The sequence below is a fragment of the Antarctobacter albus genome (assembly GCF_900101505.1).
GTDB lineage: Bacteria > Pseudomonadota > Alphaproteobacteria > Rhodobacterales > Rhodobacteraceae > Antarctobacter > Antarctobacter albus.
In genome coordinates this window covers 1-55,929 of the sequence record NZ_FMZI01000015.1, presented here as the reverse complement: position 1 = coordinate 55,929, position 55,929 = coordinate 1, and the positions used below count along the sequence as shown (strand labels likewise).

Sequence of the window (55,929 nt, the reverse complement as noted above, 5' to 3'; positions counted from 1 at the left end):
ATAACGCTCTGACCAGTCGTTGCCAGTGCGGGTCCAGTAGTATTTCGCGATCTCGGTTCCGGTTGACCAGCTCGTGAAGTCGAAGGTCGAGTAGTTGTGTGTCTTGCCCGGGATCGTCTCGTGGTTCATGGTCGGTCCGACGTCGGGCAGAGTGCCATTGGTGTCGTCGTTCACTCCGTAATACAGGGAGGTGTTCCCGGCCTTGATCGACGCGCCCATGAAATGCGCGCTGTCGGTCAGATTCCCATCCGTTGCGATCAGGGTCGCGATCGCACCTTCCAGGAAATCGTCAAGGTCCTTCGGTCCTCCATTCGGGAAACCTTCGATCTTGTGCGCGATATCCTGTATTCCGTCGTTGTTCGTGTCGAAGTAGAACACGATGTTCGAAATGTCCTGCGAATAGGTCGGGAAGTAGTTGGTGATGTCGCTGCCGGTTCTATAGCGTTCCAGGCGCACCGAGTAGTCATCGTCGGCAAAGGTCTCGGTGCCCTTGGTATTGACCCAGACGCCGGTCATCGCGCCAGGATCCTTCATGTTGTCGGGCAGGTCGTATTGCGTGGTGTTTTCTCCGTCTGTCATCACGACGATGTATTTCACCGTGTTGTTCACGTCGAAATCCACGGGGCGCGAGGCATTCGAGACGGCGACAAGGCCATCGCCAGCCATAGCCTGGACTGCGGGACGAGCAGCAGGATCAAGCAGCGCGGTGCCCCATTTCATGCCGACGTCGATCGCCGTATTGCCCCAGGCCTCAAGTGCGCCGATCTGCGTCTTCAACTGGGTGGCGTCTGAACTATGCGGCAGGATCGCGGCATTTTCGCCGTCGCGGCACCACTGGTAGGGGGTATAGCCTCCGATGGTCGAGCGCGAATAGGGGTCGAAGTGGCCGACCTGTTCCAGCGGTGTTTCCGGTGAAAGCGCCGTTGTTGCAAAGGAATCCGCAGAGAACTCGGCACAAGCTGAATGGTGATGCTGGCGGTCCAGCGTGAAGTACTGCGACACCGTCGTACCCATGTTCACAGTGGCGTTGTAAGGTACGACCGAGATCGAAACCCCGGTATCGGTCCCGGGGGGCATCAGGATGTCTACGAATTCCTGTGCAGCGTTGCGCAGGTTGTCGATCTTGCTGTTTCCGGCCATCGACCCCGACACGTCGAGCACCATCGAGATTTCCAGGTTGGAACTGGAATACTCGGCTGCGGCAAGTCCCGAGGCATCCAACGAGTTCACGCCGATCAGGGACATGAAGCCCGAATGGATCGAAGCCTCGCCCATTGCAGCCACACGTTTTGAAGACAAACCCTGTTCGGCCTGAACCGACGTCAGCGCATCGCCTAGGCCCATGACCGTCAGATAATCGCGGACAACGATCTCGGGCGCCTGCACGTTCTCGATGTTGGCAGCGGCCAGCACGGCGCGGTCGAGCGTGTTCTGCACCTTGGTACGTTTCAGTTCGGCATGCATCATGTCGACGCCGACACCGCCGAAAATCATCATGACCAGCGATCCGACGATCGCGAGGTAGGACATGTTGCCGGACGTGTCGGTTGCAAAGTGGCAGAGCCTGTCCCGCAGGCCCTTGCCGCAGGGCGCAATCGCCGTGAGGCTGGTGGTTGATCTAAACATTCGGACACCTTTCAACCGGGTCGTCACGGCAGCCCCAGAAACCGTGGACGGATCAGTTTTGATGACAATTTTATGCCATTTCAAAATGGCCAAACTTGGGCGGTTAGAATTGAGTTTTCGTTGAATTCTAGAGAGTTGTCTGGACAGTGCGGAGCAACTTGTGGGCATTGTTTCACCCTTGCCGACGATGGTCCCCTTTGGGTTGTGGGCGGCCTTGCAGGTGCCTTTAGCAGGCCCCGCGGGCGACTCGGACAAATCCGGGGTTGGGACACAGGCCATGCCGGGCTAGGCTGATCCCGCGTGCTCCCGTCAAGAGGAGCCATGCGCGCGGGGTGCAGCGCGCCCCGCGCGGACACTGGAAAGGAAGGAAACCCATGTCCGTCGTTACCGAGCGGCCCGTCGTGCCGTCCAATGAGCCGACCTTCAGACAGTCAGTCGATCTTATGTTCAACCGCGCGGTTGCGCTGATGGACCTGCCGCCGGGGCTGGAGGAAAAGATCAGGGTGTGCAACGCCACCTACACGGTTCGCTTCGGCGTGCGGCTGCGGGGCAAGATCCAGACGTTCACGGGCTATCGCTCGGTGCATTCCGAACACATGGAACCGGTCAAGGGCGGCATCCGTTTCGCCCCCGAGGTCAACCAGGACGAGGTCGAGGCGCTGGCCGCGCTGATGACCTATAAATGCGCCCTGGTCGAAACGCCGTTCGGCGGATCCAAGGGGGGGCTTTGCGTGGATCCCCGCCAATACGATGAGCACGAGCTGGAACAGATCACCCGGCGGTTTGCCTACGAGCTGATCAAGCGCGACCTCATCAACCCCTCGCAAAACGTGCCCGCGCCCGACATGGGCACCAGCGAACGCGAGATGGCCTGGATCGCGGACCAGTACCGGCGCATGCATACCACCGACATCAACGGCAATGCCTGTGTCACCGGCAAGCCGACGAATGCCGGCGGCATCCAGGGCCGGACCGAGGCCACGGGCCGCGGCGTGCAATATGCGCTGCGCGAGTTCTTTCGCCACCCCGACGACAAGGCCAGGGCGGGGCTCTCGGGCACGCTGGATGGCAAGCGCGTCGTCGTTCAGGGGCTTGGCAACGTGGGGTTCCACGCGGCCAAGTTCCTGCAGGAGGAAGACGGTGCCCGGATCACCGGGATCATCGAGAGGGACGGCGCATTGTTCAATCCCGACGGGCTGGACGTGCAGGCGGTGCGCGATTGGATCGTCCGTCATGGTGGTGTGACGGGCTATCCGGATGCCAATCATACCGCCGATGGAGCGCAGGTGCTGGAGGCGGAATGCGACATCCTCATCCCGGCGGCTCTGGAAGGGGTGATCAACCTGGGCAACGCGCACAACATCAAGGCGCCATTGATCATCGAGGCCGCGAACGGTCCGATCACCGCCGGGGCCGATGACATCCTGCGCGAAAGGGGCGTTGTCATCATTCCCGACATGTACGCCAACGCGGGCGGCGTGACGGTGTCCTATTTCGAATGGGTCAAGAACCTCAGCCACATTCGCTTTGGCCGGATGCAGCGGCGCCAGGAAGAGGCCCGGCACGAGCTGATCGTGCGCGAACTGGAACGGCTGTCGGATCACCTTGGCGACAAGTGGTCAATGACGCCGGATTTCAAGGCGCGCTACCTGCGCGGGGCGGATGAACTGGAACTGGTGCGCTCGGGGCTGGATGACACCATGCGCACCGCCTACCAGTCGATCAGCGAGGTCTGGCACAGCCGCGAGGACGTCTCCGACCTGCGCACCGCCGCCTTCATCGTGGCCATCGGCCGGGTTGCGGCCAGCTATCGCGCAAAGGGGCTCTGATCCCTGCAATTCCAGCGCAAAGGGCGGCCGGATCGGTCGCCCTTTGTGATGAATGCCGACCGAACTTGTAGAAAATCATCTTGTTAGGCCATTCTTCTGCCGCATTTCTGGCCGGAGGGTTGACCGAATCTTACTCGAAAACGGGTCCCGTTCCGCCGGTTTCGTGCCGTGCGGCCAAACCGGAGACCCAAGATGGCAAGATTTGCATTCCCGTCACGTTCTGCCCTGCTGCGCGACTCCAGCGCGATCGGACGTTTCGTCCGTGACGAGAGCGGCAACATCACCATCTACTCGGTCTATATCGCTCTGCTGGCCATGACGATCATGGGGGCCTCTGTCGACCTGATGCGGCAAGAGGCATCCCGGGCGCGGCTGCAAACGACGCTGGACCGTGCGGTGCTGGCCGCCGCCGACCTGGACCAGTTCCAGGATCCGACCTTCGTGGTCAACGATTACGTCGGCAAGGCCGGGCTGGATGCCTTTGTCACCAGTGTCATCGTTACCCAGGGCGTGAACGAACGCACCGTCAGCGCCGATGCGGCATCCAGCCTGTCGACCCTGTTCCTGCGCATGTCCGGCCAGGATGTCCTGCCCGCCAACGCGCTGGCCACTGCCGAGGAACGCATCGCCAACGTCGAGATCAGCCTGGTGCTGGATATTTCCGGGTCGATGCGCTGGAACGGGCGCCTGGACAATCTCAAGCCGGCGGCCAAGAACTTTGTCCAGAAGGTCATGTCGGAAAGCACCGAAAGCGTCACGACCCTGAACCTGATCCCCTTCGCGGGCACGGTAAATCCGGGCGACGAGATGTTCGAGTATTTCCGCGGCGAACGGCCCTCTGTCCCGGTGGTCGAACCCGAGGTGCCCGAAGGCGGCACGCCGGATTTCTTCCCGCCGTGGGAGCAAGCGATCTCGAACATCGTGATGTATTTCGACACCGACGGTGACGATATCTTTGACCGGGCGCACAAGATCGAGTCCTTTCCCGAGGATGCCCCGCGGGACGTCGACGCGTTCTTTCGCGGAGCGGCGGCCTATGCGGTTGCGCACGACTCGAAGCTCAGCTCGTCCAGCGAGTTCCTGGGCATCTCGATCAAGGGTGGTACGCAGACCACGCGCTATTTCACCGTGCGCGGCGATTCCAACGGCCCGGCGTCCGATCTTGGTCCGACCAAGAACAATGGCAAGATCCCCGGCTCGACCTTCAGCTATGGCAGCATCGACTACGAGACATGGGGAACCTCCTACGATGGTCCGGGCGCCGCGCAGGGCCTGGTCGAGATCAACATCAACATGCCGTCCAGCTGTATCGAGATCGACGGGTTTGAATTTGCGAATTCCAACCTGCCCGTCTCGGACGAATACGTTCCCCATTTCCATCACTGGGACGAAGATCCCGAAGTGATGGACTGGGGCTGGTGTCCCGAGGACGACACGGCGATCCAGTACTACTCGGATGACGCGGCCAGTCTTCTTCAGTTCATCGACGACATCCGGATGCATGACGGCACGGGCGCGCAATTCGGAATGAAATACGCGCTGGCCTTGCTGGATCCGACAACCCGCGACGCGGTCAGCCACCTGATCTCCGAAGGCGTGATCGAGGCACGTTTCCAGGGCCGTCCTATCGACTGGGACGATCCGGAGACCGAAAAGTACATTGTCCTGATGACAGATGGCCAGGTCACCGACCAGTTCCGTCCCAACGATCCTTACGCTCCGATCAATGGCGAGGTGGAATTGCTGAACCAGGGGTCGGCCAGCTATCACGTTCGGACCGGGCGGGCATCCAACCTCGATCACCTCTACCAGCAGTGCGACATGGCGAGAGAGCTGGGGGTCACGGTCTTTACCATCGCCTTCGAGACAACGGCCGCGGCCGCCGAGGAAATGCGGCTCTGCGCCTCATCCGATAGCCATTTCTTCCATGTCCACGGTGCCGAGATCATCGACGCTTTTGACAGCATCGCTCGTCAGATCAACAATCTGAGGCTGATTCAATGAGGGCCTCAACCAAGCCGATTGGTAGTGCGGCCTATCCGATTGGATATGCCAGGCCGCTACAAACACGGAAAAAAACCAATACTGTACCGGTTTCGGCCTCAATGCAGGCACATTTGTTAACCATTCCCTACCGTGGCCAGAAGGGCCTGTGGAAGTGGGAGAATGGTCATGGACCTATGCCAAGCGAAACACGGACGGACGCGCCGGTTTCTGAAACCCGAAGACGGCAACGTCACGGTTTTTTCCGTCTTCATGTTGCTGCTGACCCTCGTGATCTCCGGAGCTGCGGTGGACATCATGCGGTTTGAAGCGACACGCGCCCAGATGCAGACGCAGATGGACCGCGCCGTGCTGGCCGCGGCGGACCTTGACCAATACCTGTCCTCGGACGCGGTTGTCCGCGACTACATGGACAAGGCCGGAATGGAACACGTCCTGCTGGGCACCCAGATCGACTGGGGACTCAACCACCGGACGGTCAAGGCCTGGGGGGAAACCACCATCCCCACCTATTTCCTCAAGATGAGCGGCTATGACAGCCTGACGCCACCGGCGCTGAGCGTTGCCGAGGAAAAGATCGCCAACGTGGAAATCAGCCTGGTGCTGGATATCTCGGGATCGATGCGCTGGAACGAACGTCTCACCCGCATGAAGCCGGCTGCGCAGAATTTCGTCTACAAGGTCATGAGCGACGAAACGAACGGCGTGACCACCCTGAACCTGATCCCCTACGCCGGCAGTGTGAACCCGGGCGACGATCTGTTCGATTTCATTCGTGGCGTGCGGCCCAAACTGAACCAGAACAATGGCTGGGGCAACGGCGACCAGGACGCGCCCGGCTACTCCCTTTGCAACAACAATGCCGAGAACTACGACGAGGGCCTCGCGGATCCGTCTTGCGCGGAAGGAGGTGATCCCGCCAACCCGACCAGTGGTTTCTTCGAACCTTGGGGACAGGCCATCTCGAATGTCGTGATCTATTTCGACACGGACGGCGATGGCATCTATGACATCGCACACAAGGTCGAGGATTTCCCCGAGGACGCCCCGCGCGATGCGGACGAGTTCTTCAGAGGCATGGTCGCCTGGATGACCGCCCAGGACGGAGACATCCAGAGCCCAAACCATTTCCTGGGTATCTCGATCAAGGGTGGCCAGCAAAAGACCCGGTACTTCCAGGTCAAGGGCGACAATACCGGCCCTGCCTCCGATCTTGGTCCGACCAAGAACAAGGGCCGGATTCCGGGTCGCACCTACTCTTACAGCCAGATTGACTGGATGGCATGGGAAGCGGCCTATGTCGCGCCCGAACCGGCCTATGTGGACGATCCGAACACCGAGGATCCAGACGACAAGATCGTGGGACCGACGAACATCAACATGCCGTCCTCTTGCGTCGAGATCTACGATGCCGAGTTCGCCGACACCAACCTGCCGCAGTCCAAGGACTACATCCCCCATTTCCACCACTGGCCATACGACCCGGCAACGATGGACTGGGGCTGGTGCCCCAGCGAGGAAGCGACGGTACAATACTATTCCTCCGACCGCGACGGACTGATCGATTTCATCTCCGACCTGCGCCTTCACGACGGAACCGGCACGCAATACGGCATGAAGTACGGTCTCGCCCTGCTCGATCCGCAGAACCGTGACGAGGTGAGCTACTTGATCGAAAAGGGGCTGGTGGATCCCCGCTTCGAGGGGCGGCCGATCGACTGGCACGACCCGGAGACGGAGAAATACATCGTGCTGATGACGGATGGCCAGACAACGGACCAGTTTCGCCCGGACAAGCCGAAGGCCGCGATCAACGGCGCGATCGAACTGCAGGAGCAGGGCGCGGGTGCCTACTACAACCTGTCGCTCCAGTCCAAGAACAAGAGCAACCTGCAAATGCAGTGCGACCTGGCCCGTCAGCGTGGTGTGACGGTCTTTACCATCGCCTTCGAGACCGATGACGCGGCAGCCGCCGAAATGCTCGCCTGCGCCTCTTCGGCCAGTCACTTCTTCCACGTCCAGGGCGCCGAGATCTACGAGACCTTCGATACGATCGCGCGCCAGATCAACAACCTGAGGCTGATCCAATGACCCACCGCCTGATTGAAATGCTCAAGGGGTTCCGCCGCGACGAAGAAGGGTCGAGCACGATCGAATTCTCGATCTATTTTACGGTCTTCTTCTTCATCCTCGCGGCAACGGTCGAGATGGGCTACATGAACCTGCGGCACGCGCTGCTGGAACGGGGGGTGGATCTGGCGACGCGGGAAATTCGGCTGAACACCGGCGCCATCCCCACCTACGAGGAAGTGCGGCAGAAGATCTGCGACGAGGCGGTCATCGTGGACGGCTGCATCGAGAACCTGCGGTTGGAAATGGTGCAGGTGGACCCGCGCAACTTTACCGCCATTCCGCTGGTCGCCGATTGCATCAACGCCGAGGAAGACCCGCGCCCGGTGCGCAATTTCGTGCCTGGGCTGGACAACCAGCTGATGCTGTTGCGCGCCTGCCTGAAGTACAAGCCCGCCATGCCGACCACCTCATTTGGCATGGCCCTGCCCAAGGACGCGCAGGGCTATGCGCAGCTGGTCGCCACATCCGCATTCGTTCAGGAACCGAGGTAAGTGCCATGAACCGCTCTTCGATCCTTTGTCACCTGCGCCGCTTCTCCGCCGACACCCGGGGCAACGTCGCACTGGAAAGCCTGATCTGGCTGCCTTTCATCCTCTTCGTGCTGGCCGCGACCTTTTCGCTGCACGATGCGTTCCGTTACAAGGCGCTGAATACCAAGGCGGCCTACACGATTTCCGACGCCATCTCGCGCGAGACGGACCCGATCGACGCCTCCTACCTGGATGGGATGATCGAACTGCTGGATTTCCTCGTGCGGCCGGGCGGAGATTCCTCCCTGCGGGTGACTTTGGTCCGCTACAACGACAACGATGGCTCCTACGAGGCCGAGTGGTCACAGACCCGGGGCAGTTTCAGCGCGTTGCAGACGGCGCAGGTGACGGACATGTACGATCAATTGCCTCACATGCTGCACAATGAACGGGTGATCGTGGTCGAGACCGAGACCTATTACGATCCGCCCTTTGCTATCCCGGGGCTGACCGGTGCGGGGCTGTTCTACAATTTCGGCTTCACCCGACCGCGCTTTGCCCCCAAGATTGTCTGGAGTGACGGCTGAACGCTCAGCCGCCTGCGCCAGGCACGAAAACGTCATGTTCCGTCGCCTGGGGGAATTGATCCCGGGCGGCGAGGCTGCTTTGCTACGCCCCGGTACTGTTGGAGGGGGCGATGCGCTTTTCCGGTTTGAAGGTTCTGACCCAGGGGCTGACGGGCAACCGTGGCTGGCGCCCGCATTGGCGCGATCCCGCGCCCAAGCCCGAGTATGACATCGTCATCATCGGTGGCGGCGGTCACGGGCTGGCCACCGCGTTCTACCTTGCCAAGGAACACGGGCTGACCAATGTCGCCGTTCTGGAAAAGGGCTACCTGGGCGGCGGCAACGTCGGGCGCAACACGACCATCGTTCGCGCAAACTATGGCCTGCCTGGAAACTCCGAGTTCTATTCCCATTCCCTGAAGCTCTGGGAGGGCATGGAGCAGGAGCTGAATTTCAACACCATGATGAGCCAGCGCGGGGTGCTGAACCTCTGCCATTCGGACGGGCAGCGCGACGCCTTTGCCCGGCGCGGGAATGCCATGCGCAACCAGGGCGACGATGCCGAGCTGCTGACCCCCGACCAGGTCCGCGAAAAGGTGCCCTATCTCGATTTCGACAACGGGCGTTTCCCCATATACGGCGGGCTATGGCATTCGCGCGGCGGCACGGCGCGGCATGATGCGGTGGCCTGGGGCTATGCCCGCGGTGCGGATCAGCGCGGCGTGGATCTGATCCAGAACTGCGAGGTGACGGGCATCGACACCGAAGCCGGTCGCGTGACAGGCGTGCAGACCACGCGCGGCGCGATCCGTGCCAAGAAGGTGGGTGTCGTCGTGGCGGGCCGCTCGGGGCAGGTGGCGGGCCTTGCCGGCATGCGTCTGCCGATCGAAAGCCATGTCCTGCAGGCCTTTGTCACGGAGGGGCTGAAACCCTGTATCGACCATGTCGTGACCTTCGGCATGGGACATTTCTATATCAGCCAGTCCGACAAGGGCGGGCTGGTTTTTGGCGGCGACCTGGATTTCTACGCGTCTTACGCGGCGCGGGGCAATCTGCCGATGCAGGAACACGTGATGGAGGCGGCGATGACACTGATGCCGATGATCGGCAAGGCGCGGGTTCTGCGATCCTGGGGCGGGATCATGGACATGTCGCCAGACGGCTCGCCCATCATCGACAGGACCGGGATCGATGGCCTCTACCTGAATTGCGGCTGGTGTTACGGCGGGTTCAAGGCGGTGCCGGGCTCGGGATTTTCCTTTGCGCATCTGATCGCGCAGGATCGGCACCACGACCCGGCAGCGCGGTTCCGGCTGGACCGGTTCAGCACCGGGCGCGGGATCATGGACGAAGAAGGGACGGGCGCGCAGCACAACCTGCACTAGGCGCGGATCGAAAGGGCGGAAGATGGGTATTTTGGCCAAGAAGAAGCTGCAAGGGATCGCGCTGGCGGGGATGGTCGCCCTTGCGGCGGCGCCGGTGACGGCCGAGGATATCCGCCCGGGCTGCTACACGCGGTTCTATTCCGACGCGCATTTGCGGGACCAGCCGGCACAGGTTGTGCGGGCAGTGCGGCTTTGGGTCGGGCCCTGGATGACCGAGGTCGCGCGCGAGGCGCGGATCGAGGTGGTGCCCGCCAACCAGGGCCATGCGCGGGGGGCGCCCTGGGTTGGGGCACGGTTGCAGCAGTTCCTGATCTGCGGCACCGAGAGTGGCGCGCCGCTCTGCCAGGTCGAATGCGACGGCGGCCGGATGGAAGTCACGAAGCAGGATGCACAGGGCATCGTGTTCCGGACGCGGTACATGGTGGTCGGCAATACCGGTGAATGCGGGGGCGTGATGGACATGGCCGAGGTCCCCGGCCAATGGGTCAGCTACCGGCTCTACCGCGCAGACGCCTCTGATTGTTCGGGGATGTGACGCCATGCGATTGACCTGTCCCATATGCGGCGACCGTGACCGGCGCGAGTTCTACTACCAGGGCGATGCCGCGATGCTGGCGCGGCCCGATCCCGCCGCGCCTGTGCAGGACTGGGCCGACTGGCTGCACCTGCGCGACAACCCGGCAGGGCGCACGCGCGAGCTTTGGTATCACGAGGCCGGGTGCACATCCTGGCTGATGGTGGAGCGTGACACGGTCACGCATGAGGTGTTTTCGGTCGATCTGGTGGAGCGTGTCGATGCGGATTGACGGCAAGGGCCGGGTGGATCGCAACCGCCCGGTGAATTTCACCTTTGACGGCAAGGCTTTCGGCGGGTTTGCCGGGGATACGCTGGCCTCGGCGTTGATGGGGGCGGACGTGCGCCTGGTGGGGCGCAGCTTCAAGTACCACCGCCCGCGCGGGGTGCTGACTGCCGGGTCCGAGGAACCCAACGCGCTGGTCACGGTGCGCAGCGGCGCAGCGGCCGATCCGAACACCCGTGCCACCGTGCAGGAGCTTTACGAGGGGCTGGAGGCGGTCAGCCAGAACCGCTGGCCCTCGCTCGATTTCGACGTGCTAGGGGTCAACGACCTGGCCGCGCCCTTCTTTGGGGCCGGGTTCTATTACAAGACTTTCATGTGGCCCAAGAGCTTCTGGGAAAAGCTTTACGAACCGATGATCCGGCGGGCCGCCGGGCTGGGGGCGTTGTCGGGCAAACCCAATGCTGACCGTTATGAAAAGGCCTATGCCTTCTGCGACGTGCTAGTGATCGGCGGCGGGCCTGCGGGTCTGATGGCGGCGCTGACGGCGGCGCGGGCCGGGGCGGAGGTGATCCTGGCCTCCGAGGATTGCTGTTTCGGCGGGAGGTTGCAGGCCGAGGACGAGACTGTCGATGGCGATCCGGGCGCGACATGGGCCACCGCCCTGGCCGGAGAACTGGCGACGATGGAAAACGTCCGCCTGATGCCGCGCACCACCGTGACCGGCGCCTACGATGGCGGCACTTTTGGGGCGCTGGAACGGGTCGCGCAGCATCTGGCCGATCCGGGCGATGCACCCATCGAGTGTTTCTGGCGGATCGCGGCAAGGCGCGCGGTACTGTGCTCCGGCGCGTTGGAGCGGCACATCGCCTTTCGCGACAACGACCGGCCCGGCGTGATGATGGCGGGGGCGTTGCGCGCTTATCTGAACCGCTGGGGCGTGGCGCCGGGGCGCCGGGTGGTGGTCTTTGGCAACAACGATGACGCGCATCGGACGGCGCGGGACATGCATCTGGCAGGGCTGGAGGTCGTGGCTCTGGTCGACAGTCGCCACGACGCGGAAAACATGGCGGGGGACGTGCCGTTCTACCCGGGCTGGCAGGTTGCGCGGGCGCATGGCGCCAAGGGGCTAGAGGCCGTGGACCTGATCGGGCCGCAGGGCGCGCTCAAGCGGGTGCAGGCCGATGCGCTGGGCGTTTCGGGCGGCTGGAACCCTGCCGTGAGCCTGACCTGCCATCTGAACGGGCGACCCGTCTGGGACGACCGCATCGCGGGTTTTGTCCCGCGCGAGGACGCGGTGCCAGGGATGACCGTGGCCGGGGCCGCGCGCGGCACCTTTGCTACCTTGGCCTGCCTGCGCGAAGGCGCCGAGGCAGGGCGGGAGGCGGCGCAGGCGCTGGGATTCAGCGGCGAACTGCCGGTGATCCCGGTGGCGGAGGACGAGGCCTACCATGTGCGCCGTCTCTGGGCGGTGCCGGGCAAGGGCCGCGCCTGGCTGGATTTCCAGAACGACGTGACCGTGAAGGACGTCAAGCAGGCTGCGCGCGAGAACTATCGCAGCGTTGAGCACATGAAGCGTTACACGACGCAGGGCATGGCCACCGACCAGGGCAAGAGTTCGAACGTGCAGGCTTTGGCCATCCTTGCGGACGCCACGGGCCGCGACCTTCCCGAGACGGGGACGACAACCTTTCGCCCGCCCTATGTGCCGGTTTCCATTGCCGCGATGGGGGCCGGGTCGCAGGGCAAGGGGTTCGCCCCGCAGCGGTTCACCACCTCGCACGAGGCCAGCGTGGCGCGCGGCGCACCGATGGTGGAGGCGGGGCTTTGGTATCGCCCCTCCTATTTCCCGCAGCCGGGCGAAAAGACATGGCGCGAAGCCTGCGACCGCGAGGTGAAGATGGTGCGTGAGAGCGTGGGCATCTGCGATGTCTCGACCCTGGGCAAGATCGACCTGCAGGGGCGCGACGTGGGTGCATTCCTCGATTTTGTTTATACCAACACCTTCTCGACGCTGAAGCCGGGGCGCGTGCGTTACGGGCTGATGCTGCGTGAGGACGGGCATGTGATGGATGACGGCACCACCGCTCGGCTCACGGAAAACCAGTGGGTCATGACCACGACCACCGCCGCCGCGGGCGAGGTGATGAAACATCTTGACTGGGTGCGGCAGGCCTACTGTGGCGCGATGGATGTGCGGTTCATCTCTGTCACCGAGCAATGGGCCCAGTTTGCCGTGGCCGGACCAAAGTCGCGCGAGTTGCTGAACGGGCTCTTGGACCATCCGATCGACGACGGCAGCTTTCCTTTCATGCAATGCGGTCCGGTCAGTATCGGTGGCCTGGCGGCGCGGCTGTTCCGGATCAGCTTTTCCGGCGAACATGCCTATGAGATTGCAGTACCCGCGCGCTATGGCGCCAGCCTTTTCGAGGTACTGCTGGGCCGGGCCGAAACTCTGGGCGGCGGGCCCTACGGGATGGAGGCCCTGAACGTGTTGCGGATCGAGAAGGGCCACATCACCCATGCAGAGATCCACGGACGCACGACCGCCTTTGACATCGGCTTTGCGCGTATGGTCTCGGCCAGGAAGGACTGTATCGGCAAGGCGCTGGCCGCGCGCCCGGGCATGGTCGAGGATGACCGCGAACAGTTGGTGGGCCTGAGACCGGTGACCACGGGGCGCGAGCTGACTGCCGGGGCGCATCTTTTCGACAAGGGGGCCGAAGCGGTGCGGGTCAACGATTTGGGCTATATCACCTCGGTCGGGTTCTCGCCGTCCTTGGGCACTTTCCTGGGGCTGGGATTTCTTAGGAACGGACGCGCGCGGCATGGCGAGGAGATCAGGATGGTGGATCATGTCCGAGGCATCGAAGAGACCTGTATCGTGACCGATCCGGTGGCCTTTGACGAGGATGGAGGGCGGTTGCGTGGTTGATCTGACGGCTCTGACGCCCTGCAGTGGGCTGTTGCCGCTGCGCAAGGGCACTGTGACGCTGAGCGAACTGGACCCGGGGCGGATCACTTCTCTGATGCCGTTCGGTGGGCAGCGGGCGGCGCTCTCTGCGGCGCTGGAGCGCGCACATGGGCTTGGGTTTCCTGCGCCGGGCAGGGTGACCCAGACCGAGGGCGCGACCTGTCTCTGGACCGCACGAGACCAGGCGTTCCTGATGGGGCCCGACCCGGATCCCGCGCTGGCAGACCATGCCGCCATGACGGACCAATCCGATGCCTGGGCGGTTGTCCTGCTGGCCGGTGAGGATACCGAAGACGTGCTGGCCCGCCTTGTCCCCATCGACCTGCGCCCCGCCGCTTTTCCCGAAGGTTCCGCGGCGCGGACGCTCTGCCAGCACATGACGGTCTCGATCAGCCGACGGGCCGAGGGTCTGCAGATCATGTGCTTCCGGTCGATGGCGCGGACGCTTGCGCATGAAATTGCCGATGTCATGGCCTCGGTTGCCGGGCGGCGGGCCGCGGGCTAGAACCCAGTTCAGTCTGGCAGAAAGGATACCGCCATGCGCGCATTGGTCATGATCGCTGTTCTCGGGTTCGGAGCGTCCACCGCCGTGGCGCAGGACGCCGACAAATGCGTCCAGACAGAGACCTGGTTCAACACGGCAGTACAGGCCCGCCTGGACGGAGACAGCAAGTCAAAGGTGCGCCGCACCATGACCCGGGAAATGGGCAAGGATGCTGCCGGGCAGCTGGTGGATTTCATCTTTCTGCTGCCCGAGGCACAGCTGACCCCCGACTTGGGCAAGGCCGCGCGTGCCCAATGCGAGGCACTCTGATCGCCGGTTGAGAGCCCTTGCTTCCGGGCATCGCTGAACGATATTGAGAGGCATGAGCCTCCCCCCCGGATTCCTTGACGAGTTGCGCAACCGCACCAGCCTTTCGCAGGTGGTGGGTCGCAAGGTGTTGTGGGACAATCGGAAATCGAACCAGGGCAAGGGCGACCTCTGGGCGCCGTGCCCCTTCCATCATGAGAAAACCGCGTCTTTTCATGTGGATGACCGCAAGGGCTATTACTATTGCTTTGGCTGTCACGCCAAGGGAGACGCGATTTCCTTTGTCCGCGAGACAGAGAATGTCAGCTTCATTGAGGCGATCGAGATCCTGGCCCAGGAGGCCGGGATGGAAGTGCCCAAGCAGGATCCGCGTGCCCAGGAAAAGGCGGACCGCCGGACCCTGCTGAGCGAGGTCATGGAACAGGCGGTGGGGTTCTTCCGCCTGCAGCTCAAGACCGGGGCAGGGGCCGAAGCGCGCGCCTACCTGGCGCGGCGCGGCCTGGACGAGGCGGCGCTTGAACGCTGGGAAATCGGCTTTGCCCCGCCCGGATGGGAGAACCTGCGCCAGGCGCTGACGGGACGGGGTGTCGAGGTCGACCTGCTGCTGGGGGCCGGACTGGTCCGTGCCTCTGACAAGGGGCGCGCGCCCTATGACGTCTTTCGCAACCGCATCATGTTCCCGATCCGCGACGGGCGGGGGCGGGCCATCGCCTTTGGCGGGCGGGCGATGGATCCGAACGACAACGCGAAATACCTCAACTCGCCGGAAACCGAGCTGTTCGACAAGTCGCGCAACCTGTTCAACCTCAAGCCGGCCCGCGAGGCAGCAGGCCGGGGGCAGCGGCTGATCGTGGCTGAGGGCTATATGGACGTGATCGCGCTGAGCGAGGCGGGGTTCACAGCTTCTGTCGCCCCGCTGGGCACCGCCGTGACCGAACCGCAACTTCAGCAGATGTGGCGGGTCTCGAACGAGCCGGTGATCGCGCTGGACGGGGACAAGGCGGGCCTGAACGCGGCCTATCGGGTCATCGACCTGGCCCTGCCGCTGCTGGAGGCGGGCAAGGGACTGCGCTTTGCCATCATGCCCGAGGGCAAGGACCCCGACGATCTGTTGCGTGCCGAGGGGCCAGAGGCCTTGGCCAAGGTGCTGGAAGGGGCTTTGCCGATGGTGCAACTGCTCTGGCGGCAGGAAACCGACGGGCTGGTGCTGGACAGTCCCGAGCGCCGTGCCGCGCTGGACAAGGCACTGCGGAGCCGGATCGGCAAGATCCAGGACCCCACGTTGCGCCATCACTACGGCGAGGCGCTCAAGGAATTGCGCTACCACGCCTTCCGCCCGGCACGACCGCCCCGGCCAGACCGTCCGTTTCGGGGTGGGGGGCGTTTCCAACAGCAGGCTCCCGCCGTGCCGACCCCGGGTGCCAAGGCATCGCTGCTGGCCTCTGGCGGAGAAGAGGGCGAGCGGCGGTTGCGCCAGGAGGTGATCCTGGCGGCAATCCTGTCTGCGCCCGAGATTGCCGAGGATTTCGAGGGCCAGCTGGAGGACATGGCCTGTGCCGACGGCGAACTGGCCGCCCTGCGCGACGCGATCTTGCGTGGTCTGGGTGACAGCGACGGAATGCTGGACGTGGTCGAGGCCGCGCTTGGCCCCGAAGCCCTTGAAAACCTGCGGTCCGGACGCCATGTGGCCGTGGTGCCCTGTATCCGGGCACCCGGAAACGCCGAGCTTGCCCGGCTGACGGTTGCAGAGGAACTGGCCAAGCTGGCCGCGCAGGACGGCTGGCAGCTGGAATTGAAGGAAGCCCAGGAAGACCTCGAGGCGCGGGCCGACGAGGCGCTGACCTGGCGCCTGGCAGAGGCCGCGCGCGTGCGCGCACAGGCCGGACGCCGCCGCGACGAGGATGACGCCGAATATGACATTGGCCCCAACGGGGCCCCGATCGACCGCGAGGAACGCAGTGCGTTTGATTCGCTCCTGTCACAGATTCGCTTCGACAAAAGCCGCAAATAAGCAGCGAATTGGTGACGAACTGGTAAAGAAATATGGTTAGACGGGTGTGCGAATCACCGAATCGCGCTAATGAGTCGGTTTATCGAATCGCCCCCCGTTCCCGAGCCCCTCATCAGGAGAGCCGCATGGCAGCCAAGGACAACGAAGACGTAAAGTCCGAAGATCAGGAAGAGGAAATCAGCCTCGACATGAGCCAGGCGGCGGTCAAGAAGATGATCGCCGAAGCGCGCGAGCGCGGTTACATCACCTACGATCAACTCAACCAGGTTCTGCCGCCCGATCAGGTCTCGTCCGACCAGATCGAGGATGTGATGTCGATGCTCTCTGAAATGGGCATCCAGGTCACCGAGGAAGAAGAACAGGAAGAGGACGACAACAAGGGGTCGACCGAACTGGTCGAGACCAAGAAGGCCGGCGAGGTTGCGTTGTCTTCGGGCGGGCAGGAAAAGCTCGACCGGACGGACGACCCCGTGCGCATGTACCTGCGCGAGATGGGCAGCGTCGAACTGCTGAGCCGCGAGGGCGAAATCGCCATTGCCAAGCGTATCGAGGCGGGCCGGAACACGATGATCCTGGGCCTCTGCGAGAGCCCTCTGACCTTTCAGGCGATCACGATCTGGCGCGACGAACTTCTGTCCGAGGACATCCTGCTGCGCGACGTGATCGACCTTGAAACCACCTTCTCGGGCCAGATGGGCGAGGATGGAGAGGTCGAAGAGCCGGTGGTCGATACCGGGAACGTCGAAAATTCGGCCAAGCCCAAGAGCGATGAGCCGGAGTACGACGCCGACGGCAACCCCATCGCCAAGGAAGACGACGACGACGACGACGAGCAGGCGAACATGTCGCTTGCAGCGATGGAAACCGCGCTCAAGCCGCGCGTGCTGGAAACGCTCGACCGTATCGCCCGCGACTACGAGGAACTGGCCGAGATGCAGGACAGCCGGATCTCGGCGACCCTGAACGAGGACGGCTCTTTCTCTGCCGACGACGAGGCGCGCTATCAAAAGCTGCGTTCGGAGATTGTCGAGCTGGTGAACGGTCTTCACCTGCACAACAACCGGATCGAGGCGCTGATCGACCAGCTGTACGGGATCAACAAGCGCATCATGTCGATCGACAGCGCGATGGTGAAGCTGGCCGACCAGGCCCGTATCAACCGTCGCGAATTCGTCGAGGAATACCGTGGCCACGAGCTGGACCCCAACTGGATGGAGCGCATGTCGCAGAAATCCGGACGGGGCTGGCAGATGTTCATCGACCGGTCCTCGGACAAGGTCGAGGAACTGCGCGCGGACATGGCACAGGTCGGCCAATACGTCGGTCTGGACATCAGCGAATTCCGCCGCATCGTGAACCAGGTGCAAAAGGGCGAAAAGGAAGCGCGGCAGGCCAAGAAAGAGATGGTCGAGGCCAACCTGCGGCTCGTGATTTCCATCGCCAAGAAATACACCAACCGCGGGCTGCAATTCCTTGATCTCATTCAGGAAGGCAACATCGGCCTGATGAAGGCCGTGGACAAGTTCGAGTACCGCCGCGGTTACAAGTTCTCGACCTACGCGACCTGGTGGATCCGTCAGGCGATCACCCGGTCCATCGCCGACCAGGCCCGCACGATCCGTATTCCGGTCCACATGATCGAGACGATCAACAAGCTGGTCCGCACCGGCCGCCAGATGCTGCATGAGATCGGCCGCGAGCCGACACCGGAAGAGCTGGCCGAAAAGCTGCAGATGCCGCTGGAAAAGGTCCGCAAGGTGATGAAGATCGCCAAGGAACCGATCTCTCTCGAAACGCCGATCGGCGACGAGGAAGACAGCCAGCTTGGCGATTTCATCGAGGACAAGAACGCGATCCTGCCGCTGGATTCCGCCATTCAGGAAAACCTGAAGGAAACCACGACCCGCGTACTGTCCTCGCTGACGCCGCGTGAGGAACGGGTGCTGCGTATGCGCTTCGGCATCGGCATGAACACCGATCACACGCTGGAGGAAGTGGGCCAGCAATTCAGCGTGACGCGGGAACGGATCCGCCAGATCGAGGCGAAGGCGCTGCGCAAGCTCAAGCACCCGTCGCGCTCGCGCAAGCTGCGCAGCTTCCTGGACCAGTAGGCGTATGTCGCTGCTGAAAAGACTGTTTGGCGGCAATGGCGGCGGGGCGGAAACGCCCGCCGCTCAGACTGTGGAGTACGAAGGCTTTCGGATCACGCCGCAACCGGCGGCGGAAGGTGGCCAATTTCGCATTGGTGCCCTGATCGAAGGCGAGGTGAACGGTGAACCCCGGACGCACCAGTTGATCCGTGCAGACATGATCCGCGATCGGGATGAGGCCGAAGAGGCCTCTATCCGGAAGGCGAAACAGATGATTGACCAAATGGGCGTTCGACTGTTCGACTGAAGTCAAACCGGGACGGCATGAACCTCGACGCAATGGCTGGGGCAATGGGCTCTGTGCAGGGTCTTCTCGGCCCGTTTTTACTTTTGAACCTGCTTGCGTTCTGCCTCTTCGGATTGGACAAGACGCGCGCACGACGCAGTCGCTGGCGCGTGTCAGAGAGAACCCTGCTGACGTTCGCAGCTGTTGGAGGCTCCATCGGTGCCAAGATCGGCCAGCGGGCATTCCGTCACAAGACGACCAAGCAACCTTTCGCTTTCGTGCTGAACGCGATCTGCATGCTGCACATGGCATTGGCAGTGCTTCTGGCGATGCCGTCCAGTCGAAGCTGGCTGCAGGCCGTGTTGGCGGGATAATCGGGCCGGCGCCACGGTCGGCTTCCGGCCCGCTCTCTTCAGGTCGTCAGATGCGCGTTGAAGAAGGCGATGGTGCGCTCCCAGGCCAATTCCGCCGCAGCCTCGTCGTAGCGCGGGGTCGAGTCATTGTGGAAACCGTGGTTCACGCCGGGGTAGATATGGGCGGTATAGGTCTTGCCGTGTTCCTGTAGCGCGGCCTCGTAGGCGGGCCAGCCTTCGTTGATGCGCTCGTCCAGTTCGGCATAGTGCAGCAAGAGCGGCGCCTGGATCCGCGGGACGTCCTCGACAGCCGCCTGCCGACCGTAGAACGGGACGGAGGCGCCCAGCTCCGGGTAGGCCACGGCCAGCGCATTGCAGACGCCGCCACCGTAGCAGAACCCGACGCAGCCGACCTTGCCCGTGGTGTCATCGTGACCGGCCATGAATTCATAGGCAGCGAAAAAGTCGTTCATCAATTTCTCGCGGTCCACCGTGCGTTGCAGCTCGCGCCCGTCGGCGTCATTGCCCGGATAGCCGCCGACGCTGGACAGCCCGTCCGGCGCGAGGGCGATGAATCCGGCCTTGGCCACCCGGCGCGCAACATCTTCGATATAGGGGTTCAACCCGCGGTTCTCATGTACGACGACCACCGCCGGCAGTGGGCCGGTGGCCTCAGCCGGTTTTACCAGGTAGCCGCGCACCGACCCGTGCCCGTTTGGCGATGGGTACTCGATGTATTCCGGGGTGATGTCGGGGTCGTTGAAACTGACCTGCTCGGCCAGGGCGTAGTTCGGTGAAAGCATGTTCAGCAGCGCGGCAGCGGTCAGCCCGCCAACGGCGAATTTCCCGGCGCGGTCCAGAAATTCGCGCTTGGTGATGCGCCCGTGGGCGTAAAAATCATAGAGGTCCAGCAATTCCTGGTCGAAATCCGCGGCCGTCATCCGGCGCGGCGGTGTCTGGTCGTTCATGGCAAGGCTCCCTGTGATCCGGGCCGGGCCGTTGCGGTTCCGGCGGCCGGATGTCACTAAGATAGGCGGGTCATTACGCCGGGGAAGGTCATGCCGCAGACAAGCTTCATCATCCGGACAGGGGGTGCCGGACTGTATGAATTCACCGAAGAGGTGACAGGTTGGGTCGCCGATGCCGGGGGGCAAGAGGGGCTGTGCACCCTGTTCCTGCGCCATACCTCGGCCAGCCTGCTGATCCAGGAAAACGCCGATCCGGATGTGCGGCGCGATCTGGATGCCTATTTCGCCCGCCTTGTGCCGCGCGCAGACACACCCGAAATGGACTACCTGACCCACCGCTGCGAGGGGCCGGACGATATGCCCGCCCATATCAAGGCCGCGCTCTTGCCGGTTAGCCTGTCCATCCCCGTGGTGCAGGGGCGGCTGGGGCTGGGTACCTGGCAGGGCATCTACCTTTTCGAACACCGGGACGCCCCGCACCGGCGCGAGGTCCTGGCCCACATCGGCGGGTGAGGTTTTCCGCCATTGTTCCGGGGGGGCGCGCTGGTAGACTGCGGTTCAGACCTGATAGGTTTTCCAGACCGTAACCGGGATTGAACGCATGCAACGCAAGACGAAAGGTCGGGCGCTTTTTGCCGTTGGCCTCCTGCTCGTCGCGGGCGGGGCCGGCGCGGTGATCGGCGTGCCTGAATACCTGGCCCGCAGCGCGGCGGCCAAGGCCTCGACTTGTCTTGAGGTTGAAAGCCGTGACCGCCTGTGCCGGTTCATCGGCGGACCGCTTCAGATGGCCGGAGAGCCGGTCTTCATCGAGAATTTTCACCACGCTTTCCTGCCGACACGGGCACAGATCGACTTCATCGACGCCAGTGGCGAAACCTGGTCGGCGCCTCCGCAGACATTGACCGACGGTGCCACCATCCCGGTGATCTTCGCGCCGTTGATCGGTGATCGGCAAAGCCGCGAATACCTGATGGCGGCGGCCCTGCACGATGCCTATTGCGGTGTCGGCAACGAGGAGTTGTCCACCTATCGCACGCGCGGCTGGCGCGAGGTTCATCGCATGTTCTACGAGGCGCTGCTGGTCAACGGGACGCCCCCCAAGAAGGCCAAGATCATGTATGCCGCCGTCTTCCTGGGCGGTCCGCGCTGGAATGAGCCGGACGTTTCCCTGGCGCATATCCCGGACGAGGTTCTGTTGCAGGAAATGGAATGGTGCCTGGAATGGATCGAGCTGGCCGATCCCACGCCCGAGGAAATCGAGCAATGGATGGAAGAGCGGGGCCAGTTGCTGCTATCGGGGGAGGCGCAGACCATACCCGCCTACCTGCGCGAGGCGTCCGACCCAAGGAAGTTCTGAACGTGAGCAAAGACACAGCGGACCGCTGGATCGCGGACCATGCCGGGGATCTCTCGGCCTGGTGCGCACGGATTTTCGACTATGGCGAACCGGCCTGGCGCGAATATCGCTCGGCCGAATGGTACGTCGCCCGGCTGCGCGAAGAGGGATTCGAGGTCGAGGAAGGTTCGGCCGGGATGCCCACCGCCTTTTGCGCGCGCTGGTCGCAGGGCGATGGCCCGATGATCGGCATGTATGCCGAATACGACGCGGTGCCGGCCAATTGCCAGGCCCCTGTGCCCTGGGAGGCCCCGCGCGAGGGCCTGGGCCCCTTGGCCGCTGGCCATACCGATCCGCATTCGGCCCTTGGCATGGGGGCGCTGGCGGGTGTCCTGGCCACCAAGGCGGCGATGCAGGCACATGGCATCTCGGGCGGATTGCAGATCACGGGCGAGCCGGCGGAAAAGGTGCGCGGCTCGAAACCGCTACATGCGGCGGCGGGATACTATGACGGGCTGGCCGCGATGCTGTCCTGGCATCCGTTCTACATGCTGCCGCTCTGCAATACCGTCCGTTGGGACACCCATTGCGGGGCGGCCTATGCCTTTGTCTACCGCTTTCGTTGCGAGGCGCCGCAGACCTGGATGCAGGGCAGCGATGGGGCGCCGCCGATCCCGCAAAGTCATTCCGACGTGCGCGCGCCGGGCGCAAACGACGCGCTGGTCATGATGTATCAGATGGGTCGCTCCCTGCGGGAGTCGATGCTGCCGCACCGCGGCGGCTGGTCCGTGTCTGAGGCGATCCTGTCGACGGGGCAGGCGACGGCGGACAACCTCCCCGCACGGCAGGCCGACCTGCAGTACCTGATGCGTGTGCCCGACCTGCAGATGGCCGAACAGATCACTGCCCAGCTGGACCGGCTGGCCGAGCATGTGGCGCAGGTGACCGGCTGTACCGCGGAAAAGATCTGGGTCAGCAAGTCTCGCCCCGGTCTGCCCAACCATGCCCTGGCAGAGCTCGCCTGGGAGGCTCTGCAGGACGTCGGGGCACCGGACTACAGCACAGAGGCGCTGGACCTGGCGCGACAGGTCCAGACCGCCTGCGGGGCAGAGGCCACGGACGATCCGCTGATCCCGGAATGCACCCGTCTCATCGCACCGCAGGAGGCAGAGGCGATCCTGCGCCGGGATCTGCCGCCCGCCCAGCTGAACAGCACTTCGGACGATTACACCGACATGTGCTGGCACGCGCCCACGGCTCGGATCTACATCGGCCGCCCGGCGCTGCGCGGCGGCCCCTATCCGCCCTGGGCAATGAATGCGCTTGGCGGAATCCCCCAACTGATCGACCCGAGCGTGCAGACCGCTGGTCGCGTACTTTCGCGCACGGCGCTGCGCCTGCTGACGGACGAAACCGCGCGCGCAACCTGCTGGACAGAGTTCGAGGAGCGCCGAGCAGCCAACCCGATCCCGCCGCTGGCCGACTACCCGGCACCGGTCGATCTGCCCTGGCCTGAATATGTTACCACGGCGCGCGGGCGGCACTGGCATATCCCGGGCTGAGCGCAGGCTTTATCTAGCGGCGTCAAATCCCCTCTACCCAAATTATGGCGGCTGACCTATAGTGGCTGTGGATAAGTGGGGGCAAACCCCATGACCAGAGGCAGGAACACCAAGAAAAACGAGGGGATGGGCCCATGCGCTGCCCGTTTTGCGGAAATATCGACACCCAGGTGAAGGACTCACGCCCGGCAGAGGATCACGTTTCGATCCGGCGGCGCAGGTTCTGCCCTGCCTGCGGCGGTCGTTTCACCACCTATGAGCGGGTCCAGTTGCGGGATCTCGTTGTCATAAAGACGAACGGACGGCGCGAGGATTTCGACCGGGACAAGCTGGAACGCTCGATCCGGATTGCGCTGCAGAAACGCCCGATAGACCCCGAGCGCATCGACCAGATGATTTCCGGCATCGTGCGGCGGCTGGAAAGCATGGGCGAGACCGATATCCCGTCGAAGATGATCGGCGAAATCGTCATGGAGACGCTCGCCCGGATCGACACCGTCGCCTATGTGCGTTTTGCCAGCGTCTACAAGAATTTCCAGGCCGCGGACGATTTTGACAAGTTCGTCAGCGAGTTGCGTCCAGAAACCCAGGCCGAGAAGTGATATCCGACGATCGGCGCCACATGGCCCATGCGCTGGCGCTGGGCCGTCGCGGCATGGGGCAATGCTGGCCGAATCCGGCAGTGGGCTGCGTCATAGTCCGCGAGGGCCGGGTCGTCGGGCGTGGCTGGACCGCGCCGGGCGGCAGACCCCATGCGGAAACCGAGGCACTGGCGATGGCCGGCGCGGCGGCACAGGGCGCTACCGCCTATGTCACCCTGGAACCCTGTGCGCATCATGGCGCGACGCCGCCCTGTTGCGAAGCGCTTGCCAAGGCGGGGATCGCCCGTGTGGTGGCACCCATCGCCGACAGCGACCCAAGGGTGGACGGACAGGGCTTTGGCTACCTGCGCCAGCATGGCGTCGAGGTCACGACCGGCGTTGGCGCTGAACAGGCCCTCTCGGACCACGCGGGCTTTTTCCTGCGGATCGCCCAGGGACGTCCCTGGGTGACCTTGAAACTGGCCATGACGGTGGACGGGCGCATCGCCACGGCGACCGGCGAAAGCCAGTGGATCACGGGGCCTGAGGCCCGCCGCGCGGTTCACGCCCTGCGCGCCAGCCATGACGCGGTGATGGTCGGCGCGGGCACCGCGCGGGCCGATGATCCCCAGCTGACGGTGCGCGGCTTTGGCGACAGGCGCCAACCGGTGCGCGTCGTCGTCTCGCGGCTGATCGACGTGCCCTTGATGAGCCAGCTTGCGCAAAGTGCCCGTGACGTGCCGCTCTGGCTCTGCCACGGACCCGAGGCGCGCAGTGAATTGAAGACCGCCTGGGACGGGGTCGGCGCCCGTCTGCTGCCTTGCCAGATCTCTGGTGGGCGTATCGATCCGCTGGCCATGTTGCGCGCGCTGGGGTCAGAGGGGCTGACGCGGGTCTTCTGCGAGGGCGGCGGACAGCTTGCCGCGTCGCTCTTGCTGCATGACCTGGTGGACGAGCTGCAGGTCTTCACCGCGGGCATGGCGCTGGGGGCCGAGGGCTATCCGGGCATCGGTGCCCTGGGGGTGGCGCGCCTGGACGAGGCGCCGCGTTTCGACCTTGTGGATGTTGTGGGTGCTGGGGCGGACATCCGACACGTCTGGCGCCGGCGTCAGAGCGCGTAATCCAAAGTGTTAACAGAAGGTTAATTGCGGCTGCACCTTGTTGACCAAGGGTCATCCGCATGTGGATAAGTCTGAAAATAACTTTTTATCAGGCGAATATGTTACTTAACTGTAACAAAGCCTTAACGCCGCCAGAGATCCGCGTGGCTGGCCAGCGCGCCCTGCAGTTTCGCCAGCATTCGGTTCGCCGGACCCGAAGAGGGAATCCTGCCGGTTTTCAGGCGATTGACGGTGCATTCTACGGAGCAGGGTAAACCTGTCAGCGGATCGAAATAGCGGGGATAATCGACCAGCGTCGCATGAACCAGCGCCTCGAGCGTGGGGCGGGGACCATGCAGCCGGCGCGCCGGCACCGGGCCGATGTCCCGTGTCAGACCCCATCCCGCGTAGAAAGGCGCGCCCAGTGTCACCACCTGGCATCCGCGCAAGAGCGCCTCGAACCCGGTGAGCGAGGTCATGGTCCAGACCTCATCGACCTCGCGCAGGAGGGCCCCGATATCACATCGGTCCAGGACCACGTCGGCCCAGCGGTCCGGATTGTCGACGACGCCGGTTCGCAAACCGGCCTCAACGTCCGGATGGGGTTTCCACAGGATCACCGCATCAGGATTTTCCAGGCGAGCGCGCGCCAGAAGGTCGGCGTTGCGGCGGACGTCCGGGCTGCCCGATAGAATGGAGGCGTCGTCCTCGACCTGTCCCGGCACCAGAATGCGGCGGCCTGCGGGCAGATCGGGCAGGGAACCGGACAGGTTGTATTTGGACAAGTTATCCGTGACGAGAGTTTGGATCAGCCTGTGGATACGTCGTGTCTGGTCGGGTCGCAGTCCAGTGGCACGTTTTTGAATCCAGCCTTCGAGGCCCGAAGCACGGGTCGGATCGTAGTAGATTCCCCTGGAATCCAGCACCAGGGACAGCGGTGGGACCAGATCGGCCCCCAAACCGCGCGATCTGAGAAAGCCATCTTCGACTCGTACGGTTTCTCCGCTCGCCTTGCCGGCCCAACACATCTGGGCACGTCCCTCCCGGTTGGCGATATCCCCGGCTCTGTTCACATTATCTTCGAAGCGTATCCGCTTTTGGCGCCCAAAGAATTTCTGCAAGTGTCGCCTTTTCCACAGGCGCATGCCGGAGGCGACCCAGCCGTCCCTGTCCTCGCGCCATGCGCGGGCCTGTGCCTCGAGCGCGCCAAGGGTATCCTCGATTTCGCACAGCTGATCGCTATGCGGATCGTACCAGTGGGGGTAGAGGATCAGTGCCCCGGCACACAGCTGCGCGCGTGTCAGCCGGGCAGTGCGGCGCGGGATGACCTCTTCATCCTGTGTCAGTCCCCAGCCCGCGTAGAAAGGCAGGCCGAACACGCGCGGACGATGCCCTGCCAGGATCGCTTCGAACCCCATCTGGGACGAGACGGTATAGACCGAGGTGGCCCCCTCCAGCAGGGACCAGGGCGAGGCGGGGCCATCATAAAGCGTAACCTCTCCGCCCGCATCCTCTGGCGTGTAGTGCCCGGGGCGGTAGCCCGCGCCGGTTTCCGGATGAGTCTTCAGCACGATGCGCGCGCCGGGGTTTTCCTCTCTCGCGACGAAAAGCATCTCGAGAAACCGTGCGCGATCCGCCCCGCTGGCCCGGACTGAGGCGTCGCCGCGCGTCTGGTCGATCACCAGCACATAGCCCGGTTCGGGCGGGTCGACGTCCAGCCGGGTGGCGGAATACTTGCTGAGATGAGCCTCTTGCATGCGCGCCATGACGCCCCGCGCCCGGTCCAGAAGCGCGGTATCGTCCAGGGGATGCGTATTCAGCAGGGTTTCTAGGTCGGATGGCCTGCGCCCGTCGAAATGCACGCCGCGATGGTCGATCAAGAGGCCCAGCGGCGGCTCTCCGGCGCGACCGGGGTGCAGTGAGCGCAGGAAGCCATCCTCGATCCTGACCAGGCCGGCCCCGGTCCGTTTGGCCACGGTCTCGCCTCGATGCGCGTAGGGCGATTGGCCCCAGACGCCCACAAGGTCCTCGGGGCCGGGTCGACCAAGGGTCACGAGATAGCCAGCCAGCCCGAGGATGCGGCGCAACCGGCTCTGCCAGAGAAACCCGCCATTGTAGACGTGCAAACGCCGGGGGCTGGGGCCCCCGGCGCTCACTGTTTCAATGTGTCCGTTGGCCAAGGCGGCTCATTCACCCGACAGCGTGTCTGCGGCAGTGGTCAGCGTGCTGACCGCGCCCAGCGTACCCGTCAGGGCGGCAATCACCTTGTTCCACTGGGTAAAGGGCGCCTCCGTGACGTACAGCGTGTCCTGGTCGCGGATCACGAAGTCCCGCGCCATGAACATGCCGTTGGGTTCGGTCAGGTCCAGGACGTAGACCATGCGCTGCGCTCCGATCAGGTCGTCGCGGCCAAGCACCTGGTTGGCCACCTCCGCAGGTTCGTTGCGCAGGACGAAAACGCCGGTCGGGTCCGCGGCGGCGGCCATCAGCCCGCCGACCTGGGCAATTGCCTCAACAGCGGAGATGACCTGGCTGTCAAAGGGCACACGCGCCTGGGTGCCGGTGGCCCCCAGCGCGGTGAAGGACCGGGTGTCCTCCTCGACAAGGATGCGGTCGCCACCGCGCAGGGCGATGTCGAACTTGGGGTTCTCGTAGAGGTCCTGGAACCAGATCTTGCCCTTGTGGTCGCCGCGCAGGACGGTGATCTGTGCGATTTCAGGATCGATGGAGATGCCGCCCGCGCGGGCCAGCATGGCCGACAGGGTGCGCGTCGGCCGTTCGATGGCATAGACGCCCTGGCCGCCCACGGCGCCCACCAGGCTGACGGTCGATCCGTCGCCCGCGACGCGACGCACCTCGACCTGCGGATCGGGGGTCTGGTCTTCGAGCCGTTCGGTGATAATCTGGCGGATGCGTTCGGGCGTGTTGCCTGCGGCGCGAATGCGCCCGGCGTAGGGGACAAAGATGAAGCCCGCGCCATCCACCTGCACCTCTTCGAGGATGGTGGAATTGGCAGCCTCGGCGGCCAGCAGGCCGTCATCGACGTTTTCCCAGATGGTCAGGCCCAGCGTGTCGCCCGGGCGGATCGTGTCAGAGCCCAGAACGCCTGCGTTCTTGAACTCTTCGGTAAACCCCAGCGCCGGAACAACAGAGGTCGCGCGCGTCACGCGGTCGTTTACGGAAACGATGAAGGCGTCACCCTCGCGCTGAACCGATCCGGCAAAAATTTCGCGTTTGTTGGGGCCAACGCGGGGAAGGCCGCAGGACGCCACAAGCGATACCGCGACCAGGAGCGCGACTCCACGCGCCCACCGGAGAGGGGGTTGTTTCACTGCTCGGTCTCCTCGACCTGTTTTGTTCTGCCTCAGGTTTTTTGTGCAACCTACCGGAGTCCGGCCAAAAAAGCCAGTCCGGGGTTGCCGGAGCGTCAGTGCACGACGCGCAACTGTTGCCTCGGCGCCGCGGTGCCACGGGACAGGGCATCATAGGGATCGTCGGGCGATAGCATCATGTCGACAACCTGCCGCAGCAGCTGTCGCCGCCCGCGTGCCGAATAGAAACCGCCGGGCAATTGCGAGGTTTCCAGCAGGTAGCGCCGGTAGTCCTTGTAGGCCTTGTTGTCCGGCCGTGTGGGCAATGCAAAAAAGTCCGGCAGGGGTTGGGTCGAGACGAACTCTGGCTTGGCGTAGACCGCGTCGCCGAAGACCTTGATCGGTATGCCACGCCACAGAACCTGCTGGGCTGCGGTGGAATTGACCGTCACCGCGCTGCGGGCATCGTTCAGGAGTTGCGCCAGCTTGCCACCGCGGGCGTAGTGCACCCGGTCGGCCACCCCGTGTTTCCGCGCCGATTGCGCCACGGCACGGCGCACCTGCGCGCGGCCATCTTCCAGCGGATGGGCCTTGAACACCAGGTGATGGTGGCCCGGCGCGCCCTCGGCAAAGCCCGCGATTACCAGGTCGACGAAATCGGGCATCGTGTCGAACGGAGAGTGCTGCTGGAAGCTGGAATCATGTTCCAGCTGCATCAGAGCCAGGTGATAGGGAAATCCGCCCATGCGGATGCGCGTGGTCGCGAGCACGCGATCCGCCCAGCCGAAAGGCATCAGCAGCAGACGTTTCAGATACAGCACGAATTCCTGGAACACGCTGAGCGAGCGGTGCGGCTGGAAGTTGCGATACTCCCCGTTCCGGAACATCACGAACCAGTGGTACAGCGCGCCGTAGAAGATGTGCTGGCGCATGTCGCCCCAATGGGCCGGAGGCAGCGGCGCCTCCATGTCCGACAGTTCGAGCGCCCGGCGCATGTCATCCACGCTCATCCGCATCAGCCGCGAATGCCCGTTCGAACCTCCGCGTTCATAGGTGACCCAGTAGGGCCGCATGTAACCTTCCTCGAAGACATGCACCGTCAACCCGCGCGCCTTGGCCTCTTCGACGGCCTGGGCGTGGATCGCCCGCACATCGCCGTATAGCACGATGTCCGTGATGCCGCGCGCCTCGACGAGGTCGCAAAACCAGCCGCGCCATTCATCGGGGGGGCCGCGATAGGGCAGGTAGCTTTTCGGGTGAAACCAGAAGGCGCGGTCACCGGCGTTGAAGCCCACGCGCCAGACCTCGGCACCGGTCTTGCGCAGCATGGCGCCGAGCCGGTGAAAGAACGGCCCGTGCGGTCCCTGAAGGAACAGAAAGACCCGTTTGTCGCCAGTTGCCTTGACCATGATGCCGCTATATGTCCGGTTGCTGAACAAAGTTCTACCGCGCGAGTTCGACGAAAATAAGGCTTTGAAGGCCGGGAAAGGGCAAGGCATGTTCACAGGCATCGTCACAGACATGGGCACTGTTCGGACGCTGGAGCACCGCGGCGACCTGCGTGCGCGCATCGGCACATCCTATGACACCGCTGGTATCGACATGGGGGCTTCTATCGCCTGCAATGGTGTCTGCCTGACCGTCGTGGGCCTGGGCGACGATTGGTTCGACGTCGACATCTCGGCCGAGAGCGTCTCCAAGACCAATATCGGAGACTGGGCCGAGGGCATGCGGATCAATCTGGAACGCGCGCTCAAGGTGGGCGACGAACTGGGCGGGCACATCGTGTCCGGCCATGTCGATGGTGTCGCCGAGGTCGTGGCCATGGTGGACGAGGGTGACAGCACCCGCGTGACCTTTCGCGCGCCCGAGGCACTGGCGAAATTCATCGCGCCCAAAGGCTCGGTTGCGCTGAACGGCACGTCCCTCACGGTGAACGAAGTCGACGGTCGCGATTTCGGCATCAATTTCATCCCGCACACCAAGGAGGTGACGACCTGGGGCGGGATCAAGGTGGGTGACCGCATCAACCTCGAGATCGACACGCTGGCGCGCTATGTTGCGCGCCTGCAGGAATGGGGTTGAGCGCGTTCTGAACCGCCTCTGACCGGCAATGAGCGATACGGGACTCCAGACGCCGGATCACTCCGCCGGCTGGAACCCCACGATCAGTTGCCGCAGACCCAGCGCCGCCCCGGCAAAGATCGCGGCAAAGGTCACGGGCGCCGAGATGGCCAGCACGGAAAAGGCGCTGAGCCCCTGGCCGATGGAGCAGCCCAGGGCGATGACCGCGCCGCCGCCCATGAGGGCCGCGCCGATGATCTGGCGGCGCAGTTCCCTGGGGTCCTCGCAGGCCTCCCAGCGGAAGTGTCCCTTGAAGAGCGAGCCGATGAAGGCCCCGGCCCAGACGCCCGCCACGGAGCCTACCGCAAAGCTCAGGGGGCGGGCAGATCCGGTCATCCACCACAGGATCGTGTCGCCCAGCGGGGCGGCAAAGCTATGGGACACCACCGGCAGCGCCTCGAACCCGGTGCGGGCCACCCAGGATGTGCCCGCCCATGCGCCCACCACGGCGAGGCCCACGGCCGCCGCCCAGGCCACCTTTGACGGCTTTTCCCAGACCGCGCGCGATGCCGCGGAGCCGATCAGGATCAATGCACCGATCCCCATGCCGATCAGGTTGACCGAGACACCGCTCAGCGCGGCCAGTTGGTGCGCGATGCCCGGCGGCACCTCGGTCGTGACGGGCTCTTGCGGGAAAGCCAGCGCGCGCAGGGGCGCCAGAGGGCCGGAGAGCACGACAAAGGTTGCCACGCCCATGACCAGCACGATCACGAAACTGCGCAGGTCACCGCCGCCCAGCCGGGCAATCGCGCCGTAGCCGCACATCCCCGACAGGGCCATCCCGTAGCCGAAGACGAGTCCGCCCAGGATCGAGGCCAGCGGCATCCAGCGGATCGACAGGTAGTAGGTCGCGGTATCGGCCAGGAGACCAGACGCCATGAGGGCAAAGCTGCCCAGCACCGCCAGCCCGATCGCCATGCCCCACATCCGAAGCCGTACGGTGGACCCGCCATAAAGCGCGTCCTCGATTGCCCCCAGGGTGCAGAAGCGGCCAAGCCGTGCAGCAAGCCCCAAGGGCACACCCGTGGCCAGCCCCACCAAGGCGACCAGGTGATACTCGGTCAGATAATCCATCATTCACGGGCCCTCCTCTTGACCCGCCAAACCTGGCCCGCATACTATGCAAGTGTCCCCGAAACCGCGCAAGCGTCCTCGCGATGCGTTGGCCGCGCGGGCGTCAGGCCTCGTCGTCGTCGCGGCAGAACAGGTCGTAGACGCATTCCAGCATCTTTCGGGGCCTGTCGTCCGCCAGGCGGTAGTAGATCGCCTTGCCGTCCCGGCGCGGCACCACCAGCCCTTCCAGCCGCAGGCGCGACAACTGCTGGCTGACGGCGGCCTGGCGTGCGGAGAGCAGTTCTTCCAGCTCGGTGACGGATTTCTCACCCGTGACCAGATGGCACAGGATCATCAGGCGCCCTTCGTGGCTGATCGCCTTCAGAAAGGACGAGGCGGCGGTTGCCTTGTCCACGATGGCGTCAAGCTCGTCGTCCGTCAGATCGTCATGCAGTACCGGAAGTGCCATGCGTCCGCTCCACCTCAATCCTTGCCGGCTGTCTCGAAACCCGTGTGCTCGCCAAGAAGCTTGGCGAAGATCGGCCAGAAGAAATCCTCGCCCACGTAACCTTCCATCCGGGCGATCTCGGCGTCGCCTTTAACAAGGATGAAGGTCGGCGTGAAGTTCACACGGCGCGCATAAGAGATGCCCTCGGGCGGGCCCATGTGCAGGTCGGCGCGCACCAGCGGGGCGAATTTGCCTTCATCCGTGTTGGGGTAGGCCGGCGCGATCTGGTCGTTCCAGGCCGCGCAATAGGCGCAGCCGGGCTGTTCCACCATGACAAGGCGATACTCGCTTGCCAGGGCTGGGAAGGTGGACAGGGTCACCCCGAAGCAGGTGACCAGAAGAAATATGAAAGATCGCATGTTGCACCGATTGACGCAGGCCTGACGGACAACTTAATCTGAATATGTGAATTGATCAAGGAAAGGCGCCACCAGTGCTCGACATTTCATTCGCGGGCGCAGCATTTGCCGGTCTGTTAAGCTTCTTCACACCCTGTATCCTGCCGATGGTGCCCTTTTACCTGTGCTACATGGCGGGGATTTCCATGTCCGAGCTGCGCGACGACGCGGGAATCACGCCCGGCGCGCAGCGGCGGCTGATCCTGTCGTCTGTCTTCTTTGCCGCCGGCGTGACGACGATCTTTGTCCTGCTCGGGATGGGGGCGACGGCAGTGGGGCAGGCCTTTGCCGACTACATGGACTACCTGAAATGGGTGGCGGTCGCGGTCCTGTTCCTGTTCGGGCTGCATTTCCTGGGTGTGATCCGCATTGGCCTGTTGTACCGCGAGGCCAAGATCGAAAGCAGCGCCGAGCCGACCACGATCTTTGGCGCCTACGCGATGGGGTTGGCCTTTGGCTTTGGCTGGACGCCCTGCGTGGGGCCGGCGCTGGCCTCGATCCTGATGATCGCATCGGGAATGGGCGACATCGGGCGCGGCGGTCTTTTGTTGCTGGTCTATGGCATCGGCATGACGGCCCCTTTCATCATCGCGGCGCTGTTTTCGGGGCCGTTCCTGAAGTGGACGGCACGCCATCGGGACAAGCTGCAATATGTCGAGAAACTGATGGGCGGGATGCTCATCCTGTTTGCGATTCTCATCGCGACGGATACGGTGAACGTCATCGCCCAGTGGATGATCGAGACCTTCCCGGCGTGGACATCGCTGAGCTGACGGCATTTCTGGTACGCGGTCGCGGGACCGTCAGGGTCCGGCCGCGCAAAGTGAGAGGAGACAAGCGATGAAGACCTGGATCGGCGCGGCCCTGGCCGTGCTCATGGCGCTGCCGGTGGCGGCGCAACAGATGGGCGATGACGGCCTCTACAAGAACCCCTGGATGCGCGACACTTTCAAGGACCTGCGCGAGGATCTTGACGAGGCAAACGCAGAGGGCAAACGGCTTGTCCTCTTCTTCGAGCAGCGTGGCTGCATCTACTGCAAGAAGATGCACGAGGAGGTCTTCACCGACCCCGAGGTTTCGGAGTTTATCGCCGAGAACTACTTTGTCGTGCAGCTGAACCTGCATGGCAGCACCGAGGTGACGGATTTCGACGGCGAGGTGCTGCAAGAACGGGAAATGGCCCGCAAGTGGCGCGTGTTGTTCACCCCGACCATCGTTTTCCTGCCCGAGGACGTGCCCGAGGGTATGACCGCGATGGACGCGCAGGTCGCGGTGATGCCGGGTGCCTTCTCCAAGGGCACGTCGCTGGACATGTTCACCTGGGTGGCCGAGAAACGTTACGAGATCCAGGACGAGACCGGCGAGGATTTCCAGCGCTACCATGCGCGCCGCATCCAGGAGCGCGACAACGGCAAGTTCGACTGAAACTGTCGGGATCGATTCGACGATGGTCGCAATTGACCGTTCCGGGGTGGGTCTGAGCGTGACCCACACCGACTGCCTCGAAAACGGGCGAAGAAAGGCGGGGTGCAACCCAGGATTGCGCCTCGCCATGACTCAAAGGCGCTGGGAAAGCGTTGGCGAAGATGCCGGGCTGGGTGGGCGCGGACTTGCGCAACTTTCTGACAAATAAAGGTAAAAATCAGCTCCCCCTTGGCCAGAGGCCAGGTGATCCAGCTTTGGCGGCCAATGCGGCATGCGACCAAACGGAGCAATAATTCATATCCGTGAATTTGTTGTTGCGTTCGTGCAACCCTGTGGCCTACGGTATACGCTAATAGCGATGAGCGAAGGTCCGATCTCAATGTCGGGTCGCAAGCCTAGGGAGGGAACATGAGGCTTACAGCAATCACCGCAGCGGTGGCCCTGGTGGCCGGTGCCGCATTTGCGGAAACCGTCGCCCCCGATGACGTTGTGTACGGCGAATACGGCGAAGTGAACGCATCCCTGACAGGTGTGCCGGGCGATGCGGACAACGGTCTTGTGGTGTTTTCGACCAAGTCCAAGGGCAACTGCGTGTCCTGTCACGCCGTGGCCCAGCTTCCCGATGTGCCCTTCCAGGGCGAAGTCGGCCCCGAGCTGACCTGGACCGGCGAGGCCCGTACCGCAGAGGAACTGCGCGGCATCGTGGCCAACGCCAAGCACACTTTCGAGGGCACCGTTATGCCCGCATTCTACAAGACTTCCGGTTTCATCCGTCCGGGTGACGGATACACCGGCAAGGCCCCCGAGGGCGATCTGCCGCCGATCCTGTCGGCGCAGGACGTCGAAGATTTGGTCGCCTTCCTTCTGACTCTCAAAGAAGAGTGACCGGGTTTATCTGAGGAGAAACATGATGGACTTCACGAGACGTGACACGCTGGCGCTCGGCGCCGGTGCCACCGCGATGGCCCTGCTTCCGCTGAGCGCATTTGCACAGGCCGACCCGAATGCCGAACTCGTCGGCGCCCCCGACGATTTCCTGGCCGGTGCCGATGCCGCCGCCGGTGACCTGACGCTGACCGCGCCGGAAATCGCCGAGAACGGCAACACCGTTCCGATCTCTGTCGACGCCCCCGGCGCCGTCGAGGTACGCGTATATGCGCTGGGCAACCCGACCCCGGGCGTGGCCACCTTCCGCTTCGGCCCGCTCGCCGGGTCGCAGGCCGCATCCACCCGTATCCGCCTTGCCGGCACCCAGGACGTGCAGGCCATCGCCAAGATGGCGGACGGCAGCTACCAGACCGCGATGAAGACCGTGAAGGTCACCATCGGCGGCTGCGGCGGCTGATCCTGCGGCTAACCTAGAGGAGTTCTGAGAAATGGCATCTGGTGTCAAACCCCGCGTCAAGGCCCCCAAGAAGGCATCCGCCGGTGAGGTCGTGACCATCAAGACCCTGATTTCCCACAAGATGGAATCGGGTCAGCGCAAGGACAGCTCGGGCAACGTAATCCCGCGCTCGATCATCAATCGCTTCACCTGCGACTTCAATGGCGAGAACGTCATTGACGTCGTGCTGGCCCCGGCGATCTCGACCAACCCGTACTTCGAATTCGATGCGACCATCCCGGAAGCAGGCGATCTGAAGTTCACCTGGTACGACGATGACGGCGACGTCTACGAAGAGACCAAGTCGGTCGCAGTCGGCTGACCAGAAGAGCTAGTCCTGCCCCGCACACCGCGGGGCAGGATCGCCAATCGGGAGGGTAACAACATGAAATTCAAGGCAATGACGGCTGTCGCCGCACTGCTGTTTGCGCCCGCGGCCTTCGCGGGCGGTGCCGACGACGACACGCTGATCGTCAACGGCGACATCGAGATGACGACCAAGGCTCCGGCGCCCGCCCACCTGGACGGTGTTCTGGACGAGATCATCTCGGGCTGGCACTTTCGCTCGGACGAAACCCAGCAGCTTCAGGCCGACGACTTCGAGAACCAGGGTATGATCTTCGTCGACCAGGCGATGGACATCTGGAACACGGCTGAGGGGTCCGAAGGCAAGGCATGTTCGGATTGTCACGCCGACCCTGCCGACAGCATGGCCGGTGTTGCTGCGACCTATCCCAAGTGGAACGAGGACGCCGGCGAGCTGCGCACCGTGCAGATGCAGGTCAACGACTGCCGCGTGAACCGCATGGGCGCCGACGCCTGGAAGTATGACGCCACCGATGCCGTCTCGATGGAGGCGATGATCGCCTCGCATTCGCGCGGCATGCCGGTGAACGTCGCCATCGACGGTCCGGTTGCCGATGCCTGGGAAAAGGGCAAGGAAATCTACTACACGCGCTACGGCCAGCTCGAGCTTGCCTGCGCCTCCTGCCACGAGGAAAACTACGGCAACTACATCCGTGCCGACCACCTCAGCCAGGGCCAGATCAACGGTTTCCCGACATACCGTCTGAAGAATGCCAAACTGAACGGCGCTCACAGCCGCTTCAAGGGCTGCATCCGGGACACCCGCGCAGAAACCTTCAGCCCGGGTTCGGACGAATTCATCGCGCTTGAGCTTTACGTCAAGTCGCGTGGCAACGGCCTGTCGGTCGAAGGCCCCTCCGTCCGTAACTGAATAAACGACCCCGCGTCAGGTGACTGGCGCGGGGTTTCTTCATTCTAACAAATTCACACATGCGCATGTGTGTCATGAGACAGAAAGACCCCTCCCCATGATCTCAAGACGCGATTTCCTGCAGGTGAGTATGGCGGCCTCGGCGATGCTCGGGACTTCCGGTTTTGGCAACTGGGCCCGGCTCGCCGCCCAGCAGAGCCTGACGCAGGACCAGCTTCTGCAATTCGACACCTTTGGCAACGTCAGCCTGATCCACGTCACCGACATCCATGCGCAGCTGATGCCGATCTACTTCCGCGAGCCTTCGGTCAACATCGGGGTCGGTGGCAACCGTGGCGCTGTCCCGCATGTCACCGGTTCGGATTTCCGCAAGCTCTACGGCATCGAGGACGGGTCGCGCTCTCATTACGCGCTGTCCTCCGGCGATTTCAGCGCCTTGGCGCAGGCCTATGGCAAGGTCGGCGGCATGGACCGGGTCGCCACCGTGGTGAACGCCATCCGTGCGGATCGTCCCGATGCCCTGCTGCTGGACGGCGGCGATACCTGGCACGGCTCTTACACCTGCTACCACTCCGAGGGGCAGGACATGGTCAACGTGATGAACGGGCTGAAACCCGACGCGATGACATTCCACTGGGAATTCACCCTGGGCACCGACCGTGTGACCGAACTGGTCGAGGGTCTGCCCTTTGCCGCATTGGGTCAGAACATCTTTGACGCCGAGTGGGACGAGCCCTCGGAGCTGTTCAAACCCTACCAGTTCTTCGAACGCGGCGGCGTCAAGATTGCCGTCATCGGTCAGGCCTTCCCCTACATGCCGATCGCCAACCCGCGCTGGATGTTCCCGGAATTCTCCTTCGGTATCCGCGACGAGAACATGCAGGCAATGGTCGACGAGGTGCGCGCGCAGGGGGCCGAACTGGTCGTCTGCCTCAGCCACAACGGGTTTGACGTCGACAAGAAGATGGCCTCGAAGGTCACCGGTATCGACGTGATCCTGACCGGCCATACCCATGACGCGCTGCCGGAACCGGTGCTGGTGGGCGAGACGATCCTGATCGCCTCCGGCTCCAACGGCAAATTCGTCTCCCGCGTCGATCTCGACGTGCGCGATGGCCGCATGATGGGCTTCCGCCACAAGCTGATCCCGATCTTCTCGGACGTGATCGCGCCCGACCCGCAGATGGCCACCCTGATCGAAGAGCAGCGCGCGCCTTACAAGGCGGACCTCGAAGAGGTGATCGGCCAGACCGACTCGCTGCTTTATCGCCGCGGCAACTTCAACGGCACCTGGGACGACCTGATCTGCGACGCCCTGCTGAGCGAGCGCGAGGCTGACATCGCCATGTCGCCTGGCGTCCGCTGGGGGCCGTCGCTGATCCCGGGCGATGACATCACCCGCGAGGACATCTGGAACGTCACCAGCATGACCTACGGCAAGGCTTACCGGTCCGAGATGACCGGCGAGTTCATCAAGGTCATCCTCGAGGACGTGGCTGACAACATCTTCAACCCCGATCCCTACTACCAGCAGGGCGGCGACATGGTCCGCATCGGGGGCATGGGCTACCGCTGTGACGTGAACAAGCCGCAGGGCGAACGGATCTCGGACATGGTGCTGCTCAGCACCGGCGAGGCCATCGACCCGGCCAAGAACTACGTGGTCGCGGGCTGGGCCTCGGTCAACGAGGGGACCGAGGGGCCGCAGATCTGGGATGTGGTCGAAAACCATATCCGCAAGCAGGGCACGGTTTCGATCCAGCCCCGTGACAATGTCGAAGTGGTTGGCGCCTGAACGCAACCACGTTTTTCCGGCGGGTCTCGGCCCGCCGAAATTCTCGCCAAGTCATTCACATAGATGAATGAAATGATCCGTAAGGAGAACGCAATGAGCAAGGAAACGAAAGGCACCTCCCGCCGCCAGTTCCTGACCCGTGCCGCGGCGCTGGGGGCAGGGGCCGTGGCCGCCACGGGCGCCCGCGCCGCCGGTCCCGACCCGCTGATCACCGAAGTGCAGGACTGGGCGTCCGGCTTTGGCCACGGCGTTGACGAGGTCCCCTATGGCCTGCCGATCAAGTTCGAGGACGACGTCATCCGCCGCAACGTGGAATGGCTGACCGCCGACACGATCTCGTCGATCAACTTCACCCCGATCCACGCGCTGGACGGGACGATCACGCCGCAGGGCTGCGCCTTCGAACGCCACCACTCGGGCGCCATCGAGCTGTCCAAGCCGGATTTCCGGCTGATGATCAACGGCCTCGTGGACCAGCCGCTGGTCTTTACCTATGACGACCTGGAACGCTTTCCGCGCGAACAGCACGTCTATTTCTGCGAATGCGCGGCCAACACAGGCATGGAATGGGCGGGCGCGCAGCTGAACGGCGCCCAGTTCACCCACGGCATGATCCACAACATGGAATACACCGGCGTCCCGCTGCGCACCCTGCTGGCCGAGGCCGGGCTGGATGCCGCGGGCGACCTCAAGGACAAGTGGGTCTATGTCGAGGGCGCCGATGCCTCCTCCAACGGGCGTTCGATCCCGATGGAAAAGGCGATGGACGATGTCCTGGTGGCCTTCAAGGCCAATGGCGAAGCCCTGCGCAAGGAGCACGGCTACCCGGTGCGCCTTGTCGTGCCCGGTTGGGAAGGCAACATGTGGGTCAAGTGGCTGCGCCGTGTCGAGGTCATGGATGGCCCGGTGGAAAGCCGTGAGGAGACCTCGAAATACACCGACACGCTGGCCGACGGCACCTCGCGCAAGTGGACCTGGGTCATGGATGCGAAATCCGTCGTCACCTCGCCCAGCCCGCAGGCGCCGATCAAGCACGGGCATGGTCCGGTGGTCATCACCGGCATGGCCTGGTCCGGTCACGGCAAGATCACCCGCGTCGATGTCTCCAAGGATGGCGGCATGACATGGGAAACCGCGCGTCTCGCCTCCGAAGGCCAGGACAAGGCTCTGACCCGATTCTACCTGGACACCACTTGGGAAGGCGAGGAATGGCTGCTTCAGTCGCGCGCCATCGACGAGACGGGCTATGTCCAGCCGACCAAGGCTCAACTGCGTGATGTGCGCGGCCTGAACTCCATCTACCACAACAACTGCATCCAGACCTGGCACGTCAAAGCCAACGGGGAGGCCGAAAATGTCGAAGTCTCTTAATCTCTACGTCGGCACCATTGCAGGCGTCGGCCTGATGCTGGTCGCCGCCTACAACTTTGCCGACCGCAATGTTGCGGATTTCCCGGACAACCCGCAGATGCTGGGCGAACTTCCGGCGCCGATTCCCGAGCCAGAGGCCCCGGTCAAGACCGCCGCTGCCCCGGAGGCCCTGGACGGCGGCATCATCGGTGCCGCCCATGCGGACAACGGCGACACCAAGGGCCTGCGCTTTGGCCTGGGCCGCGGCGCGCTGCCCGAGGAAATCGCCGCCTGGAACCTCGACGTCAGCCCCGACGGCACCGGCCTGCCGGCGGGCAGCGGCAATGCTTTTGACGGCGAAGCGATCTTCGAGGAACAATGCGCGGTCTGCCACGGCTCCTTTGCCGAGGGCGTGGGCAACTGGCCCAAGCTGGCAGGCGGTGACGGCACACTGGCGGATGAGGACCCGCTCAAGACCGTGGGCTCTTACTGGCCCTATACCTCGACCGTCTGGGACTACGTCCACCGCTCGATGCCTTTCGGCAACGCGCAGTCGCTGTCGGTTGATGATACCTATGCCATCGTGGCCTACATCCTCTACTCGAACGACATCATCGACGACGAGTTCGAGCTGAACCAGGACACGCTGCCCGAGGTGGTGCTGCCCAACGCGGATGGTTTCATCGTCGATGACCGGGCCGAGACCGAATACAGCAAGTGGCGGACTGAGCCTTGCATGGAAAACTGCAAGGACGGTCCGGTCGAGATCACCATGCGCGCGACCGTTCTGGACGTGACGCCCGAAGAAGCGGTTGAAGAACCCGCCGCGACCGATCCGGCCCCGGAGCCGGCCGCCGCCGTGGACCCGGCCCCGGAACCCGCTGCCGAACCGGCGGCAGACCCTGCCGCGGCCCCTGCCGCAACTGGCGCGCCGGACCCGGAACTGGTCGCGGCTGGCGAAAAGGTCTTCAATAAGTGCAAGGCCTGCCACCAGATCGGTGACGGCGCCAAGGATCGCGTCGGTCCGCAGCTCAATGGCATCGTCGGACGCGAAATCGGCTCTGTCGAGGGGTTCAAGTACTCCAACACGATGGGTAGCATGGGCGGCGCCTGGGATGCAGAGACTCTGGCGGCTTTCCTTGCTGATCCGCGTGGCACCGTGAAAGGCACCAAGATGGCCTTTGCCGGCCTGCGCAAGGACTCGGATGTCGAGGCGCTGATCGCCTATCTTTCGTCCTTCTCACAATAGGACGCATGACATGATGAAGAGGCTGATTATAACGGCCCTCGTCGCGCTGGCCCCCCTCGTGGGGCCAGCAACCGCAGAGGAGGAGGCCCAGCTCATCGGCGATGCCGAGCGCGGGGAAGACCTGTTTCGTCAATGCATCGGGTGCCACCAGATCGGCCCCGGCGCAAAGAACCGCATCGGCCCGCATCTCAACGGCATCTTCGGACGTCGGGCGGGCAGCCTCGAGGGGTTCGATTATTCCAAGTCGATGGAACGCGCCCACGGCGACGGTCTGACGTGGGAATACGAAACGCTCGATGCCTACATCCAGAACCCACGCGTGCTGATTTCGGGCACGCGCATGTCCTACCGGGGCATGAGGGACGAACAGGACCGGCATGATGTCCTGGCCTACCTGCGCGCCTTTAGCGCGAACCCGCAGGACATCCCGGAATCCGCGCCGACTGCCGTGGCGCGCGAGGTCGAACTGCCGCCCGAGATCCTGGCGATCGTGGGCGATGTGGCCTATGGCGAATACCTGGCTTCGGAATGCCTGACCTGCCACAAGCGGGATGGCTCGGATGAGGGCATCCCCTCGATCGTGAAATGGCCGGAAGAAGATTTCGTCATCGCCATGCATGCGTACAAGCGCAAGTTGCGTCCGCACCCGGTTATGCAGATGATGGCCGGGAGACTCAGCGATGAGGAGATCGCGGCGCTGGCTGCCTACTTCGCAACCATAGAATGATCGCAGGTTGACCACGGGAGGGTCGGGTATTCCGCAATTGAGCGAAGGCATTCCACAGGCAAGAGTGGCGGTGCAGGACGGAACGTCCTGCCGCGGAGGTGCGCATTTCACCACCGCGCCCGTTGTTCAGGCCAGGGCCCGCATGGCCCCGTGCCAAGTGGATGGTGTTTCTCATGCGGATGTCCTTTGCTCTTCGTATCCTGATGCTGGGCGCGCTCCTGGCGCTGGCGGCGTTCTTCGGCCTCCTGCCGAGTTGATCCCGCCGGGCCAACGCGCCCCAAAGACCTTTCCTTTACCCGATGCGCCCCGCGCCGGCCTCACTGGCCGCGCGGGGTTCGTCGTTTGAGGGAGAGACCCGCGCGCGCACTTTCTGGGAGCAAAAAGGGGAGGGGCTGCGCGCCAATAAAAGAGATTGTCCAACAATGAGGAGACGGACATGACTTTGAACAGACGCACTTTTCTGGGAACTGCCGCGGCAGCGGCCTCGCTTTCGGCACCGATGGTGCAGGCGGCCGGTCACGGCATGCCGCGCGTCGTGGTGATCGGCGGCGGCGCCGGTGGTGCCACCGCCGCGCGTTATATCGCCAAGGACAGCCAGGGCGAAATCAACGTGACCCTGATCGAACCCACGCGCACCTATTACACCTGCTTCTTTTCCAACCTCTACATCGGGGGGTTCCGCGACCTGCAATCCATCGCCCATGACTACGGCACGCTGGCCGCGGACTACGGGATCAACGTGGTGCACGACTGGGCGGTGGGCGTCGACCGGGATGCAAAGACCGTGTCGCTGGCCGGTGGCGGCAGCGTGCCTTACGACCGGCTGGTGATCTCTCCCGGCATCGACTTCGTCGATGGGGCGGTGCCGGGCTGGGACCTGTCGGCGCAGACCGCCATGCCGCATGCCTACAAGGCAGGGACGCAGACCGCCCTCCTGAAGGCACAGATCGAATCCATGCCCGAGGGTGGCACCTATGTCATGGTCGCGCCGCCCAACCCCTACCGCTGCCCGCCGGGCCCCTATGAGCGGATCTCGATGGTGGCCCATGTGCTGAAAGAGCGGAACCCGACGGCCAAGATCCTCATCGCCGACCCCAAGGCCAAATTCTCGAAACAGGCACTGTTCGAGGAAGGCTGGCAAAAGCACTACGGTGGCATGATCGAACGCATCGGCCCGGACTTTGGCGGCGGCAACGTCTCTGTGAACCCGGACACGATGGAGGTCGACATCGACGGCGAGGTGGTCAAGGCGGATGTCTGCAACGTCATCCCGGCGCAGAAGGCGGGCACGATCTGTGCCGCCGCCGGGCTGACCGAGGGCAACTGGGCGCCAGTGGACGGCCATTCGATGGTTTCCCGCATGGATGAGAACGTCTACATCCTTGGCGACGCCACCAACCAGGGTGACATGCCGAAATCCGGCTTCTCCGCCAATTCGCAGGCCAAAGTCGCGGCGATGGCGGTGCGTGGCGCGCTGACCGGCAGCCGCGTTTTCCCGGCCAAATACTCGAACACCTGCTGGTCTTTGATCTCGACGGACGACGGCATCAAGGTCGGCGCGGCCTACGAGGCGACCGACGAGAAGATCGCCAGCGTGTCCAGCTTTGTCAGCCAGACGGGTGAGGACGCGGCCATGCGCAAGGCGACCTATGAGGAAAGCATCGGCTGGTACGCCGGGATCACCTCGGACATGTTCGGTTGATCCTGTGAGGATATGACAGTTCGGATCGCCGCGCCTTGCGGCGCGGCGATCCGCCGGGGGCTTTGCCCCCGGGCCCCCAGAGGTATTTGAAGCCCAAAGAAACACAGGGCGCGGGCCTGCTGGCGGGCGGTGCGCGACGTCCTGCCGCTGTGCTCGCCGGTCCCGGCGCGCGGCGCGCCGGTTGACCTTTCGCGGCAAAGCGCGCTTGTTCTGACCATGCCCCACGGACATCACCATCATCACCACCATGTCGATCCCGAGGCGGGCGATGCCCGCATGGCTGCGGCCGTCGGCGTGAACCTGTTGCTGACCCTGGCGCAGGTCGTCGGCGGTGTCCTGTCCGGCTCGCTGGCGATGATCGCCGATGCGCTGCACAATTTCTCGGACGCGGCCAGCCTGCTGATTGCGGCCCTGGCCCGGCGCATCGCGCGCCGGCCGGCGGATTCCGACATGACCTTCGGCTATGGCCGGGCCGAGGTCGTGGCGGCACTGATCAACCTCACGACGCTGATCGTGATCGGGATGTACCTGGTCTACGAGGCGGTCCTGCGGTTCTTCGACCCGCAGGAGGTGATCGGCTGGCTGGTCATCGTCATCGCGGCCGTGGCGCTGGTGATCGACCTTGCAACCGCCGCGCTGACCTACACCATGTCCAAGACCAGCGTGAACATCCGCGCCGCCTTTCTGCACAACATTGCCGATGCGATGGGATCATTGGCCGTGATCCTGGCCGGGGTGTTGATCTGGGCCTTTGGCTGGGTCTGGGTGGATCCGGCGATCACGCTGCTGATCGCGGGCTACATCCTCTGGATGGCCTGGAGCGAGATCGGCGGCGTCATCCGTATCCTGATGCTGGGCAGCCCGCCGCGACTGGCGCCGGAAAGCGTGCTGGCCACCGCCGAGGCGGTGGAGGGCGTCGCCGGGTTGCACCATGCGCATCTGTGGCAGATGGATGAACACCAGACCGCCCTGCAGGCCCACATGGTGATCGAAACCGGCGCCTGGGGGCGGGCGGATACGATCAAGCAAACCGTGAAAGCCCGGCTGGAGGAGGCGCATGGCCTGACCCATGTCACGCTTGAGATGGAATGCGCCGCGCATATCTGTTCCGGCGTGCAAAGGATCGGTCACTGAGCGTCAGGCGGGGAGGTCCAGGGCCGCCAGCAGTGAGGGGATGGACTTGCGGAACTTGAAGAAGCCCGCCCTGGCATGGGGCCAGGCCCGCGCATCGTAGGGGCGCAACAACTGCACCACGTTGTCCAGCTCCTGCAGGATCTCGGCCACCGGACCTGTCGGCGCATAGGCGGTGACGATCTGTTCGGCGCCCAGTTCCGCGGCCATCGCGGCAATATCCCCTGCGGTCCGCGCGGGCCGGGTGGGGCCAAGCTGCGCCTGCCAGCGATCCGCCGTCTCCTGCACCAGATCGGCGCGGAACCGCGTGACCTGCGGCGCCGGATCCAACGGGCTGAGCCGCGCGCCCGAGGTCAGCAGAGCCGTTCCTGCCGGGCGCAGGCCCTGGTCCAGCAGCCAGCCGGGCGACAGGTCATCCTCGTGCAGCACGAAGAGTGTCGGCAGGTCTGCCTCCATCCGCCCGCCTGCAGGCGGCGACAGAGGCGGCGGCGGGGGCGGGCCATCCAGTGGCGCGGCGGCCGTGTTCAATTCATCATGAGCGGGGGTGAACCGGCCTTCGGTGAAGCGGGCGATATTGTCGGGCTGTGCCACATAGGCCTTGCCGCGCGTCTGTAGCCCGGCCACCCATCGCCAGCTCAGCGTGTTCGAGGCGGGATCGCCGTCCAGAAGATGTCGCAGGAAGAAATCCGCACCCAGTTCCCAGGGCAATTGCAGGGTGAAAATCCAGATCGAGGCAAACCACATCCGGGCGTGGTTGTGCAGATAACCGGTCCGGCCCAGTTCCTGCGCCCAGGTGTCGAAACAGTCGAGGCCCGTTTCACCGGTACAGGCCGCCTGCCAGCGTTGCCGCAGGCCGCCTTCGCTTTGCACCCGGTCGATCTGGCGCAAAAGTTGCGACCGGTAGCTCTGCCAGATGGAGGGCCGCAGTTCCAGCCACCCCTTCCAGTACGTCCGCCAGAACACTTCCTGGATGAATTTGTCCGCCGTTTCCTGGGAATGTCGCGCAAGGACCGCGTGCAGAACCTCTTCTTCCGTCAGGACGCGGTGTCGGAGGTAGGGCGAAAGCTGTGACACCGCGTGGTGCCGCCCCGGGCCGAGGTCGAAAATTCGTCGCGTGGCATAGCGCGCGCCGGCCTCGGGCACGAAGCGGTGCAGTGCCGCTAGCGCGGCGGCATGAGTGGGAGGGAAGGGGGGCGTGGCGGACATGATCCCATAGCTAGCAGGGGCGGACGGGTTTCAAGGCCCGGTCATGTGGCCGGACGCGTTTTCCCCGGCGCCCCTTGCAGCCCCCCAAGGGCGATACTAAGACTCAGGTAACCTTCACGCGTTACCACCGTCCAACAAAGCATCTTCAGGCAGGCACATATGAACGATCCGATCGAGACCTACATGAACCTCGTCCCCATGGTGGTCGAACAGACCAGCCGCGGGGAACGGGCCTATGACATCTTCTCGCGCCTGCTGAAGGAGCGGATCATCTTCGTGAACGGGCCGGTCCACGACGGCATGTCGTCGCTGATCGTGGCGCAGTTGCTGCACCTCGAGGCGGAAAACCCGTCCAAGGAAATCTCGATGTACATCAACAGCCCTGGCGGTGTCGTCACCTCGGGCCTGTCGATCTACGACACCATGCAGTACATCAAGCCCAAGGTCTCGACCCTGGTCATCGGCCAGGCCGCTTCGATGGGCTCGCTGCTGCTGACCGCCGGCGCCAAGGACATGCGTTTCTCGCTGCCCAACAGCCGCATTATGGTCCACCAGCCCTCGGGCGGCTACCAGGGCCAGGCAACCGACATCATGATTCACGCCGAAGAGACGCTGAAACTGAAACGGCGGCTGAACGAGATCTACGTGAAACACACCGGCCAGACCTACGAGGCGGTCGAAAGCGCGCTGGAGCGCGACAACTTCATGGATGCCGAGCGGGCCAAGGAGTGGGGGCTGATCGACGAGATCGTGACCTCACGCGTGGTCGACGGCGAAAGCGGCGGCGACGCCTGATTAAGCGCCCCGGTCCGCTGGGCGGGCCGGGGCGAATTTTCGGATTGTCGCGCCCGACCACGTGGCCTAAGCTGTCCGAACACTGGCAGCAGGCGGCGTTGTGGGGGCGCAAGGGCCGGTCGCCGGCGAAGCAGGAAACCGGGATAAACCGGGAAAGGTGCGACTGATGGCAACGAATTCAGGCGGCGATAGCAAGAACACGCTCTATTGCAGCTTCTGCGGCAAGAGCCAGCATGAAGTCCGCAAGCTGATTGCAGGCCCCACCGTATTCATCTGCGATGAATGCGTCGAACTGTGCATGGACATCATCCGCGAGGAGACCAAGGGGGCCGGGCTGAAGTCCTCCGAGGGCGTGCCGACCCCGCGCGAGATCTGCGAGGTGCTGGACGATTACGTCATCGGCCAGGCCACCGCGAAACGCGTGCTCTCCGTCGCGGTTCACAACCACTACAAGCGTCTGAACCACGCTCAGAAATCCTCGGATATCGAGCTGGCGAAATCCAACATCCTGCTGATCGGTCCCACCGGCTGCGGCAAGACGTTGTTGGCTCAGACGCTGGCGCGTATTCTCGATGTGCCTTTCACGATGGCCGATGCCACCACGCTGACCGAGGCCGGTTACGTGGGTGAGGATGTCGAGAACATCATTCTCAAGCTGTTGCAGGCGTCGGAATACAACGTCGAACGCGCGCAGCGCGGCATCGTCTACATCGACGAGGTCGACAAGATCACCCGCAAGTCGGAAAACCCCTCGATCACCCGCGACGTGTCGGGCGAGGGCGTGCAGCAGGCGCTGCTGAAACTGATGGAAGGCACCGTCGCCTCCGTGCCGCCACAGGGCGGGCGCAAGCATCCGCAGCAGGAATTCCTGCAGGTGGACACGACGAATATCCTCTTCATCTGCGGTGGCGCCTTTGCCGGTCTCGACCGGATCATCGCCCAGCGGGGCAAAGGGTCGGCGATGGGCTTTGGCGCCGACGTGCGCGACAATGACGATCGCGGCGTGGGTGAGGTTTTCAAGGACCTCGAACCCGAGGACCTGCTGAAATTCGGCCTGATCCCGGAATTCGTAGGCCGTCTGCCCGTCATCGCCACGCTCGAGGATCTGGACGAGGATGCGCTTGTCACCATCCTGACCCAGCCCAAGAACGCCCTGGTCAAGCAGTACCAGCGCCTGTTCGAGATGGAGGACACCAAGCTCGACTTCACCGATGATGCGCTTTCGGCCATCGCCAAGAAGGCGATCGAGCGCAAGACCGGTGCGCGCGGGTTGCGCTCGATCCTCGAAGGGATCCTTTTGGACACCATGTTCGAACTGCCGGGCATGGAAGAGGTGACAGAGGTCGTCGTGAACGAGGAATCGGTGACATCCGAGGCCAAGCCGCTGATGATCTACGCCGACCAGAAAAAAGAAGGCGCCTCCGCGGGCTGAACTCCGCGAGGCAAACCACAAGCGTAGGGCGGGGTTTTACCCCGCCTTTCCTTTGTTCAGGGAACCAGACAATGACTATCACACGCATCTCCTCGGGCAGTCCTTTCGAGGAAAAGATCGGCTATAGCCGCGCCGTCGTCGCGGGCGGATTTGTCCATGTGGCCGGCACGGTGGGGCAGGGCGACACGGTCGAGGACCAGTGCCGCGCCGCACTTGCCACGATTTCGCAGGCGCTGGAAAAGGCGGGCAGCAGCCTCGCGGACGCGGTGCGTGTCACCTACTACCTGCCGGATCGGCACGAGTTCGAACCCTGCTGGCCAATCCTGCGCGAGGCCTTTGGGGACAACCCGCCCGCCGCCACGATGGTGGAATGCGCGCTGATCGACCCGAAGTACCGGATCGAGATCGAACTGACGACGCTTGCCCGTTAGGTCATTCAGGGCCGGGGAGGTGTTCCCGGCTCAGCCCGCCAGCCTCGCGTCATCCTCCATGAGGGTATAACCGCTGCCCAGTTCGGCCCGCATCTCGGCCTCGTCCGGCTGCTCCCAGCGAGGGCCGGGCGCGACAAAGCCGTTTGCGATGAGCGCGGCCTGCACGGCGGCGAAGTCCGGCTCTCCAACTGCCAGTCGCTTGCGTACCTCGCCCTCGGGCATCCAGGCCCGTCGCAGCGTCTCTATCCAGAGCGGCGCGCGGCCTGAAAAGCTTTCCAGGTGCGTAGAGATGTGTCGTGTCGCCCCTGACCGCCGCCGCAGGATCATCGCCACCTGCTGATCGGGCCGCGCCACGAAGGCCAGGAAATGCAAGGCCGAGCCTTCTGCCGCCACGATCTGTTTCGCCGCCTTGTACCGGGCCACCTGTTCGGCCAGGGAATGCGCCTGCGGGTGGAAGATCTCGTAGCCTTCTTCGGCCAGCCGTGCCTCGAGCTGCGCCTCCCCCAGGAGAGACCCGCGTCCGGCCCCCAGCCGCGACCGGCTGATATACAGCCTCGAAGGCCCTTCCGGCGCCACGTCCCGAGCAAAGCGCAGCGCAATCGTCTCGATGAACCGATCCGTGCCTCGGCTGATGTCGCCCAGGCCAAAGCCCTGTCCCGGCACGATCAGTTCGTCCGGCACACAAGGAACCCGCGCTTCGCGGATCGGCAGGCCACATCCCATCAGGTCCAGGAACTCGCGATGAAACGCGGGCGGCGGATCGGTGACGCCCGGGTTTTTCGGGGCGAACAGGATACCGTCAAACCCCGACTGGTCGATATGTTCCAGCGCCCAGAGCCGGGTGACGCTCTCTGTCACGAAATGCGGAAAATAGCGCCACAGCACCCCGCCCCAAAGCCAGCGTCCCGGCAGGCGCTCTGCCTGAGCGGGCCGCGCAGGGGGCGGTGTCAGCAGGCGTGCGTTGCGCCAGGTCGCGGCATGCGGCACCACCTGTCCCGCGCCTGTCAGCACGCCGGACGGCTGGATATGCGACCGATGCGCCGGCGGCACCACCACCGGGTGTTTCAGCCGTGCGATCTGGCAGGACCAGCCGCCGACGGGGCTGGGCGGTTCCATCCGTACGATATTGCGCGTGCAGGTCCAGACGAACCGGGTCGAAAGTTTTTCGTCCTTCTGAAACCCCAGCGCGCGCAGCCGGTCCTTGCAGGTCTTGGCGCCGTCCTTGCCATAGACGCCGGGATGAAATTCGATCACCACCGCGCGGATTCCATGCAGCCGGGCGTGTTCCAGGAATTCCAGCTCGCCGCCCTCGATATCCATGATCAGCACGTCGGGGCGAAACTCACGCAGTACCTCGTCCAGCGCGGCGGTCGGCACCTCGACCGGGCGCGTCTGCCGGTTGTCCGCGTCCACCAGGGACGAGCCGAGGAAGGAGTTGCGCAGGTAGAAGGTGCGGGTTTCCGGCCGGTCCGGACCACACATCAGGATCTGGTTGCGCAACTCGATCCGGTCCTCAAGGCCATTCAGCGCGTGCAGCGCGCGGATGTGGGGCACAAGCGCCGGGTTTGCCTCAAAGCTCAGCACGGCAGCGGGCGCGGCATTCCGCGCGATCACGGCGCTCACCACGCCCAGTCCCGCCCCCAGTTCCAACACCCTGTCGCCGGGCCGCACCACCGCCAGGGCGCCTGCGACCTCGTCGCCTTCGTAGCGGCCCTCGGACATCCGGCGCACGCGGGTTTCCGTCAGAAAGGGCGAGGCGGGCACGTCCACCCCCCGGCATCGTGCCGCGACTGTCACCTTGTCCATTGCTGCTCGCCCGTTGTTCATTGTTCTGGGGTGCCTCCAGACTGACGCGGCTTTGTGTTAACAATATGTTCACCATTCTCACCGGCCCAGCAAATTCGCCACAGGCGGTAAACGGCGCGCCTGCGTCATGGCGGGCACTGGACCCCGTGCCGTGAATTCGCCATAAGAGGCATCAGAATACAGGAGTCGTTCATGGGCATTCTCAACACCCTTCTGCGCGCCGTGACCTGGTGGAACGGCGCCACGCTCAACACCCTGATCTACACCAGCCGCAAGGGCGTGAAGGTCGGCGAGGATGAGCAGGGCAACAGCTTTTACCGGACCCGTGACGGCAAGAAGCGCTGGGTGATCTTCAATGGCGAAGCCGAGGCAAGCCGCGTCAGCCCCGATTGGCATGGCTGGCTGCACTACACCTTCGACGAGCCGCCCACCGACAAGCCGCTGCCCCACAAGACCTGGGAAAAGCCGCACAGCGAGAACCTGACCGGCACCGCGCTGGCCTATGCGCCCGCGGGCAGCATCCGGCGCGAGGCCCCGGCAGAGCGTCGCGATTACGAGGCCTGGTCGCCCGAATGACCCATTCCGTGGCCGAAGTGGTCGTGGGCGGCGCCGTTCTGGCGGCGGCGCTGGCCTTTGGCGCCTACACCGTTCAAAGCACCGGTTTCGCCCTTGGCTCGCAGGGGTATGAGCTGAGCGCCTCCTTCCGTTCGGTCGAGGGCATCAGTGTCGGCACTGACGTACGCCTTGCGGGTGTCAAGGTCGGCACCGTCACGGGGATCGAGCTGAACCCTCAGAGCTATCGCGCCGACACGACCGTGGTGATCGACGACCATGTCCTGGTGCCCCATCTCAGCGTGATCGCGATCGCCTCGGAAGGGCTGCTGGGCGGCAACTTCGTCGAGATTTCGCCCGGCGGCGGACTGGACAACTACCAGCCGGGGGATGAGATCCTGGATACCCAGGGCTCTGTCAGCCTGCTGACCATGCTGATGCGTTACATCGGTGGGGAAGGCGATCAGCAATGATCGCCCGCGCGTTGGCCGTGATGCTTGCGCTCACTGCACCCGCCCTGGCGCAGGAGCAGACGGAGACAGGGACCGGCGCGGTGTTGCGCGGGCTGGACAAGCTGAATGCCAAGGTCAGCGACATTACCCTGCAGAACGGCGAGGCCACCGTCCTTGGCCTGATCGAAATCGCGCTAAAGGAATGTCGTTACCCGCAGGACGACCCCTCGGGTGATGCCTATGCCTTTCTGACCATCCGCGAGGCGGGCGTGGCAAAACCGCTCTTTTCGGGCTGGATGATCGCCTCGTCCCCGGCGCTGAACGCGATGGACCACGCGCGCTATGACGTCTGGGTCATGCGCTGCACCCTGCCTGAGTAATTCCGCGCATCCTCTGAGCCATCGCTGGACCATCTGGTGCGTGCGCCGGGATCGGGTCGGGGTCAGCCGGAGGGCCGGAGGTGGGCCACCACCTCGGCGCCAGAGCCGGCCAGCGGCTGCGACCGGAGGTCGGCGGGCCGTTTCAGCGCCTCGGACAGTTGCATGCGATAGGCGTGCCGCGTGATCTCGATCCCGCCCAGGCTGGCCAGGTGCGGGGTCAGGAACTGGGTATCGAACAGGACGAATCCCGTGCGCCTCAACAGGTCCACCAGCCAGGCCAGCGCGATCTTGGAGGCATCCGTGCGGCGCGAGAACATCGACTCGCCGCAATAGGCCGCGCCCACCGTCACGCCGTAGACCCCGCCCACCAGCGCGCCTTCCATCCAGACTTCCAGCGAATGTGCGTGCCCCTGCGCGAAAAGCGCGTGGTAGAGATCGCGGATCTCGGAGTTGATCCAGGTTTCTTCGCGGTCGGCACAGCCGTCGATCACACCCGAGAAATCGGCATTCAGCGTCACCTGGTAGTCGTCGCGCCGCAGGCGTTTCGCCAAGCTGCGCGAGACCCGGAACCCCTCCAGCGGCAGCACGCCACGCCGCCGCGGATCGACCCAGAAGATATCCGGATCGTCGCGCCGTTCGGCCATCGGAAAGATTCCGGTGCGGTAGGCCTGCAGGAGAAGTTCGGGGGTGACACTCATGACGGCGGGATAGTCGCCTGTCGTGACGTGGCCCGCCATGCGACCCGCCGTCCCGCAGTCCGTGTGCGGGCGGCGGTGTCGAGGGGGGAGGCCCCGGCGCAGGGCCGGGGCAGGGCGGCCCGGCTCATTCCAGCCCGCCGGCCTCCAGCCATTTTTCCAGCCAGTGAATGTTGTATTCGCCGGTGTGGATGTCCTTTTCGCGCAAGAGCGCATGGAACAGCGGCACGGTGGTGTCGATCCCGTCCACGATCAGCTCACCCAGGGCGCGGTTCAGACGCGCCAGCGCCTCAGGCCGGTCACGTCCATGCACGATCAACTTGCCGATCAGGCTGTCGTAATAAGGCGGGATACGATAGCCGTCATAGAGCGCGGAGTCCATCCGCACGCCAAGTCCGCCCGGCGCGTGGAAATGCGAGATCGTGCCCGGCGAGGGCCGAAATTCGGGCAGTTTCTCGGCGTTGATGCGGACCTCGATGGCATGGCCGTTGATCTGCAGGTCGTCCTGGGTAAAGGAAAGCGGTTGACCGGCGGCGACAAGGATCTGTTCCCGCACCAGGTCGACACCAAAGATGCCCTCTGTCACCGGATGTTCCACCTGCAGGCGGGTGTTCATCTCGATGAAGTAGAACTCGCCATCCTCGTAGAGGAATTCGATCGTGCCGGCGCCGCGATACCCCATCTTGGCGACCGCATTGGCGCAGATCGCGCCGATGTGGGCCCGTTCCTCGGGGCTGATCGACGGGCCGGGGGCCTCTTCGAACACCTTCTGGTGACGGCGCTGCAGGGAACAGTCGCGTTCGCCCAGGTGAACGCCGCCGCCCTGGCCGTCGCCAAAGACCTGGATCTCGATGTGGCGCGGGCGCTGCAGGTATTTCTCGATATAGACCTCGTCGTTGCCGAAGGCCGCCTTGGCCTCGGCCCGCGCGGTCTGATAGGCGCGCGCCATCTCGTCTTCGTCGCGGGCAACCTTCATGCCGCGCCCGCCACCGCCGGCGGTGGCCTTGACGATGACCGGATAGCCAAAGCTGGCGCCGATTTCCTTGGCTTCTTCGACGCTGGCAACGCCACCCTCGGAGCCGGGCACAACCGGGATGCCCAGGTCCTTTGCCGTCTCCTTGGCAGTGATCTTGTCACCCATCGTGCGGATATGCTCTGCCGAGGGGCCAATGAAGGTGATGTCGTGGTCTTCGACGATCTGCACGAAACGGGCGTTTTCCGACAGGAAGCCATAGCCCGGGTGGATCATCGTGGCGCCCGTCACCTCGCAGGCCGAGATGATGGCCGGGATCGAAAGATAACTGTCGGGCGAGGGCGCGGGGCCGATGCAGATGGTCTCGTCCGCCATGCGAACGTGCATGGCGTCGGCATCGGCGGTGGAATGCACAGCGACCGAGGGGATGCCCATTTCGCGGCAGGCCCGGATGACACGCAGCGCGATCTCGCCGCGGTTGGCGATCAGGATCTTGTGGGTCATGCGCTTACTCGAGGATGACCAGCGGGGCGCCGTATTCGACGGGCGCGCCGTCCTCGACGAGGATGCGCTTGACGGTGCCTGCGCGGGGGGCGGGAATGTGGTTCATGGTCTTCATCGCCTCGACGATCAGCAGCGTGTCGCCTTCCTTGACCGTCGTGCCGACCGAGATGAAGGAATCCGCGCCCGGTTCGGGCTGCATGTAGACGGTGCCGACCATCGGCGAGGTCACAGCGCCGGGATGGGCGGCGGGATCTTCGGGCATCACCTCTGCCGAGGCAGCGGGCGCCGCAGCGGCCGGTGCGGGGGCGGCGGCGACCGGGGCAGGGGCGGCAACGGGGGCCGGTGCGGCCACTGTCGTGGCTCGGCTGATGCGCACTTGCAGGCTGTCGTCGTCACCGTATTCGCGCATGACCTCCAGCTCTGTCAGGTCGTTATCCTGCAGGAGTTCCGCCAGGGCCTTGATAAAGGCCACATCCGCATCGGACTTGTTCTCGCTCATGCCATCCTCGCCATGTCCACCTGCCCGTTACCGATCACATCGGCGGGCTCAGCGCGCTTATAGGGTATGGCGCGGGCGGTGAAAAGCGATGCCGCGCAGGATTGCCGCTCGGTTTCGCCCTGCCACGCGGCATTGCCGGGCCGGCATGCCCGGAGGGGGGATCAGTCGCGCTGTCCGTCAGCCGGACCGGCTGTGCGGGCGGCCTGCTCGTCGGAGCGTGATTCCCCCGGGTCCGCGCCGGTGTCCGCGGCACTTTCGGCGGCATCGGCGACCGTGGTGGGCGGGGCCTGTTCCTCCAGCATGCGGCTGATGGCGATTTGCATGATCGAGGGCGGCGCGGTGTTGGCGTCGGGGTCAGGCTCACCGTTGACGGCACGCCAGAACTTGGCCGGTGCCTGCCCTTCGCGCAGACCGGCCTCCGGGTCGCGGGCGTCGGCAATGGGTTTTACCCGGGTCTCGCTCGCGGGATCGCGCGGGACATCGGGCAGCCCCTGCGGATGGCCCGTGACCTGCGGCGCCGTCAGCAGAGGTGTTGCAGTGACTTGCATTAGGCTGCTCCGTTTTCAGAGCGCCCCCACCACAAGAAGGGTAGCACCGCCGGTGTTTCCGCGCAGCGGGTTTGGTCGAATTGAGAAGAGAATCCGCTCATGGAAAGGCATTGGCGGGCAATTGCCGGGTTTCGGCGGTTTTCGGCGAATTTGCGCAAACGTGTGGGGATTTTAAACTTTTCAAAACACATTCCGACAACAATATGTGAAGTGGACGCGCAAGACCAGATACGTTGAGGCTACCAGCATGAAACAAGCACAGTGGAAATTCGGCGGGACCCAGGCTCGCTTTGGCGCGGGCGGATCGCAAGGCGGCCAGGACGGGGGTATGCAGGGCGGTGATGCCACCGTCGTGACCGAAGTCACCTATAGCGATGAGGTCCTGGCCGAACTGATCTACATGATCGAGGAGGAAAAGCTGGCGGGCGATGTCTACGAGGCCTTCTACGAGATGTATGGCCTGAAGATCTTTGACAATATCGCTACCTCCGAAGACCGGCATTTCGATGCCCTGATCGCCCAGGCCGAGGCATTGGGCCTCGACACGGATCAGTTCGTCTTCAACCAGCCGGGCGCCTTCGAGGACGCGGAACTGCAGGCGCTCTACGACGAGATGATCGCCACGGGGTCCCTGTCCGTGACCGACGCGCTGGAGGTGGGCGCCGCCATCGAGACCAAGGACATGGACGATATCGCCGCCGCCATCGAAGTGGCCGAGGGAACGGCCCTGGCCGATGTCTACGAGAACCTGCTGGCCGGCTCGGCCAACCACCTCGAGGCCTTCGAGGCGCTGCTGGCCTGACCTGCCTCGGCAAAGGAAAAAGCCGCCGGGATGTCCCGGCGGCTTCTGGTGTCGGGACGCCCCGCGGCCGGGGCGTGCGCGATCACTTGTTCATACGATTTTCGATGAGGTCGTCGACGACGGAAGGGTCGGCGAGGGTGGAGGTGTCGCCGAGGGCGCCGTAGTCGTTCTCGGCGATCTTGCGCAGGATGCGGCGCATGATCTTGCCGGAGCGGGTCTTGGGCAGGCCCGGGGCCCACTGGATCAGGTCGGGCGAGGCGATGGGGCCGATTTCCGTGCGGACCCAGGTGCGCAGCTCCTTGCGCAGCTCCTCGGTCGGCTCGACGCCGTTCATCAGGGTGACGTAGCAGTAGATGCCCTGGCCCTTGATCTCGTGCGGGTAGCCGACGACCGCCGCCTCGGCGACCTTTTCATGCGCGACCAGCGCCGATTCCACCTCGGCGGTGCCCATCCGGTGCCCCGAGACGTTGATCACGTCGTCGACCCGGCCGGTGATCCAGTAATCGCCATCGGCGTCGCGGCGGCAGCCGTCGCCGGAGAAGTAATAGCCCTTGTAGTCCGAGAAATAGGTCTTCTCG

55 protein-coding genes (1 of these 55 only partly in view) are annotated in these 55,929 nt (G+C 64.1%); 40 read left to right on the top strand and 15 right to left on the bottom strand.

Features of this window, described 5'->3' with window-relative positions; all coding sequences use genetic code 11:
• Positions 1-1,626, bottom strand: partial view of a Tad domain-containing protein gene (locus BLQ71_RS21225; protein WP_074623152.1) — the 5' portion only. The gene continues 408 nt to the left of window position 1, outside the view; the window shows 1,626 of its 2,034 coding nt (coding positions 1-1,626); the start codon lies at positions 1,624-1,626; its stop codon lies off the left edge, out of view.
• Positions 1,627-2,000: 374 nt separating this feature from the next.
• Between BLQ71_RS21225 and BLQ71_RS21220 the strand changes: the two genes are divergently transcribed.
• From BLQ71_RS21220 to BLQ71_RS21150, 15 genes are all read left to right on the top strand, one after another.
• Positions 2,001-3,455 (top strand): Glu/Leu/Phe/Val family dehydrogenase, encoded by a 1,455-nt coding sequence (locus BLQ71_RS21220; RefSeq protein ID WP_069208119.1) that lies wholly within the window; start codon positions 2,001-2,003, stop codon positions 3,453-3,455.
• Between the two features lie 192 nt (positions 3,456-3,647).
• Entirely contained in the window at positions 3,648-5,459 is a 1,812-nt protein-coding gene (locus BLQ71_RS21215; RefSeq protein ID WP_074623151.1) for a TadE/TadG family type IV pilus assembly protein, read from the top strand.
• 168 nt (positions 5,460-5,627) lie between these two features.
• A complete protein-coding gene (locus tag BLQ71_RS21210) occupies positions 5,628-7,550 on the top strand; it encodes a Tad domain-containing protein (protein WP_162846290.1) in 1,923 nt (640 codons plus the stop codon).
• A complete protein-coding gene (locus BLQ71_RS21205) occupies positions 7,547-8,083 on the top strand; it encodes a TadE/TadG family type IV pilus assembly protein (RefSeq protein ID WP_074623149.1) in 537 nt (178 codons plus the stop codon). Before BLQ71_RS21210 ends, BLQ71_RS21205 begins: the two co-directional genes overlap by 4 nt.
• Positions 8,084-8,088: 5 nt before the next feature.
• Positions 8,089-8,649 carry a TadE/TadG family type IV pilus assembly protein gene (locus tag BLQ71_RS21200; protein WP_043144613.1) on the top strand — a complete coding sequence of 187 codons (561 nt, stop codon included), beginning with the start codon at positions 8,089-8,091 and terminating at the stop codon, positions 8,647-8,649.
• A gap of 110 nt (positions 8,650-8,759) precedes the next feature.
• Positions 8,760-10,013: a sarcosine oxidase subunit beta family protein gene (locus BLQ71_RS21195; protein ID WP_074623148.1), complete on the top strand. Its 1,254-nt coding sequence runs from the start codon at positions 8,760-8,762 to the stop codon at positions 10,011-10,013.
• A gap of 22 nt (positions 10,014-10,035) precedes the next feature.
• Positions 10,036-10,548, top strand: a complete 513-nt coding sequence (locus BLQ71_RS21190; protein WP_074623147.1) for a hypothetical protein — start codon at positions 10,036-10,038, stop codon at positions 10,546-10,548.
• Between the two features lie 4 nt (positions 10,549-10,552).
• Positions 10,553-10,819, top strand: a complete 267-nt coding sequence (locus tag BLQ71_RS21185) for a sarcosine oxidase subunit delta (protein WP_074623146.1) — start codon at positions 10,553-10,555, stop codon at positions 10,817-10,819.
• Positions 10,809-13,745, top strand: a complete 2,937-nt coding sequence (locus tag BLQ71_RS21180; RefSeq protein WP_074623145.1) for a sarcosine oxidase subunit alpha family protein — start codon at positions 10,809-10,811, stop codon at positions 13,743-13,745. Before BLQ71_RS21185 ends, BLQ71_RS21180 begins: the two co-directional genes overlap by 11 nt.
• Positions 13,738-14,289 (top strand): sarcosine oxidase subunit gamma, encoded by a 552-nt coding sequence (locus tag BLQ71_RS21175; protein WP_074623144.1) that lies wholly within the window; start codon positions 13,738-13,740, stop codon positions 14,287-14,289. The genes BLQ71_RS21180 and BLQ71_RS21175 overlap by 8 nt, the downstream gene beginning before the upstream one ends.
• 33 nt (positions 14,290-14,322) lie before the next feature.
• The gene (locus BLQ71_RS21170; RefSeq protein WP_074623143.1) at positions 14,323-14,598 is read left to right on the top strand and encodes a hypothetical protein; all 276 of its coding nucleotides are present in this window, start codon (positions 14,323-14,325) and stop codon (positions 14,596-14,598) included.
• A 52-nt stretch (positions 14,599-14,650) separates the two neighbouring features.
• Positions 14,651-16,606, top strand: a complete 1,956-nt coding sequence (gene dnaG, locus BLQ71_RS21165; RefSeq protein ID WP_043144604.1) for a DNA primase — start codon at positions 14,651-14,653, stop codon at positions 16,604-16,606.
• 125 nt (positions 16,607-16,731) lie between these two features.
• Positions 16,732-18,717 (top strand): RNA polymerase sigma factor RpoD, encoded by a 1,986-nt coding sequence (rpoD, locus tag BLQ71_RS21160; protein WP_043144601.1) that lies wholly within the window; start codon positions 16,732-16,734, stop codon positions 18,715-18,717.
• A 4-nt stretch (positions 18,718-18,721) separates the two neighbouring features.
• Positions 18,722-19,003 (top strand): HlyU family transcriptional regulator, encoded by a 282-nt coding sequence (locus BLQ71_RS21155; RefSeq protein ID WP_043144599.1) that lies wholly within the window; start codon positions 18,722-18,724, stop codon positions 19,001-19,003.
• A gap of 17 nt (positions 19,004-19,020) precedes the next feature.
• Positions 19,021-19,356: a DUF1294 domain-containing protein gene (locus BLQ71_RS21150; protein ID WP_229754946.1), complete on the top strand. Its 336-nt coding sequence runs from the start codon at positions 19,021-19,023 to the stop codon at positions 19,354-19,356.
• Positions 19,357-19,394: 38 nt separating this feature from the next.
• On the opposite strand, the gene yghX is transcribed toward BLQ71_RS21150, so the two are convergent.
• Entirely contained in the window at positions 19,395-20,303 is a 909-nt protein-coding gene (gene yghX, locus BLQ71_RS21145; protein WP_074623142.1) for a YghX family hydrolase, read from the bottom strand.
• Between the two features lie 90 nt (positions 20,304-20,393).
• On the opposite strand from yghX, the gene BLQ71_RS21140 reads away from it, so the two are divergent.
• The 5 genes from BLQ71_RS21140 to ribD all read left to right on the top strand — a co-directional run bounded on the left by BLQ71_RS21140 (position 20,394) and on the right by ribD (position 24,903).
• Positions 20,394-20,816 carry a secondary thiamine-phosphate synthase enzyme YjbQ gene (locus BLQ71_RS21140; protein WP_074623141.1) on the top strand — a complete coding sequence of 141 codons (423 nt, stop codon included), beginning with the start codon at positions 20,394-20,396 and terminating at the stop codon, positions 20,814-20,816.
• 88 nt (positions 20,817-20,904) lie between these two features.
• The gene (locus tag BLQ71_RS21135; RefSeq protein WP_074623140.1) at positions 20,905-21,660 is read left to right on the top strand and encodes a DUF1353 domain-containing protein; all 756 of its coding nucleotides are present in this window, start codon (positions 20,905-20,907) and stop codon (positions 21,658-21,660) included.
• Between the two features lie 2 nt (positions 21,661-21,662).
• Positions 21,663-23,201 (top strand): zinc-binding metallopeptidase family protein, encoded by a 1,539-nt coding sequence (locus BLQ71_RS21130; RefSeq protein ID WP_229754947.1) that lies wholly within the window; start codon positions 21,663-21,665, stop codon positions 23,199-23,201.
• Between the two features lie 134 nt (positions 23,202-23,335).
• Positions 23,336-23,803: a transcriptional regulator NrdR gene (gene nrdR / locus BLQ71_RS21125; RefSeq protein ID WP_043144595.1), complete on the top strand. Its 468-nt coding sequence runs from the start codon at positions 23,336-23,338 to the stop codon at positions 23,801-23,803.
• On the top strand, positions 23,803-24,903 hold the full coding sequence (gene ribD, locus BLQ71_RS21120; protein ID WP_088702481.1) for a bifunctional diaminohydroxyphosphoribosylaminopyrimidine deaminase/5-amino-6-(5-phosphoribosylamino)uracil reductase RibD: 1,101 nt from the start codon (positions 23,803-23,805) through the stop codon (positions 24,901-24,903). Before nrdR ends, ribD begins: the two co-directional genes overlap by 1 nt.
• 122 nt (positions 24,904-25,025) lie before the next feature.
• Here ribD and BLQ71_RS21115 read toward each other — a convergent pair whose 3' ends face one another.
• From BLQ71_RS21115 to BLQ71_RS21105, 3 genes are all read right to left on the bottom strand, one after another.
• Positions 25,026-27,038, bottom strand: coding sequence for a capsule polysaccharide biogenesis protein (locus tag BLQ71_RS21115; protein ID WP_229754948.1), 2,013 nt, complete (start codon positions 27,036-27,038; stop codon positions 25,026-25,028).
• A 30-nt stretch (positions 27,039-27,068) separates the two neighbouring features.
• Positions 27,069-28,214, bottom strand: a complete 1,146-nt coding sequence (locus BLQ71_RS21110) for a polysaccharide biosynthesis/export family protein (protein ID WP_074623138.1) — start codon at positions 28,212-28,214, stop codon at positions 27,069-27,071.
• A 95-nt stretch (positions 28,215-28,309) separates the two neighbouring features.
• The gene (locus tag BLQ71_RS21105; protein WP_074623137.1) at positions 28,310-29,602 is read right to left on the bottom strand and encodes a capsule polysaccharide biogenesis protein; all 1,293 of its coding nucleotides are present in this window, start codon (positions 29,600-29,602) and stop codon (positions 28,310-28,312) included.
• An 88-nt stretch (positions 29,603-29,690) separates the two neighbouring features.
• Between BLQ71_RS21105 and BLQ71_RS21100 the strand changes: the two genes are divergently transcribed.
• Positions 29,691-30,278, top strand: a complete 588-nt coding sequence (locus BLQ71_RS21100; RefSeq protein WP_043144741.1) for a riboflavin synthase — start codon at positions 29,691-29,693, stop codon at positions 30,276-30,278.
• 57 nt (positions 30,279-30,335) lie between these two features.
• On the opposite strand, the gene BLQ71_RS21095 is transcribed toward BLQ71_RS21100, so the two are convergent.
• The 3 genes from BLQ71_RS21095 to BLQ71_RS21085 form a co-directional block, all read right to left on the bottom strand.
• Positions 30,336-31,394, bottom strand: coding sequence for a YeeE/YedE family protein (locus tag BLQ71_RS21095; RefSeq protein WP_074623136.1), 1,059 nt, complete (start codon positions 31,392-31,394; stop codon positions 30,336-30,338).
• Between the two features lie 100 nt (positions 31,395-31,494).
• Complete coding sequence (locus tag BLQ71_RS21090; protein ID WP_043144587.1) at positions 31,495-31,839, bottom strand: ArsR/SmtB family transcription factor; 345 nt, start codon at positions 31,837-31,839, stop codon at positions 31,495-31,497.
• A 14-nt stretch (positions 31,840-31,853) separates the two neighbouring features.
• The gene (locus BLQ71_RS21085; RefSeq protein WP_052244674.1) at positions 31,854-32,237 is read right to left on the bottom strand and encodes a thioredoxin fold domain-containing protein; all 384 of its coding nucleotides are present in this window, start codon (positions 32,235-32,237) and stop codon (positions 31,854-31,856) included.
• A gap of 74 nt (positions 32,238-32,311) precedes the next feature.
• On the opposite strand from BLQ71_RS21085, the gene BLQ71_RS21080 reads away from it, so the two are divergent.
• The 12 genes from BLQ71_RS21080 to BLQ71_RS21025 all read left to right on the top strand — a co-directional run bounded on the left by BLQ71_RS21080 (position 32,312) and on the right by BLQ71_RS21025 (position 44,279).
• Entirely contained in the window at positions 32,312-33,049 is a 738-nt protein-coding gene (locus BLQ71_RS21080) for a cytochrome c biogenesis CcdA family protein (RefSeq protein ID WP_043144586.1), read from the top strand.
• Positions 33,050-33,116: 67 nt separating this feature from the next.
• Positions 33,117-33,701: a thioredoxin family protein gene (locus tag BLQ71_RS21075; protein ID WP_074623135.1), complete on the top strand. Its 585-nt coding sequence runs from the start codon at positions 33,117-33,119 to the stop codon at positions 33,699-33,701.
• Between the two features lie 408 nt (positions 33,702-34,109).
• Positions 34,110-34,586: a sulfur oxidation c-type cytochrome SoxX gene (gene soxX / locus BLQ71_RS21070; RefSeq protein WP_043144582.1), complete on the top strand. Its 477-nt coding sequence runs from the start codon at positions 34,110-34,112 to the stop codon at positions 34,584-34,586.
• Between the two features lie 25 nt (positions 34,587-34,611).
• Positions 34,612-35,046 (top strand): thiosulfate oxidation carrier protein SoxY, encoded by a 435-nt coding sequence (gene soxY, locus BLQ71_RS21065; protein WP_043144738.1) that lies wholly within the window; start codon positions 34,612-34,614, stop codon positions 35,044-35,046.
• A 31-nt stretch (positions 35,047-35,077) separates the two neighbouring features.
• Complete coding sequence (soxZ, locus tag BLQ71_RS21060; protein WP_043144581.1) at positions 35,078-35,407, top strand: thiosulfate oxidation carrier complex protein SoxZ; 330 nt, start codon at positions 35,078-35,080, stop codon at positions 35,405-35,407.
• A 63-nt stretch (positions 35,408-35,470) separates the two neighbouring features.
• Complete coding sequence (gene soxA / locus BLQ71_RS21055) at positions 35,471-36,322, top strand: sulfur oxidation c-type cytochrome SoxA (protein WP_069208137.1); 852 nt, start codon at positions 35,471-35,473, stop codon at positions 36,320-36,322.
• 97 nt (positions 36,323-36,419) lie between these two features.
• Positions 36,420-38,117: a thiosulfohydrolase SoxB gene (soxB, locus tag BLQ71_RS21050; protein ID WP_043144579.1), complete on the top strand. Its 1,698-nt coding sequence runs from the start codon at positions 36,420-36,422 to the stop codon at positions 38,115-38,117.
• 93 nt (positions 38,118-38,210) lie between these two features.
• Positions 38,211-39,488 (top strand): sulfite dehydrogenase, encoded by a 1,278-nt coding sequence (gene soxC / locus BLQ71_RS21045; protein WP_088702479.1) that lies wholly within the window; start codon positions 38,211-38,213, stop codon positions 39,486-39,488.
• Positions 39,472-40,716, top strand: a complete 1,245-nt coding sequence (locus BLQ71_RS21040; protein WP_074623133.1) for a c-type cytochrome — start codon at positions 39,472-39,474, stop codon at positions 40,714-40,716. Before soxC ends, BLQ71_RS21040 begins: the two co-directional genes overlap by 17 nt.
• Positions 40,717-40,726: 10 nt before the next feature.
• Positions 40,727-41,443, top strand: coding sequence for a c-type cytochrome (locus BLQ71_RS21035; protein WP_074623132.1), 717 nt, complete (start codon positions 40,727-40,729; stop codon positions 41,441-41,443).
• Between the two features lie 436 nt (positions 41,444-41,879).
• Positions 41,880-43,145: an NAD(P)/FAD-dependent oxidoreductase gene (locus BLQ71_RS21030; RefSeq protein ID WP_069208168.1), complete on the top strand. Its 1,266-nt coding sequence runs from the start codon at positions 41,880-41,882 to the stop codon at positions 43,143-43,145.
• Between the two features lie 216 nt (positions 43,146-43,361).
• Positions 43,362-44,279: a cation diffusion facilitator family transporter gene (locus tag BLQ71_RS21025; RefSeq protein WP_074623186.1), complete on the top strand. Its 918-nt coding sequence runs from the start codon at positions 43,362-43,364 to the stop codon at positions 44,277-44,279.
• Between the two features lie 3 nt (positions 44,280-44,282).
• Here the strand turns inward: BLQ71_RS21025 and BLQ71_RS21020 are convergent, their stop codons facing one another.
• The gene (locus tag BLQ71_RS21020) at positions 44,283-45,482 is read right to left on the bottom strand and encodes an FAD-binding domain-containing protein (RefSeq protein WP_074623131.1); all 1,200 of its coding nucleotides are present in this window, start codon (positions 45,480-45,482) and stop codon (positions 44,283-44,285) included.
• A 159-nt stretch (positions 45,483-45,641) separates the two neighbouring features.
• On the opposite strand from BLQ71_RS21020, the gene BLQ71_RS21015 reads away from it, so the two are divergent.
• The 3 genes from BLQ71_RS21015 to BLQ71_RS21005 all read left to right on the top strand — a co-directional run bounded on the left by BLQ71_RS21015 (position 45,642) and on the right by BLQ71_RS21005 (position 48,140).
• Positions 45,642-46,277 carry an ATP-dependent Clp protease proteolytic subunit gene (locus BLQ71_RS21015; protein ID WP_043144571.1) on the top strand — a complete coding sequence of 212 codons (636 nt, stop codon included), beginning with the start codon at positions 45,642-45,644 and terminating at the stop codon, positions 46,275-46,277.
• A gap of 166 nt (positions 46,278-46,443) precedes the next feature.
• On the top strand, positions 46,444-47,709 hold the full coding sequence (gene clpX / locus BLQ71_RS21010) for an ATP-dependent Clp protease ATP-binding subunit ClpX (protein ID WP_043144570.1): 1,266 nt from the start codon (positions 46,444-46,446) through the stop codon (positions 47,707-47,709).
• A gap of 71 nt (positions 47,710-47,780) precedes the next feature.
• Entirely contained in the window at positions 47,781-48,140 is a 360-nt protein-coding gene (locus BLQ71_RS21005; RefSeq protein ID WP_043144569.1) for a RidA family protein, read from the top strand.
• A gap of 30 nt (positions 48,141-48,170) precedes the next feature.
• Here the strand turns inward: BLQ71_RS21005 and BLQ71_RS21000 are convergent, their stop codons facing one another.
• Complete coding sequence (locus tag BLQ71_RS21000) at positions 48,171-49,946, bottom strand: FkbM family methyltransferase (RefSeq protein ID WP_074623130.1); 1,776 nt, start codon at positions 49,944-49,946, stop codon at positions 48,171-48,173.
• 192 nt (positions 49,947-50,138) lie between these two features.
• On the opposite strand from BLQ71_RS21000, the gene BLQ71_RS20995 reads away from it, so the two are divergent.
• From BLQ71_RS20995 to BLQ71_RS20985, 3 genes are read left to right on the top strand one after another with little or no spacing between them, the layout of a single operon-like run.
• On the top strand, positions 50,139-50,522 hold the full coding sequence (locus BLQ71_RS20995; RefSeq protein WP_043144566.1) for an NADH:ubiquinone oxidoreductase subunit NDUFA12: 384 nt from the start codon (positions 50,139-50,141) through the stop codon (positions 50,520-50,522).
• Positions 50,519-50,971 (top strand): outer membrane lipid asymmetry maintenance protein MlaD, encoded by a 453-nt coding sequence (gene mlaD / locus BLQ71_RS20990; RefSeq protein ID WP_043144565.1) that lies wholly within the window; start codon positions 50,519-50,521, stop codon positions 50,969-50,971. The genes BLQ71_RS20995 and mlaD overlap by 4 nt, the downstream gene beginning before the upstream one ends.
• A complete protein-coding gene (locus BLQ71_RS20985; protein WP_043144564.1) occupies positions 50,968-51,330 on the top strand; it encodes a DUF2155 domain-containing protein in 363 nt (120 codons plus the stop codon). Before mlaD ends, BLQ71_RS20985 begins: the two co-directional genes overlap by 4 nt.
• A gap of 62 nt (positions 51,331-51,392) precedes the next feature.
• Here the strand turns inward: BLQ71_RS20985 and aat are convergent, their stop codons facing one another.
• The 4 genes from aat to BLQ71_RS20965 form a co-directional block, all read right to left on the bottom strand.
• Complete coding sequence (gene aat / locus BLQ71_RS20980) at positions 51,393-52,028, bottom strand: leucyl/phenylalanyl-tRNA--protein transferase (RefSeq protein ID WP_074623185.1); 636 nt, start codon at positions 52,026-52,028, stop codon at positions 51,393-51,395.
• Positions 52,029-52,152: 124 nt separating this feature from the next.
• Positions 52,153-53,502: an acetyl-CoA carboxylase biotin carboxylase subunit gene (gene accC / locus BLQ71_RS20975; RefSeq protein ID WP_043144563.1), complete on the bottom strand. Its 1,350-nt coding sequence runs from the start codon at positions 53,500-53,502 to the stop codon at positions 52,153-52,155.
• Positions 53,503-53,506: 4 nt separating this feature from the next.
• Positions 53,507-54,001 (bottom strand): acetyl-CoA carboxylase biotin carboxyl carrier protein, encoded by a 495-nt coding sequence (accB, locus tag BLQ71_RS20970; protein WP_043144562.1) that lies wholly within the window; start codon positions 53,999-54,001, stop codon positions 53,507-53,509.
• A 161-nt stretch (positions 54,002-54,162) separates the two neighbouring features.
• A complete protein-coding gene (locus BLQ71_RS20965; protein WP_074623129.1) occupies positions 54,163-54,549 on the bottom strand; it encodes a hypothetical protein in 387 nt (128 codons plus the stop codon).
• Between the two features lie 247 nt (positions 54,550-54,796).
• On the opposite strand from BLQ71_RS20965, the gene BLQ71_RS20960 reads away from it, so the two are divergent.
• Positions 54,797-55,351, top strand: a complete 555-nt coding sequence (locus tag BLQ71_RS20960; protein WP_083342326.1) for a DUF2202 domain-containing protein — start codon at positions 54,797-54,799, stop codon at positions 55,349-55,351.
• A gap of 82 nt (positions 55,352-55,433) precedes the next feature.
• On the opposite strand, the gene BLQ71_RS20955 is transcribed toward BLQ71_RS20960, so the two are convergent.
• Positions 55,434-55,929: AMP-binding enzyme (locus tag BLQ71_RS20955; protein ID WP_139168481.1), on the bottom strand; the 496-nt coding region annotated here is incomplete at its 5' end.

Excerpts from the sequence above, each read along its gene's own strand:
- BLQ71_RS21220 (WP_069208119.1), top strand. The coding sequence starts at position 2,001 with ATGTCCGTCGTTACCGAGCGGCCCGTCGTGCCGTCCAATGAGCCGACC.
- BLQ71_RS21215 (WP_074623151.1), top strand. The coding sequence starts at position 3,648 with ATGGCAAGATTTGCATTCCCGTCACGTTCTGCCCTGCTGCGCGACTCC.
- BLQ71_RS21210 (WP_162846290.1), top strand. The coding sequence starts at position 5,628 with ATGGACCTATGCCAAGCGAAACACGGACGGACGCGCCGGTTTCTGAAA.
- BLQ71_RS21205 (WP_074623149.1), top strand. The coding sequence starts at position 7,547 with ATGACCCACCGCCTGATTGAAATGCTCAAGGGGTTCCGCCGCGACGAA.
- BLQ71_RS21200 (WP_043144613.1), top strand. The coding sequence starts at position 8,089 with ATGAACCGCTCTTCGATCCTTTGTCACCTGCGCCGCTTCTCCGCCGAC.
- BLQ71_RS21195 (WP_074623148.1), top strand. The coding sequence starts at position 8,760 with ATGCGCTTTTCCGGTTTGAAGGTTCTGACCCAGGGGCTGACGGGCAAC.
- BLQ71_RS21190 (WP_074623147.1), top strand. The coding sequence starts at position 10,036 with ATGGGTATTTTGGCCAAGAAGAAGCTGCAAGGGATCGCGCTGGCGGGG.
- BLQ71_RS21185 (WP_074623146.1), top strand. The coding sequence starts at position 10,553 with ATGCGATTGACCTGTCCCATATGCGGCGACCGTGACCGGCGCGAGTTC.
- BLQ71_RS21180 (WP_074623145.1), top strand. The coding sequence starts at position 10,809 with ATGCGGATTGACGGCAAGGGCCGGGTGGATCGCAACCGCCCGGTGAAT.
- BLQ71_RS21170 (WP_074623143.1), top strand. The coding sequence starts at position 14,323 with ATGCGCGCATTGGTCATGATCGCTGTTCTCGGGTTCGGAGCGTCCACC.
- dnaG (WP_043144604.1), top strand. The coding sequence starts at position 14,651 with ATGAGCCTCCCCCCCGGATTCCTTGACGAGTTGCGCAACCGCACCAGC.
- rpoD (WP_043144601.1), top strand. The coding sequence starts at position 16,732 with ATGGCAGCCAAGGACAACGAAGACGTAAAGTCCGAAGATCAGGAAGAG.
- BLQ71_RS21155 (WP_043144599.1), top strand. The coding sequence starts at position 18,722 with ATGTCGCTGCTGAAAAGACTGTTTGGCGGCAATGGCGGCGGGGCGGAA.
- BLQ71_RS21150 (WP_229754946.1), top strand. The coding sequence starts at position 19,021 with ATGAACCTCGACGCAATGGCTGGGGCAATGGGCTCTGTGCAGGGTCTT.
- yghX (WP_074623142.1), bottom strand. The coding sequence starts at position 20,303 with ATGAACGACCAGACACCGCCGCGCCGGATGACGGCCGCGGATTTCGAC.
- BLQ71_RS21140 (WP_074623141.1), top strand. The coding sequence starts at position 20,394 with ATGCCGCAGACAAGCTTCATCATCCGGACAGGGGGTGCCGGACTGTAT.
- BLQ71_RS21135 (WP_074623140.1), top strand. The coding sequence starts at position 20,905 with ATGCAACGCAAGACGAAAGGTCGGGCGCTTTTTGCCGTTGGCCTCCTG.
- nrdR (WP_043144595.1), top strand. The coding sequence starts at position 23,336 with ATGCGCTGCCCGTTTTGCGGAAATATCGACACCCAGGTGAAGGACTCA.
- BLQ71_RS21105 (WP_074623137.1), bottom strand. The coding sequence starts at position 29,602 with ATGGTCAAGGCAACTGGCGACAAACGGGTCTTTCTGTTCCTTCAGGGA.
- BLQ71_RS21100 (WP_043144741.1), top strand. The coding sequence starts at position 29,691 with ATGTTCACAGGCATCGTCACAGACATGGGCACTGTTCGGACGCTGGAG.
- BLQ71_RS21095 (WP_074623136.1), bottom strand. The coding sequence starts at position 31,394 with ATGATGGATTATCTGACCGAGTATCACCTGGTCGCCTTGGTGGGGCTG.
- BLQ71_RS21090 (WP_043144587.1), bottom strand. The coding sequence starts at position 31,839 with ATGGCACTTCCGGTACTGCATGACGATCTGACGGACGACGAGCTTGAC.
- BLQ71_RS21085 (WP_052244674.1), bottom strand. The coding sequence starts at position 32,237 with ATGCGATCTTTCATATTTCTTCTGGTCACCTGCTTCGGGGTGACCCTG.
- BLQ71_RS21075 (WP_074623135.1), top strand. The coding sequence starts at position 33,117 with ATGAAGACCTGGATCGGCGCGGCCCTGGCCGTGCTCATGGCGCTGCCG.
- soxX (WP_043144582.1), top strand. The coding sequence starts at position 34,110 with ATGAGGCTTACAGCAATCACCGCAGCGGTGGCCCTGGTGGCCGGTGCC.
- soxY (WP_043144738.1), top strand. The coding sequence starts at position 34,612 with ATGGACTTCACGAGACGTGACACGCTGGCGCTCGGCGCCGGTGCCACC.
- soxZ (WP_043144581.1), top strand. The coding sequence starts at position 35,078 with ATGGCATCTGGTGTCAAACCCCGCGTCAAGGCCCCCAAGAAGGCATCC.
- soxA (WP_069208137.1), top strand. The coding sequence starts at position 35,471 with ATGAAATTCAAGGCAATGACGGCTGTCGCCGCACTGCTGTTTGCGCCC.
- soxB (WP_043144579.1), top strand. The coding sequence starts at position 36,420 with ATGATCTCAAGACGCGATTTCCTGCAGGTGAGTATGGCGGCCTCGGCG.
- soxC (WP_088702479.1), top strand. The coding sequence starts at position 38,211 with ATGAGCAAGGAAACGAAAGGCACCTCCCGCCGCCAGTTCCTGACCCGT.
- BLQ71_RS21040 (WP_074623133.1), top strand. The coding sequence starts at position 39,472 with ATGTCGAAGTCTCTTAATCTCTACGTCGGCACCATTGCAGGCGTCGGC.
- BLQ71_RS21035 (WP_074623132.1), top strand. The coding sequence starts at position 40,727 with ATGATGAAGAGGCTGATTATAACGGCCCTCGTCGCGCTGGCCCCCCTC.
- BLQ71_RS21030 (WP_069208168.1), top strand. The coding sequence starts at position 41,880 with ATGACTTTGAACAGACGCACTTTTCTGGGAACTGCCGCGGCAGCGGCC.
- BLQ71_RS21025 (WP_074623186.1), top strand. The coding sequence starts at position 43,362 with ATGCCCCACGGACATCACCATCATCACCACCATGTCGATCCCGAGGCG.
- BLQ71_RS21020 (WP_074623131.1), bottom strand. The coding sequence starts at position 45,482 with ATGTCCGCCACGCCCCCCTTCCCTCCCACTCATGCCGCCGCGCTAGCG.
- BLQ71_RS21015 (WP_043144571.1), top strand. The coding sequence starts at position 45,642 with ATGAACGATCCGATCGAGACCTACATGAACCTCGTCCCCATGGTGGTC.
- clpX (WP_043144570.1), top strand. The coding sequence starts at position 46,444 with ATGGCAACGAATTCAGGCGGCGATAGCAAGAACACGCTCTATTGCAGC.
- BLQ71_RS21005 (WP_043144569.1), top strand. The coding sequence starts at position 47,781 with ATGACTATCACACGCATCTCCTCGGGCAGTCCTTTCGAGGAAAAGATC.
- BLQ71_RS21000 (WP_074623130.1), bottom strand. The coding sequence starts at position 49,946 with ATGGACAAGGTGACAGTCGCGGCACGATGCCGGGGGGTGGACGTGCCC.
- BLQ71_RS20995 (WP_043144566.1), top strand. The coding sequence starts at position 50,139 with ATGGGCATTCTCAACACCCTTCTGCGCGCCGTGACCTGGTGGAACGGC.
- mlaD (WP_043144565.1), top strand. The coding sequence starts at position 50,519 with ATGACCCATTCCGTGGCCGAAGTGGTCGTGGGCGGCGCCGTTCTGGCG.
- BLQ71_RS20985 (WP_043144564.1), top strand. The coding sequence starts at position 50,968 with ATGATCGCCCGCGCGTTGGCCGTGATGCTTGCGCTCACTGCACCCGCC.
- aat (WP_074623185.1), bottom strand. The coding sequence starts at position 52,028 with ATGAGTGTCACCCCCGAACTTCTCCTGCAGGCCTACCGCACCGGAATC.
- accC (WP_043144563.1), bottom strand. The coding sequence starts at position 53,502 with ATGACCCACAAGATCCTGATCGCCAACCGCGGCGAGATCGCGCTGCGT.
- accB (WP_043144562.1), bottom strand. The coding sequence starts at position 54,001 with ATGAGCGAGAACAAGTCCGATGCGGATGTGGCCTTTATCAAGGCCCTG.
- BLQ71_RS20965 (WP_074623129.1), bottom strand. The coding sequence starts at position 54,549 with ATGCAAGTCACTGCAACACCTCTGCTGACGGCGCCGCAGGTCACGGGC.
- BLQ71_RS20960 (WP_083342326.1), top strand. The coding sequence starts at position 54,797 with ATGAAACAAGCACAGTGGAAATTCGGCGGGACCCAGGCTCGCTTTGGC.